Origin of the sequence: Porphyrobacter sp. TH134, assembly GCF_002855495.1 — a bacterium.
Lineage (GTDB): Bacteria > Pseudomonadota > Alphaproteobacteria > Sphingomonadales > Sphingomonadaceae > Erythrobacter.
The window spans coordinates 1-41273 of sequence record NZ_PKRO01000028.1; the positions used below are offsets into that span (position 1 = coordinate 1).

At 63.4% G+C, this 41273-nt stretch carries 40 protein-coding genes; 17 read left to right on the forward strand and 23 right to left on the reverse strand.

Features of this window, described 5'->3' with window-relative positions:
- A partial coding sequence (araD1, locus tag C0V72_RS11745) for an AraD1 family protein (RefSeq protein WP_233999921.1) occupies nt 1-917 on the reverse strand: 917 nt, incomplete at its 3' end.
- A 59-nt stretch (nt 918-976) separates the two neighbouring features.
- Nucleotides 977-2470 (reverse strand): aldehyde dehydrogenase (NADP(+)), encoded by a 1494-nt coding sequence (locus C0V72_RS11750; protein WP_101794332.1) that lies wholly within the window; start codon nt 2468-2470, stop codon nt 977-979.
- A 212-nt stretch (nt 2471-2682) separates the two neighbouring features.
- Here C0V72_RS11750 and C0V72_RS11755 point away from each other — a divergent pair, with 212 nt between their 5' ends.
- Complete coding sequence (locus tag C0V72_RS11755) at nt 2683-3384, forward strand: FadR/GntR family transcriptional regulator (protein WP_101794333.1); 702 nt, start codon at nt 2683-2685, stop codon at nt 3382-3384.
- Between the two features lie 10 nt (nt 3385-3394).
- On the opposite strand, the gene C0V72_RS11760 is transcribed toward C0V72_RS11755, so the two are convergent.
- Complete coding sequence (locus tag C0V72_RS11760; RefSeq protein ID WP_101794334.1) at nt 3395-4687, reverse strand: sugar MFS transporter; 1293 nt, start codon at nt 4685-4687, stop codon at nt 3395-3397.
- Nucleotides 4688-4887: 200 nt separating this feature from the next.
- Here C0V72_RS11760 and C0V72_RS11765 point away from each other — a divergent pair, with 200 nt between their 5' ends.
- The 3 genes from C0V72_RS11765 to C0V72_RS11775 all read left to right on the forward strand — a co-directional run bounded on the left by C0V72_RS11765 (nt 4888) and on the right by C0V72_RS11775 (nt 8874).
- Nucleotides 4888-6015, forward strand: a complete 1128-nt coding sequence (locus C0V72_RS11765; RefSeq protein ID WP_101794335.1) for an aldose epimerase family protein — start codon at nt 4888-4890, stop codon at nt 6013-6015.
- Between the two features lie 37 nt (nt 6016-6052).
- Nucleotides 6053-7855 (forward strand): IlvD/Edd family dehydratase, encoded by a 1803-nt coding sequence (locus C0V72_RS11770; RefSeq protein ID WP_101794336.1) that lies wholly within the window; start codon nt 6053-6055, stop codon nt 7853-7855.
- A gap of 146 nt (nt 7856-8001) precedes the next feature.
- Complete coding sequence (locus C0V72_RS11775) at nt 8002-8874, forward strand: LOG family protein (RefSeq protein WP_101794337.1); 873 nt, start codon at nt 8002-8004, stop codon at nt 8872-8874.
- On the opposite strand, the gene thiD is transcribed toward C0V72_RS11775, so the two are convergent.
- The 8 genes from thiD to glmM all read right to left on the reverse strand — a co-directional run bounded on the left by thiD (nt 8871) and on the right by glmM (nt 18141).
- Complete coding sequence (thiD, locus tag C0V72_RS11780) at nt 8871-9689, reverse strand: bifunctional hydroxymethylpyrimidine kinase/phosphomethylpyrimidine kinase (protein ID WP_172439007.1); 819 nt, start codon at nt 9687-9689, stop codon at nt 8871-8873. The two genes, C0V72_RS11775 and thiD, sit on opposite strands and share 4 nt — an antisense overlap.
- Before the next feature lie 70 nt (nt 9690-9759).
- The gene (locus tag C0V72_RS11785; protein ID WP_101794338.1) at nt 9760-10827 is read right to left on the reverse strand and encodes a M14 family metallopeptidase; all 1068 of its coding nucleotides are present in this window, start codon (nt 10825-10827) and stop codon (nt 9760-9762) included.
- Nucleotides 10824-12071, reverse strand: a complete 1248-nt coding sequence (locus tag C0V72_RS11790; RefSeq protein WP_199797793.1) for a DUF3526 domain-containing protein — start codon at nt 12069-12071, stop codon at nt 10824-10826. The genes C0V72_RS11785 and C0V72_RS11790 overlap by 4 nt, the downstream gene beginning before the upstream one ends.
- A complete protein-coding gene (locus tag C0V72_RS11795; protein WP_101794339.1) occupies nt 12068-13510 on the reverse strand; it encodes a DUF3526 domain-containing protein in 1443 nt (480 codons plus the stop codon). Before C0V72_RS11795 ends, C0V72_RS11790 begins: the two co-directional genes overlap by 4 nt.
- Nucleotides 13507-14229, reverse strand: a complete 723-nt coding sequence (locus C0V72_RS11800; protein WP_101794340.1) for an ABC transporter ATP-binding protein — start codon at nt 14227-14229, stop codon at nt 13507-13509. Before C0V72_RS11800 ends, C0V72_RS11795 begins: the two co-directional genes overlap by 4 nt.
- Nucleotides 14230-14251: 22 nt before the next feature.
- Nucleotides 14252-16381: a TonB-dependent siderophore receptor gene (locus C0V72_RS11805; RefSeq protein ID WP_233999922.1), complete on the reverse strand. Its 2130-nt coding sequence runs from the start codon at nt 16379-16381 to the stop codon at nt 14252-14254.
- Nucleotides 16382-16567: 186 nt separating this feature from the next.
- Nucleotides 16568-16792, reverse strand: a complete 225-nt coding sequence (locus tag C0V72_RS11810; protein WP_101794341.1) for a DUF1272 domain-containing protein — start codon at nt 16790-16792, stop codon at nt 16568-16570.
- A gap of 11 nt (nt 16793-16803) precedes the next feature.
- On the reverse strand, nt 16804-18141 hold the full coding sequence (gene glmM, locus C0V72_RS11815) for a phosphoglucosamine mutase (RefSeq protein ID WP_101794342.1): 1338 nt from the start codon (nt 18139-18141) through the stop codon (nt 16804-16806).
- 96 nt (nt 18142-18237) lie between these two features.
- Here glmM and C0V72_RS11820 point away from each other — a divergent pair, with 96 nt between their 5' ends.
- Entirely contained in the window at nt 18238-19527 is a 1290-nt protein-coding gene (locus tag C0V72_RS11820) for a dicarboxylate/amino acid:cation symporter (protein ID WP_101794343.1), read from the forward strand.
- Nucleotides 19528-19611: 84 nt separating this feature from the next.
- Nucleotides 19612-20220 (forward strand): superoxide dismutase, encoded by a 609-nt coding sequence (locus C0V72_RS11825; protein ID WP_101794344.1) that lies wholly within the window; start codon nt 19612-19614, stop codon nt 20218-20220.
- Between the two features lie 194 nt (nt 20221-20414).
- Here the strand turns inward: C0V72_RS11825 and C0V72_RS11830 are convergent, their stop codons facing one another.
- Both C0V72_RS11830 and C0V72_RS11835 read right to left on the reverse strand, forming a co-directional pair.
- A complete protein-coding gene (locus C0V72_RS11830; protein ID WP_101794345.1) occupies nt 20415-21038 on the reverse strand; it encodes a sigma-70 family RNA polymerase sigma factor in 624 nt (207 codons plus the stop codon).
- A complete protein-coding gene (locus tag C0V72_RS11835) occupies nt 21035-21286 on the reverse strand; it encodes a NepR family anti-sigma factor (RefSeq protein ID WP_101794346.1) in 252 nt (83 codons plus the stop codon). Before C0V72_RS11835 ends, C0V72_RS11830 begins: the two co-directional genes overlap by 4 nt.
- 197 nt (nt 21287-21483) lie before the next feature.
- On the opposite strand from C0V72_RS11835, the gene C0V72_RS11840 reads away from it, so the two are divergent.
- Complete coding sequence (locus tag C0V72_RS11840; protein ID WP_324761540.1) at nt 21484-23241, forward strand: CHASE domain-containing protein; 1758 nt, start codon at nt 21484-21486, stop codon at nt 23239-23241.
- Nucleotides 23242-23250: 9 nt separating this feature from the next.
- On the opposite strand, the gene C0V72_RS11845 is transcribed toward C0V72_RS11840, so the two are convergent.
- Both C0V72_RS11845 and C0V72_RS11850 read right to left on the reverse strand, forming a co-directional pair.
- Nucleotides 23251-24039 carry a response regulator gene (locus C0V72_RS11845; protein ID WP_101794348.1) on the reverse strand — a complete coding sequence of 263 codons (789 nt, stop codon included), beginning with the start codon at nt 24037-24039 and terminating at the stop codon, nt 23251-23253.
- Nucleotides 24040-24378: 339 nt separating this feature from the next.
- On the reverse strand, nt 24379-25584 hold the full coding sequence (locus C0V72_RS11850; protein WP_101794369.1) for an N-acetyltransferase: 1206 nt from the start codon (nt 25582-25584) through the stop codon (nt 24379-24381).
- A gap of 138 nt (nt 25585-25722) precedes the next feature.
- Here C0V72_RS11850 and C0V72_RS11855 point away from each other — a divergent pair, with 138 nt between their 5' ends.
- Nucleotides 25723-26820: a fatty acid desaturase family protein gene (locus tag C0V72_RS11855; RefSeq protein ID WP_101794349.1), complete on the forward strand. Its 1098-nt coding sequence runs from the start codon at nt 25723-25725 to the stop codon at nt 26818-26820.
- 15 nt (nt 26821-26835) lie between these two features.
- Here C0V72_RS11855 and C0V72_RS11860 read toward each other — a convergent pair whose 3' ends face one another.
- The 7 genes from C0V72_RS11860 to C0V72_RS11890 form a co-directional block, all read right to left on the reverse strand.
- Nucleotides 26836-27354, reverse strand: coding sequence for a GNAT family N-acetyltransferase (locus C0V72_RS11860; RefSeq protein WP_101794350.1), 519 nt, complete (start codon nt 27352-27354; stop codon nt 26836-26838).
- Nucleotides 27351-28454: an LPS export ABC transporter permease LptG gene (gene lptG, locus C0V72_RS11865; protein WP_101794351.1), complete on the reverse strand. Its 1104-nt coding sequence runs from the start codon at nt 28452-28454 to the stop codon at nt 27351-27353. Before lptG ends, C0V72_RS11860 begins: the two co-directional genes overlap by 4 nt.
- Before the next feature lie 7 nt (nt 28455-28461).
- Nucleotides 28462-29709 carry an LptF/LptG family permease gene (locus C0V72_RS11870; protein WP_101794352.1) on the reverse strand — a complete coding sequence of 416 codons (1248 nt, stop codon included), beginning with the start codon at nt 29707-29709 and terminating at the stop codon, nt 28462-28464.
- Nucleotides 29710-29817: 108 nt separating this feature from the next.
- Nucleotides 29818-30324 carry a DUF427 domain-containing protein gene (locus tag C0V72_RS11875; RefSeq protein ID WP_101794353.1) on the reverse strand — a complete coding sequence of 169 codons (507 nt, stop codon included), beginning with the start codon at nt 30322-30324 and terminating at the stop codon, nt 29818-29820.
- Between the two features lie 25 nt (nt 30325-30349).
- On the reverse strand, nt 30350-30772 hold the full coding sequence (clpS, locus tag C0V72_RS11880) for an ATP-dependent Clp protease adapter ClpS (RefSeq protein WP_101794354.1): 423 nt from the start codon (nt 30770-30772) through the stop codon (nt 30350-30352).
- Nucleotides 30773-30994: 222 nt separating this feature from the next.
- A complete protein-coding gene (locus C0V72_RS11885) occupies nt 30995-31843 on the reverse strand; it encodes a phasin family protein (RefSeq protein ID WP_101794355.1) in 849 nt (282 codons plus the stop codon).
- Nucleotides 31844-31992: 149 nt separating this feature from the next.
- A complete protein-coding gene (locus tag C0V72_RS11890) occupies nt 31993-33921 on the reverse strand; it encodes a PHA/PHB synthase family protein (RefSeq protein WP_101794356.1) in 1929 nt (642 codons plus the stop codon).
- 161 nt (nt 33922-34082) lie between these two features.
- On the opposite strand from C0V72_RS11890, the gene C0V72_RS11895 reads away from it, so the two are divergent.
- From C0V72_RS11895 to C0V72_RS11935, 9 genes are all read left to right on the forward strand, one after another.
- Nucleotides 34083-35282, forward strand: coding sequence for an LL-diaminopimelate aminotransferase (locus C0V72_RS11895; protein ID WP_101794357.1), 1200 nt, complete (start codon nt 34083-34085; stop codon nt 35280-35282).
- 105 nt (nt 35283-35387) lie between these two features.
- Nucleotides 35388-35990: a hypothetical protein gene (locus C0V72_RS11900; RefSeq protein ID WP_101794358.1), complete on the forward strand. Its 603-nt coding sequence runs from the start codon at nt 35388-35390 to the stop codon at nt 35988-35990.
- Between the two features lie 25 nt (nt 35991-36015).
- Nucleotides 36016-36363, forward strand: a complete 348-nt coding sequence (locus C0V72_RS11905; protein ID WP_101794359.1) for a hypothetical protein — start codon at nt 36016-36018, stop codon at nt 36361-36363.
- A 4-nt stretch (nt 36364-36367) separates the two neighbouring features.
- The gene (locus tag C0V72_RS11910; RefSeq protein ID WP_101794360.1) at nt 36368-36874 is read left to right on the forward strand and encodes a hypothetical protein; all 507 of its coding nucleotides are present in this window, start codon (nt 36368-36370) and stop codon (nt 36872-36874) included.
- Nucleotides 36875-36927: 53 nt separating this feature from the next.
- A complete protein-coding gene (locus C0V72_RS11915; protein ID WP_101794370.1) occupies nt 36928-37356 on the forward strand; it encodes a JAB domain-containing protein in 429 nt (142 codons plus the stop codon).
- On the forward strand, nt 37353-37751 hold the full coding sequence (locus C0V72_RS11920; protein ID WP_101794361.1) for a winged helix-turn-helix domain-containing protein: 399 nt from the start codon (nt 37353-37355) through the stop codon (nt 37749-37751). Before C0V72_RS11915 ends, C0V72_RS11920 begins: the two co-directional genes overlap by 4 nt.
- Before the next feature lie 71 nt (nt 37752-37822).
- On the forward strand, nt 37823-38641 hold the full coding sequence (locus C0V72_RS11925) for a crotonase/enoyl-CoA hydratase family protein (RefSeq protein ID WP_101794362.1): 819 nt from the start codon (nt 37823-37825) through the stop codon (nt 38639-38641).
- A 150-nt stretch (nt 38642-38791) separates the two neighbouring features.
- The gene (locus tag C0V72_RS11930) at nt 38792-39094 is read left to right on the forward strand and encodes a GIY-YIG nuclease family protein (protein ID WP_101794363.1); all 303 of its coding nucleotides are present in this window, start codon (nt 38792-38794) and stop codon (nt 39092-39094) included.
- A gap of 159 nt (nt 39095-39253) precedes the next feature.
- Nucleotides 39254-40159: a putative phage abortive infection protein gene (locus tag C0V72_RS11935; RefSeq protein WP_101794364.1), complete on the forward strand. Its 906-nt coding sequence runs from the start codon at nt 39254-39256 to the stop codon at nt 40157-40159.
- On the opposite strand, the gene cas1 is transcribed toward C0V72_RS11935, so the two are convergent.
- Nucleotides 40148-41065 carry a CRISPR-associated endonuclease Cas1 gene (cas1, locus tag C0V72_RS11940; protein ID WP_172439008.1) on the reverse strand — a complete coding sequence of 306 codons (918 nt, stop codon included), beginning with the start codon at nt 41063-41065 and terminating at the stop codon, nt 40148-40150. The two genes, C0V72_RS11935 and cas1, sit on opposite strands and share 12 nt — an antisense overlap.
- Between the last annotated feature and the right edge of the window lie 208 nt (nt 41066-41273).

The following is a 41273-nucleotide window of genomic DNA, read 5'->3' on the forward strand; positions in this document are numbered from 1 at the left end:
GGAATACCAGATCGGACAGCCCTTGCCGGGGCCATGCCCCGGCAAGGGCTCAAAGACCAAACTCCAAACGAATTTCCAGACGTGAAGTTACACCACCGGCGAAACAGCGCATATTTGAAATGGTGATGTTCAAGGTTGGCGAAGCTGTGGCTCATATTGTCTTCGCCCGACAGAAACGGCTTTTCCCACACGACCTTGCCATCGCGCAGGATGCGGCTGGTTCCGCGCAGATCAGCCGGGGCTTCGTCGATCAGCAGTTCCGCGCCCAGCGCAGCCTTGCGCAGTTTGGAATGCGCGAGCCACAGGTAATTGTGGCGTTCGGTCACATGGTCGGAAAACTCGTTCGCCAGCGCAAACCCAAGCCGGAACGGCGTGCCATCCGGGCCAATCATGTAGACACCGGCGAGTTCCGGCTCTTCCCCGCCATCTTGCGCGAACATGGGCATTTCCAGCGCATCGGCGGGGCCGACCAATTGCGAGCCATCACCCTTGTAGAACCATTCCGGCTGCTGGCCGATCACCCCCGCAGCAGGCTTTCCGCCTTCGAGCCCTTCGAGGAACATCCGCATGGAATCGGTCTGATGGGCCGATGAAGCGGCATCGCGGTGCATCTTGTCGCGGCCCTCTGCCGATCCGAGATGGGTGAGCCCGGTGCCGGCGAGCATCAGGTGCGCCGGATCGTCATGGTCAATCGGCGCGATCAGGTTGCCGGCCGCGAATTCTTCGGCAAGGTCCACGACCGCGCCCTTGGGACATTGGCGCGCGGCGCTGGCAAGGCTGGTGCCATCAGCGATGGCGCGGGTCGCCAGATCGCGCACCGTGGTCACGCCGCCAAGAACACAAGCGGTGTCGTGGTCGGCAAGGATGACTGCGCGTGCGCCGCTTGGCGCGCGATGCTGGAGCAGGCGAAGGGCCATAAGCGAAACTCTCCCGGAAAAGCGCGGGCCGGTTCGCCCGCTGGCAAGCAATCGAAAAACTAGAGGGTGAGAACACCGTCGATCAGACGCGGCACGCCGTCGCCTTGCGCGCCGTCGCGCAGTTCGGGCGGCAGCAGGGTCTCGCTCAGGTTCTGGTAGCTGACAGGGCGCAAAAAGCGGTCAATCGCGAGGCTGCCGACCGATGTGGTGCGCGGATCGGAAGTTGCCGGGAAGGGACCGCCGTGAACCATCGCATGGCACACTTCCACGCCGGTCGGCCAGCCATTGGCAAGAATTCGGCCGGCGATCGTTTCCAGCAGCGGCAGCAGGGAAGCTGCCTGTGCCTCATCCGCCGCATCCATGTGCAAGGTCACAGTGAGCTGGCCTTCGAGCTGTTCGAGCACAGCCGTCAGCTCGTCTGCATCGCGGCATACGACGACAATCGACGATGCGCCGAAAACCTCGTGGCTCATCGCTTCGTTGGCAAGGAACGCCCGCGCATTCGTGCGGAACAATGCGGCCTGACCCTGCATCGCGTCACCGGCTTGACCGCGGGCGAGTGCTTCAACATCCGGCATCGCTTCGAGTGTCGAAACACCGCTCTGGTATGCCTCGTGGATGCCGCTTGTCAGCATGGTCTGCGCGGCAGCGGCGGCGATCTCTTGGGCGGCGGCGGCCATGAAGTCCTCCAGCCCCTCCCCGTCGATCGCAAGGACGAGGCCCGGATTGGTGCAGAACTGGCCTGCGCCCATCGTCATGGACCCGGCATAGGCCTTGCCCAGCGCGGCGCCGCGGGTCTTGAGCGCATGAGGCAGCAGCAGGACCGGGTTTATGCTCGACATTTCGGCATAGACCGGGATTGGCACCTTGCGCGCCTGTGCCAGCCGGGACAACGCCAATCCGCCGGCGCGCGATCCGGTAAAGCCCACCGCCGCAATCCGGGGGTCCTGCACCAACGCTTCGCCCAGCGCGATGGAAGGGCCTGCAAGGTGGCCAAAGACCCCTGCGGGCAAGCCGCAAACCTCCACCGCGCGGGCGATTGCAGCTGCGACCAGCGCGCCGGTTCTGGGGTGGGCGGGATGGCCCTTGACCACCACCGGGCATCCGGCCGCGAGCGCCGAGGCCGTGTCACCGCCAGCAGTCGAGAAGGCGAGCGGGAAGTTGGACGCGCCAAACACCGCAACCGGCCCGACCGGGATCATCCGCAGATGCAGCGCGGGACGGGGCAAGGGCTGGCGGTCGGGCAGGGCGGGATCGATGCGCAATTGCTGCCATGCGCCCTTGCGCACCACATCGGCAAACATCCGCAGCTGGCCAACGGTCCGTCCGCGCTCCCCTTCGAGGCGTGCGCGTGGCAGGCCGCTTTCCTGCATGGCAGCGACGATAAGATCATCCCCGATGGCAAGGATTTCAGCGGCGATCGTTTCCAGAAAGACCGCCCGTTCTTCCCGGCCAGTGGCGCGGTACGCGGTGAAGGCATCGGCTGCGGCGATGCACGCGGCGGCGACCTCGGCGGTGAGTGTCGCAGCGGCCGCTGGGTGAGTGTCGGTCATTGATGCCTCCCTTATTACTCCGACATATTATCATAATCGCGGGAACGCAACACGCGTCTCACTTAAACATTTCTCCCGCACGGCTGTGCTGCTAAGTCGGGGAGAAGGACCGGAGAAACACAGTGGAAACTTCCGAAACCGGCGACGCGACAACAAAAAAGCGGCCAAGTGCCAAAGCCACGGCCGGGACCGGACATGGGCCGGGGCGGCGCTTGCACGGCGCGCTCGCCCACAAGCTGGGGACCGCTATTTTGTCGGGCCAATATGCGCCCGGCGATGTTTTGCCCGGCGAGGTCGTCTTCGCCGAGGAACTGGGCGTGTCGCGCAGCGCCTATCGCGAAGCGATTCAGGTGCTGACCGCCAAGGGCCTTGTCGCCAGCCGGCCCAAGGCGGGCACGCGGGTTCTGGCCCGCGAACGCTGGAACCTGCTCGATCCCGAAGTGCTCGCCTGGGCGTTCGCGGGCGAGCCTGATGTGCGGTTCGTGCGCGATCTGTTTGAACTTCGCTCGGTCATCGAGCCTGCCGCGGCGCGTCTTGCCGCAATGCGGCGCAGCAAGGACGACGTGCGGATCATGCGTGATGCGCTGGCCGCGATGCGCCGCCATACCTTGACGACCGAGGCTGGCCGGTCAGCAGACCGCGATTTCCATGATGCCATCCTGCGGGCCAGCGGCAATCAGGCGATGGTGGTATTGAGCGCCAGCATCGGCGCGGCGGTGCATTGGACCACCCAATTCAAGCAACGCTCGCGCGAGCTGCCCCGCAATCCGATCCCCGATCATGTGCGCGTGTTCGACGCGATCGCCGCCAGCGATCCCGATGCCGCGGCCGAGGCGATGGGATCGCTGGTCGATCTGGCGCTGGAAGACACGCGCAGTTCGATGGAAGATTGGCCGCGCGAGAAGCGGGCCTAGCGCCCGTCTGCTAGGCCTGCGCGCCGGTCGTTCGCGATCCCCACAAGGCGTAAAACAGGATGTAAAGTTCGCAAGCCGCCGTCAGCAGGAAGGATGCTTGCAGACCATAGGCATCGGCCAGCCAGCCCTGCACGACCACCAACGCGCCGCCGGCGATGGCCATGATCAGGAGACCCGATCCTTCCTCGGTCAGCGGCCCCAGCCCCTTGATCGCAAGGGTGAAGATCGTCGGGAACATGATCGAATGGAATAGTCCGACCAAAATCAGCGCCCACATTGCCGCCGGACCGGTGGTGAACACGGTCACCAGCATCACGATAAACGCGCCGATCGAAAACACCGCTAGGATCAGCGCGGCATCGATCTTCTGCATGAGTGCCGACCCGGCAAAGCGGCCGACCATCATCCCGCCCCACAGCAGCGTGAGATAGGTGCCGGCCTGTTCATTGGTGAGATTGGCGATGTCAGGCTGGCTGACGAAGTTCACGAACAGGTTGGCGACCCCGATCTCGGCGATCAGATAGATGAAGATCGCTGGCACGCCGAACACCAGATTGCGGTGCTTCCAAAGGGACAAGCGGCTCCGTTCTTCCGGCGCAAGCCGCTGCGTGGCGGCACCCATCGCAGGCAACGGAAAGCGGGCGATCACCAGCGCCAGGATCACCAGGGTCGCAGCGACGATGCCATAAGGCAGGATCACCGACTGCGCATCGGCAAGGCGCTCTGCCTCGGTCAGGATCGTCCCCGAAGCCGACGTGCCGCCCTTGGTACGCCCGAGGATAAGGTAGGCCCCGAACAGCGGGGCAAGCATGGTGCCAGCCGAATTCATCGCCTGCACCAGATTGAGGCGCGAAGAGGCTGTCTCGGGCTTGCCGACCACGGCCACATAAGGATTGGCGGCCACCTGCAACAGGGTGATGCCGCTGGCGATCACGAACAGCATGACAAGGGTTACGCCGTAAGATGGGAGAGCTGCAGCCAGCATCATGCCCAGCGACCCTGCGGCCATGACCAGCAGGCCGATCACCAGCGATCGTTGATAGCCGATCTTCTCGATCAGCTTGGCCGAAGGGATCGATGCCACAAAATAGGCGATGAACCAGACCGATTCGATCAGTGTCGTCTGGGTGTAATTGAGATCAAACACGCTGCGCAGATGCGGCAGCAGCGTGTTGTTGATGACGGTGATGAACCCCCACATGAAGAACAGGCTGGCCAACAGCACCAGCGCCGGACCGTAGCGTCCCGGTGCGCCCTCTTGCGCGACGCTGGGCTGATCGATTGGCGAGGCCACTGGCGGCATGGTCTTCGTCTCCCTTTTGCATGCTTTGTCGCAGATGCGGTTGGCTTACCGTCTTGCGCATGTTCTATTTGTCGGACTATATCCGCAAAGGGCCGGCGTCAATGGCCCCGTGTGGCCGCACCGCGGCCAGCGGAAAACCGGACTGAGGATGGATGGGCATGAGGGTTACAGCACGGACGAAATGGGGCTCCGCTCCGGTCATGGCATTGGTGGCAGGCGCACTGCTGACGGCGCAGCCTGCGGCGGCTGCGGATGCCAGTCAGGAAAGCGCCGGGCGTCTGGCCGATGGCAGTGAAGCCTTCGCGATCACGCTGACCGCAAGCAACGGCGTTTCGGCCCGCATCCTGACCTATGGCGCGACCTTGCAGTCCTTGGTGGCACCGGACCGCGATGGTCGGCCCGCAGATATCGTCATCGGCTTTGACGATGTGCAATCCTACGAAGCCAAACCCAACTATTTCGGGGTGACGGTGGGCCGCTTTGCCAATCGCATCGCCAATGCCCGCTTTACGCTCGACGGCAAGACCTACGAAATTGCATCCAACAACAATGGCAACAGCCTGCATGGCGGAACCGAAGGGTTCGACAAGCGCAACTGGAAGGTCGTGTCGGTTTCCTCCGGTCCGCAGGCCAGCGTTGTGCTGTCGCTGGTCAGCCCGGACGGCGATCAGGGCTATCCTGGCACGCTCACCACGCAAGTGACCTACAGCCTTGATGAAGCGGGCAACCTGACGATCACATTCGAGGCGCGCACCGACAAGCCGACGATCGTGAACATGACCAATCACGCCCTGTTCGACATGGGCGGCGAAGGATCGCCGCTGGGGGCGACGGGGAACCTGCTCACCATCCCGGCATCGGCCTATACGCCGGTAAACGCAAACCTGATTCCCACCGGCGAGTTGCGGGATGTGACGGGCACCGTGTTCGATTTTCGCAAGCCCAGGCGCATCGCCGATGGCCAGCGCGACGGAACGGACCAGCAGATCCTGTTCGGGCGGGGCTACGATCACAACTTCGCGCTCGACAAGGGGGTGACCGCCACGCCGGAACTGGCCGCGCGCCTGGAAGATCCTGTGTCGGGCCGCGTGCTCGAAGTGCTGTCCACGGAACCGGGCGTGCAGTTTTACGCCGGCAATTTCATCGACGGGACGATCACGGGCAAGAACGGGCACCTTTACCGGATGGGCGATGGCATCGCGCTGGAGCCGCAGAAGTTTCCCGATGCGCCCAACCAGCCCAGCTTCGTTTCGGCCCGCATCGATCCTGCCACGCCCTACCGCCACGTGATGATCTACCGGGTCAGCACGTCGCCCAAGGCCCGTTGATCGCACCGCCAATCCTCAAGACATTGCGAAAGCCACAATGACCGAATCACATGATGACCGCCCCAAGCTTCGCTCGCGGGCATGGTTCGATAACCCCGACAATATCGATATGACGGCGCTCTATCTCGAACGCTATCTGAACTTCGGACTCAGCCTTGATGAACTGCGTTCGGGCAAGCCGATCATCGGCATTGCGCAGACCGGCAGCGATCTGTCGCCCTGCAACCGCCACCATATCGTGCTGGCAGAGCGGGTGCGCGAAGGCATTCGCGAAGCGGGCGGGATCGCGCTGGAAATTCCGATGCATCCCATTCAGGAAACCGGCAAGCGGCCCACTGCCGCGCTCGATCGCAATCTGGCGTACCTTGCTCTGGTCGAAGCGCTGTATGGCTATCCGATTGATGGCGTGGTGCTGACGACCGGATGCGACAAGACCACCCCAGCGCTGCTGATGGCGGCCGCCACGGTCGATATTCCGGCGATTGCCCTTTCGGTCGGCCCGATGCTGAATGGCTGGTTCAAGGGCGAGCGCACCGGTTCGGGCACAATCGTGTGGAAGGGCCGCGAAATGATGGCCCGGGGCGAGCTGAACAACGATGAATTCATCAGGCTCGTGGCGAGTTCAGCCCCTTCGACCGGCTATTGCAACACGATGGGCACGGCGACGACGATGAACAGCCTTGCCGAAGCGCTGGGCATGATGCTGCCGGGCTCGGCCGCGATCCCTGCGCCCTATCGCGACCGGCAGGAATGCGCCTGGCGCACCGGCAAGCGCATCGTCGAGATGGTGCACGAAGACCTGAAGCCGTCCGACGTGATGACGCTGGACGCCTTTCACAATGCGATCGTGGTCAATTCCGCGATTGGCGGATCGACCAACGCGCCGATCCATCTGGCCGCGATTGCCCGCCACATCGGGGTCGACCTGCCGCTCACCGAATGGCAACGGCTGGGGCACAAGGTGCCGCTGCTGGTGAATATGCAACCGGCGGGCGAGTATCTGGGCGAGGATTATTACCGCGCAGGCGGCGTGCCGGCAGTGGTCGCGCAGCTGATCGGGCAAGGCCTGATCGCGGAGCATGCGATGACCGTGAACGGCAAGACGCTGGGCGAGAATTGCCGCGATGCCGTGATCGAGGACGAGCGGGTGATCCGGCCCTTTGACCAGCCCCTGGTGCAGGATGCCGGCTTTGTCGTGCTGTCAGGCAATCTGTTCGATTCCGCGATCATGAAAACCAGCGTGATCAACGCAGAATTCCGCGCACGCTACCTGTCCAATCCCGATGATCCCGATGCCTTCGAAGGCCCCGCGGTCGTGTTCGACGGACCGGAAGATTACCACGCGCGGATCGACGATCCGGCCACTGGCATTACGGCAGAATCGGTATTGTTCATGCGCGGGGCGGGGCCGATCGGCTATCCGGGGTCGGCCGAAGTGGTCAATATGCGCCCGCCCAGCTACCTCATTACCGCCAATATCAACGCCCTGCCCTGCGTGGGTGACGGGCGGCAATCGGGAACCAGCGGCAGCCCTTCGATCCTCAACGCCAGCCCCGAGGCGGCGGCGATGGGCGGCCTCGCCCTGCTCAAGACCGGCGACCGGGTGCGCATCGACCTGCGCAAAGGCACCGCCGACATGCTGGTGAGCGAGGCCGAGCTGGCTGAACGCCGCGCCGCGCTGGAGGCGGCGGGCGGCTATCCCTATCCGCCATCGCAGACCCCGTGGCAGGAAATCTACCGCGACCGGGTGGGCCAGCTGTCGGGCGGCGGTATTCTGGAGGGTGCAGAGAAGTATCAGCGCATCGTCCACACCCACGGATTGCCGCGCGACAATCATTGATCGCCAAGGGTTTGACGGCATTCGTCACGATCAGTCATGCCCAATGCCGGACAATCCCGACGTCAGGGTTGCCTGAATGTTTCACGTGAAACAGCCGTAAGCGAAGGCTATTGCGGGTCTGGGGCGCCCCTACTAGGGGTCTAGCCATGACTGAAAAAGACCTGACCGACCGCAAGTTCTACCGTGCGGGCGAAGAAACCCGGTTTGCCGAAGGCGGCCCGGAACGCACGCCCCAGACCGCTCATCCGGCCTATAAGCTGGCGTTCCGTGACACCGATTTCCTCCTGCGCGACGAACTGCGCCCGGTGCGCTTCCAGCTGGAATTGCTGAAGCCTGAAATGCTGCTCGACGAAGCGCGGGTCGGATCGACGCTGGTGATGTATGGATCGGCCCGCATTCCTTCGCCGGCGCAGGCCGAAGCGCGGATCGAGGCGGCCAAGGGCGGCGACGAATATGACCAGAAGGTCGCCGAGCGGCTGGCCGAGAAGGCCAAATATTATGATGAGGCCTATAAGCTCGCCCGGCTGGTCAGCGAAAAGGGCCTGATCGAAAACGGCCTGCGCCAGTTTGTTGTCACCACCGGGGGCGGTCCTTCGATCATGGAGGCGGGCAATCGCGGCGCGTCTGACGCGGGCAGCGAATCGATCGGGCTCAACATCGTGCTCCCCCACGAACAGGCGCCCAATCCCTATGTGACGCCCTATCTCAGCTTCCAGTTCCACTATTTCGCGCTGCGCAAGATGCACTTCCTGCTGCGCGCCCGCGCGGTGGCGGTGTTCCCGGGCGGCTTCGGCACCTTCGATGAATTCTTCGAGCTGGTCACCCTGATCCAGACAGGCAAGATGAAGCCGATGCCGATCATCCTGTTCGGCAAGGAATTCTGGAACCGCGTCGTCAATTTCGAGGCGCTGGCCGAGGAAGGCGTGATCTCCAGGGCCGATCTTGATCTGTTCACTTGGGTGGAAACCGCGGAAGAGGCCTGGGCCAGCATCTGCGATTTCTATGAGATCAAGCCTTAGCCGAGCGTCCTGACCGCCTGATGCCCCAAGGGGCCGTGGCCTGCGCCATATCCGGGCGCGGCGGTGATTGCCTGCACCACGAATTGCCGCCCCAGCCTGACCGCATGTTCCAGCGGCTGGCCATGGCCCAGCAGCGTGGCAATCGCTGATGACAGGGTGCAGCCGGTGCCGTGGGTGTGGACTGTGTCGATCCGCGCGTGATCGAAGGCGACCGCCCGCGCGCCCGGCGCGATCAGAATGTCTGTGACCCGCCCCTGCGCATCGTGATCCGCCACATGCCCGCCTTTGGCCAGCACCGCGGCGCCGGTTGCGTCGGAAAGGTCACTCGCCGCATCGATCATGTCCTGCGTGCTCGCCAACGGGCGTCCGACAAGGGCGGCAAGTTCGGGCAGGTTCGGCGTCAGCAGCGCCGCGCGCGGGAACAGGAGCGACTGCATCGCCGCCACCGCATCCGGCGCGATCAGCGCAGCGCCGCTGGTGGCGATCATCACCGGGTCGAGCACGATCGGGGCATCCACCCCCGCCAGCGCGTCGGCCACGGCGGCGATGACGGCGGCGTCATGCAGCATCCCGATCTTGATCGCATCGACCCCGATGTCATCGATGCACGAGGCGATCTGCTGCGCGGTCATGGCGGGCGCAATAGGGGCGATCCCCTGCACACCGATGGTGTTTTGCGCCGTGATCGCGGTGATCGCGGTCATGGCGTAGCCGCCCAGCATGGTGATGGTCTTGATATCAGCCTGTATCCCGGCGCCGCCGGACGAATCGGAGCCGGCAATGCTGAGAATGCGGGGAGGGATGCGGGTGGTCATGTCCTCGCCTCTAGCGCGGCGGGGCGCGCGAAGTCGAGGTCGCGGTGGTGCTTGTCGCACGCCGCGCTTGTCAGAAGCGGTCCACGGGCACCGCGATGGTCACGACCCCATCGCCTGCGGTAACCGGCGGGCCGGTAATGCCGTAAAGCGCATAGCCATCAACCGGTGCAATCAGGCGCTCCACCTCGCGCCCGGCATAGTCGCGGATCGTGCCGACCAGCTCGCCCTTGGCCAGCATCCGCGGGGCGGTGCTGACCGGATGATAGATCCCGGTGTGGCGGGCGGTGAGCGCGGTTGTGCCCTCAAACAAGCGCGCTGACACAGCCGGGCCGCGCGTCCGCGGCGCGGTCATGCCCAGCACGCCGAGCGCGCTTTCCACCCCGTTGACGATGGCGGCGACATGCGCGTGATCGCGGCTGCCGTTCTGGCCGATTTCGACGAGGATCGTCGGCTTGCCCATCGCTACACCTTGCCGGTTGAGCGAGCGGCCGCTGTCGATCTGCGCCTGCGTTTCCATGCGATAGCGCACGATATTGGGGAACCCGAAGCCCTGGGCCACCGCCAGCGCCAGCGGGAAATCGGTAGCCAGCGGCCCGCCGTAGGCGCCCACAAATGCATCCAGAAATTCGGCTCCGTCACCGCTGTGCACGTCCATCAGAAAATCGCAGCGGGCAACCACCTCACGCGCGATCAGGTCGGCGATGCGTTCGGTCTGCGTGCCCTGGGGGTCGCCGGGAAAGACCCGGTTGAGGTTCTTGCGATCGACGGGATCGACGTTGGGCGAGCGGCCTTCAAAGCCCGGAACATTGGCGACGCGCACAATGATGAGTGTCCCCTTGATCCGCGCCGGATCGATCCGCTCGGCCAGTTGTTCGGCCGCAAGGATCGGGGCGAATTCAAAGCCGTGGATGCCGGCCACCACTGCCAGCACCTTGCCCGGCTGGGTGCCATGGATCACGGTGAGCGGGATAAAGGTCGCACCGTCGCGCCCTTCCGGCACGGCTATGCTCATGTCAGCGCGGGTGCCCGGCGCGATCATCTCTCCCGCGATGGCGAAAGCGGCAGGGCGCGCGGCTGCGGCCATCGACGGCGCGGCCAGCCACAGCAGCGCGGCGATAATCAGGCGAAGAGGCATCATGGCGCCGGATCGTAACGCGGCAGGCCGTCCAGCACCACCGGGTCATACGGCGGATCGCGGAAGAACAGCGGGTAGTGGAAGGCGCGCAGGCGTGCATGGAAGGCGCGCACGCGGTCTTCATAGGCGATCATGGCGCGGGTATCCGTGCCTGCCAGCCGTTCCAGCCCGCGTTCGGTGAGCGCGGCGGGTGACAGCAGCGCCGCCCAGCCCGCCGCCCGGTCGCGCGCCAGACGGCCTTGGCGGTAGGCGGTGACGATCGGTTCGGCCTGCTGATCGCCCACCTGCTGGAAGGCGTAATACCACTTCCATTCAAACGGTTTTTCGACCGTGCCCAGCGCCCGCCATTCAGGGTGGCGCGCAAGGAATGGGGTCATGGTGGCGGCCTTGGGCTTGTCCCAGGCATCGTTCACCGCATCGCGCTGAAGCATCAGGATTTCCGCGCCATCGGGCACCGGCACCGCCGCCTCGATGCCCGCGCGCGCGGCTGCCGGGATCAGCAGGGCGAGCATCAGCCAGATCCCCACCAGCGCGGCGAGCAGCGCCGGGGGGCTGGCATTGCGCCGCCCCACCACCGCGATGATTGCCCACCACGCCGCCAGCGATCCGACCACCAGCGCGCTGGCGGCCAGCGCCGCGCCAAAGCCTGCGCCTTCGATGGCCGCGCCAATCCAGAACGGGACCAGCAGTGCCAGCGCAAGTCCGCCAAAACGCACCCCGGCGCGCGGCAGCCACAGGCGGCGCGGGGTTCCAGCGCTCGCCACCAGCCAATCATGCCGTCCCGCCACCCGCTCGCCCGCGCGCAGATCGTGGAGCAGCAGGATCAGCAACAGCGGCGCGACGGCTGCGGCAAGGAAGGCGAAGTCGAACCGTCCGATGAGGCCGAAATCGGCGTTGGCGGTGTCGGCCTCGTGGATCTGGCTTTCCAGCGACAGCATTCGCACCCGGTGCAGCCACGGCGCGGTGTCGCGCTGGCCAAGCGCGGCAAAGGCAAAATCGGATGGCGGCGCATAGGTAAGGTGAAAGGCATCATAGGCCGCATCCCCCCAGGCATCATGCTTGGAGATAGCATTCGCGCGGTCCTTGGCATCTTCCGCCAGCAGGGCAGCGATTGTCTGGCGCTGTTCGCGGACTTCGGCGATCCCGAACCCGGTTGCCGCTGCCGACAGCAGCAGGGCGAGCACAATCCACAGCACCGCGCCCCGGTCTTTCGCCAGAAAGCGCGCCTCGCGCAGCAGCGCGTTCATGGCCGAAGCCTCCTTGCGCCCGCACCAATCGCACCGCCCAGCACCACCAACCAGCCAAGCAGCACCATGAGCGGCAGGAGCGCGCGGGCGGCACGGACTTCGGCCGGGTCGGGCGCGAAGCGGAAGGCATCAAGCAGCCGCCACGATGCGGCATTCACGCGGGTGCGTTGTTCCGCAGCGCTATCGGTGCTGCGCGCAGCGTCATCGGCATAGGTGAGCGCCTTGGCGTGAAGGTCGTTCAGCCCCTGAACGAAATCGAACCGCAAGCCTTCGCTTTCGCGCAGGAAGCGGTGATGGGTGGCAAGGTCGGTCCCTGCCAGCGTGCGCGACGCCGCGCCTATTGCCAATGTCGGGGAAGCGAGCCCGAACCATGTCACGATCCGCGACTGGCTGGCCTCGCGGCGCATCCGGTCTTCGGCAAAGGCGTTCATCATGGCGGTCAGTTTCTGCTCCGAATAGCCTGCCACAACGCCGCGCCAGTTGATCGGCAGTTCCTCGACGCTCTGGGCTTCGTATTGTTCGAGCACCTGCTTTTGCAGCGCGTCAAAGGCGGGGTCGGCAGCGTTGTGGCCATCGCCAAGCTTGCGCTGCTGGCTGAGCATGACGAGATCGCTCTCGATCTTGCCCGGGGCATCGATCATGGCGCTGGCGGTGTTGATGGCGACGCGCGGCACAATCAGGGCGACCAGCAGCCAGATCAGCACCAGCAGGCCCAGCGCGACGCTGCGCTGGCGCACCCATAGCGACACCGCCAGCACCAGCGCGCACCACACCGCAAGATAGAGGCCGTAGCCGGCCACCAGCGCCGCCGCCGCGCTTGCCTGCGATGCTTCGGCGCGGGCGGCGGTGAACAGGGCCAGCCCGGCCAGCGGCAGCAGAAACACGCCCGCGATCCCCGCCAGCGCCAGCGCCTTGCCGCCCGCAATGGCGCGGCCCGATTGCCCCTGCGCCAGCAGCACCGCCAGCGTGCCGCTTTCACGCTCGCGCAGCACCACGCCGTGGCCGATCACGATCAGCAGCAGCGGCAGCAGCAGTTGGTAGATATTGGCCGGCGTCAGCGCGGCACACCCGCCAAGGTCGGCGCCCGCGCGCGTATCGGCGAACATGGCGGTGTTCTGGCGGTGCCCTTCGAGGAAGATCGACTGGCCGGTCACCGCATCCACACCGGGATCGAAAGCGGCCAGCGGCGGGGGCGTGCGGAAGGCGTAGTGCCCATAATGGACCATCCGGTGCGGATGGCGATCAGGCTGGGCGAAGAAGGTCGCCTCAGCGCTGGCCTGCCGGTCGGCGCGGCGTTCGGCTTCGGCGGTGACCCGCAGCGCTGTCAGAACACTGGTGACGACGATCAGCACGGCAATGATCAGCCCCGCCAGCAGCACCACGCGCGAACGGGCCCACAGCCGCCATTCCTCGCGCGCGATCCGCCACATCGCGCTCATGCTGCCTCGCGCGCAGCAAAGGCCGCGTGGACGGTTTCGGTATCGATCCGCCCGCCAGCGTCGCTGGCCGCGAAGCTGCCCACCAGCCTGCCGCCGCGCAGCAAGCCCACCCGGTCTGCCACCTGGCACGCACCATAAACGTCATGCGTCACCATCAGCACCGTGCGTCCTGCCGCAGCGAGCGCCTGCACCATCGCATGAAATTCGTCGATCGCGACCGGATCGAGGCCTGATGTCGGCTCGTCCAGCAGCAAGATCGGCGTGTCGCGCAGCAGCGCCAGCGCAATCGCGGTCTTCTGGCGCATCCCTTTGGAATAGGACTGCATCCGCCGCTGGCGCGCCTCTGTGGGCAGCGCGACCTGATCGAGCGCCGCGTCGAGCGCCGCGCGGCTGACCTTGCGCCCGGCCAGATCGAGGAAATAGCCAAGGTTTTCGTATGCATTGAGGTGGCCGTAAAGCGATGCGGCCTCGGGCAGATAGGCAATCTTCGCACGGGCCGCCTCGACATCATCGCCCACCGAACGGCCCGCCACCAGCACGTCGCCCGCGGTTGGCTGGAGGAAGCCGAGGAAGGTCAACAGCGTGGTCGATTTGCCCGCACCATTGCCGCCCAGCAGGGCAAAGACCTCGCCCGGCGCGATAGCGAAGGACACATCGTTCAGCACCGCTGCGCCATCACGCATGACGACCAGCGAACGGGCTTCGAGGGTGGGGGTCATCGGCAGGTGTCCTTGCTTTGTATCAAAACGCGCCCCGCACCCCGATCGATGCCGTGCGCGGTGCCCCCGGCTGCACCCACAACGGGGCATAGCTGTTGGCGTACCAGCGGGCATCGAACAGGTTCTGGACGGCGGCGAAAACGGTGAGGCCTTCTATGGGCTGAACCTCACCGAACAACCGCACCAGCGTGTGTGCGGGCAGGGTAAAGGCGGTCCCGGTCTCGCCCGAACGCTCGCCCACATATTGCACCCCCGCGCCCAGCGACGCCGCGCGCCCGGCGACGGCAAAGCGCTTGCTCGCCTGCGCATTGATGGTGTGATCGGGAATATTGATCAGCGGATCGCCCGGGCGGATCTGGAAGTTGAAATTGGGTTCCAGCAGGGTCGAGCGTGCCTCGGCATCGATATAGGCGTAGCTCACCAGCACATCGACATCGCCCGGCAACTGGCCCGCCAGATCGAACTCCACCCCGCGGCTGCGGGCCTTGCCGATGGCGACCGAAAAGCCCGGATTGCCGGTATCGCTGGCCAGCACATTGTCCTTGTTCAGCTGGAACACCGCCAAGGTGCCGTTGAGCTTGCCGCCCAGCGCCGTCAGCTTGATGCCGACTTCCTTGGAGATGCTGGTTTCCGGATCGAAGATCGCGCCGGTTACGTCCGTGCCGATATTGGCGCGGAAGCCTTCGCCGTAAGCGGCATACAGGGTCAGCGGGGCGCTGACTTCGTAGACGATCCCGGCCTGCGGGCTGAACCGGCCTGCGCTGCGGCGGCTGTCGATGCCGGTCAGCCGGTTGAGCGTGCGCAGCGACACATCGTCATACCGCCCGCCGATGCGCACCTGCAACCGGTCCGTCAGCGCGATCTGATCCTGCACGAACAGGCCGGTGGAACGCTGCACATCCAGCCGATCATTCTGCGGGCCCGGCGTGGGCAAGGGGAAGCGGCCATAGACCGGGTTCAGGACATCAATCACATAGCCGGCCTGATCGGACGGATTGCCGCTCAGCGGTGGAGGGCGGAAACGGCCGAACTGCTGGTCATTGTCGAACTGGTCGTGATCCGCGCCGATCAGGATGCGGTGGGTCAGCCCGCCCGTCTGGAACGTCCCGGACAATTCAGCGCGGATCACCCATTGCTGCGAATCATACACGCGCGAGCGGCGCTGGCGCGAGAGCGAGCGTCCGTCGCGCAGCAGCTTTTGGCGCGATGCCACCAGCTCGGCGTCCGAAGAAAAGCCGGTGAGCAGCGTATCGCGCAGGCTTGCGCCCACCAGCAGGCTCCAATCGGGGGTGAAATCATGCTGCACGCGCAGCTGGTGGCCGGTCGCGCGCGCCACATGATCGCCGTCCCCCGGCTCGCCCAGAAAGCGGCTGCGCGGCACGGTATCGAAGTCGCCGTTCAGCACCACGATGCCGCGATCAAACGGCGTTTCAACCCGGGTATATTCAAGGTCATAGGTAACGCGCGTGTTCGGCCCGATGGCAAGGCCGACCGATGGCAAAAAGCCCCAGCGGCGCTGATCGACCGTATCGCGGAAGGTATCGCCGTCTTCGGCATAGGCGATCAGGCGCGCCGTTAATCCGCCGGTCAAAGCGATGTTGAGATCGGCCTCACCGCGCACCCGGTCAAAGCTGCCATACTGGACCAGCGCGCTGCCGAAGCTGCGCCCGATTTCGGCCTGTCGGGTAACGATATTGACCGTGCCGCCCGGTTCCCCGCGCCCGAGCAGCGCGGCAGCCGGGCCTTTGAGTACCTCAATCCGTTCGATCCCGGCCACATCGCGCGGCCCGCCAAACCCGCGCCCGCCGTTGAAGCCGTTGACGAGGTAGCCGGTCGGAATGTTTTCGTCCCCGGCAAATCCGCGCACGGCAAAGGCATCGAACAACCCGCCCAGCGAGTTTTGCCGCGACACCGAAGCGTTGAGATCAAGCGCATCGGTCAGCCGCAGAAAGTTGTTCTGCCGGATCGCGGTATCCTCGATCACGGCGATCGACTGCGGGATTTCGCGAAGGGCAAAATCGCCGCGATAGGGCTGGCGCACGCCGACGATCGTGATCTCGCCCTCAGGCGCGGGCGCCTCGGCCTCGCCTTGCGCCTCTGCTGATGTGATGGCCGCGCTGTCATTGGCGGATAGAGCGGCGGCGAGCGCCATCAGGCTGATTGTCAGGCTCAAACGATGGTTCCGTGCGCAATGCCAGACGGGCGCTGGCCCCGGCGGTGGTGTCCGCTGGCGCAGATGCATCAGACGCATGGCTGGCGTCAACGAGAAATGTTATATCATTATTTGGGGCCGCTCAGAACGTGGCCCGTGCACGGCGGTCTGCGATGATGAGAGGGGTCAGCCCTTGTGTCGGCGCTGGGTGGAAGGCGGATGCTTCGCGTGGAGCGCCTTGGCCCTCGTCGGGCGGTCCATCAGTTCGCCGCCGCAATTGGGGCAGGCATCGTCCAGATCCTCGGCGCATTCCGCGCAGAACGTGCATTCAAACGAACAGATAAAGGCACCCGGCGCTTCGGCGGGAAGGCCGATACCGCACATTTCGCAATCGGGACGCATTTCCAGCATCGCAAGACCTCCTAAGCCGCCGCGTGAACCGCCTCGCAGATGGCATCCACCACCTGTTCGACCTGGCTCTGGTCGTCTCCTTCCGCCATCACCCGGATCACCGGTTCCGTGCCTGAAGGGCGGATGACAAGGCGGCCCTTGCCTGCCAGCGCGGCCTCGGCCTCGGCGATCACGGCTTTAACGCGGGCGTTGTCGAGCGGCTTGCCGCCTTCGTAGCGCACGTTCTTCAGAAGCTGCGGCACCGGATCAAACACATGGAGCAATTCGCTTGCCGGTTTGCCCGACCGAACGAGGCTCGCCAGCACGCGCAGCGCGGCCACGGTGCCATCGCCTGTGGTCCCGTAATCCAGCAGGATCATGTGGCCCGATTGTTCGCCGCCGACATTGTACCCGCCCGCCTTCATCGCTTCGAGCACATAGCGATCGCCCACTTTGGCGCGCACCAGATCAAGCCCCCGGCCCGCCAGATAGCGTTCAAGGCCAAGATTGCTCATCACGGTTGCCACGATCCCGCCGCCGCGCAGGCTTCCGCGGTCCTGCATCCGGCCTGCGATCAGCGCCATGATCTGATCGCCATCGACAGCGCGGCCCTTTTCATCAACCACGATCAGCCGGTCGGCGTCACCATCAAGCGCAATGCCGATATCTGCGCCTTCCTCGACCACCTTGGCTTGCAGCGCGGCAATGGCGGTCGATCCGACGCCGTCGTTGATGTTGATCCCGTTGGGCGACACGCCAAGGGCGACGACCTCCGCACCCAGCTCCCAGATAGCCGACGGCGCGACCTGATAGGCCGCCCCATTGGCGCAATCGACCACCACCTTCAGTCCATCAAAGCGGATTTCGGACGCGACCGAATCCTTGACCGCGTGGATATAACGCCCGCGCGCATCCTCGATCCGGCGCGCGCGGCCGATGCGTTCTGCGGGCACCAGCGGGATGTCGGTTTCCATCAGGCGTTCGATTTCCGCTTCGGCCTCGTCCGACAGCTTGAAGCCGTCAGGGCCGAACAGCTTGATCCCGTTGTCAGCGAACAGGTTGTGGCTGGCAGAGATCATCACACCCAGATCGGCGCGCATTTCGCGGGTCAGCAACGCGATGGCGGGGGTGGGCAGGGGGCCGGTCATGATGACGTCGATCCCGACACTGGTGAAGCCTGCCACCAGCGCGCTTTCCATCATGTAGCCCGACAGGCGCGTGTCCTTGCCGATCACCACCCGGTGTCGGTGCCCGCCGCGCACGAAGTGGCGTCCGGCGGCCTGCCCGACCTTCATCGCGGTGGCCGCTGTCATCACGCCCGCATTGGTGCGGCCCCTGATCCCGTCGGTCCCGAACAGCTTGCGTGTCATTGAATCCTGCCCCGTCCTGCTGGGAATGTTGTCTCGCGCTTGTGGCGCGGTTATCGCACAATGTGAAGGGCGAGAGGCCCGTTAAAGGATAGGCTGTTGCTCGAAGATGAAAGCGCTGCGTCAGGCGCGCAGGGGAAATTTGCGCTGGTGTCGATCCGTCTGCCGGTGGCGCTGACGTTTGCCGCGCTGGTGGGCGGTCTGCTTGCCGGGATTATCGGCGCGCTGGCAGGCGCCCCGGCTGCGGCGACCGATATTGCCGGCCTGATCGGCGGGCTGTGGCTGCGCGCGCTTCAAATGACGATCATCCCGCTGGTTGCCGCACTGCTGGTGCTGGGACTGGTGCAGATGATTCTGGCCGCCCGCGTCGGCGCGGTGGCGCGGCGGATGATTGCGCTGATGGTGGCGGTGCAACTGGCGGGCGGGGCTTTCACCTCGGTCGCCATGCCGCTGCTGCTGGAAGCGGTGCCGGTGCCGGCAGGGGCCGGTGCGTTTCTGGCGCAGACCCCGTCCGAGGTGGGCGAGGTGCCGCGGGTGCTGGATTTTCTCGCCTCGCTGGTCGCGCCCAATGTCGTTGCTGCCGCGGCTGAAACGGCGATGCTGCCGCTGACGCTGTTCTTCGTGATGTTCGCGGTCGCCATCACGCGCCTGCCGCAGGATCAGGGCGACCGGTTGCTCGGGTTTTTTCATGCCTTGGGCAATGCGATGCTGCTGATTATCGGCTGGGTGCTGGGCATCGCGCCGGTGGGCGTGTTTGCGCTGGCTTACGGCGTCGGCGTGCAAAGCGGAGGCGGGGCGTTTGCGGCGCTGGGGCATTATGTGCTGACAGTGACGATGATGGGCACTTTCATTCTGGTGCTCGCCTATGGGATTGCGGCGGGACTGGGGCGAACGGGTGTGATCGGCTTTGGCAAGGCCATGCTGCCCGCGCAGGCGGTGGCGCTGTCGACACAAAGCTCGCTCGCCAGCCTGCCGGCGATGCTGGATAGCGCCGGGCGGCTGGGGCTGCGGGCATCGACCGCAGAATTCGTGCTGCCGCTGGCGGTCGTGACCTTCCGCGCCACCAGCGCCGCGATGAACCTCGCCGTGGTCTATTATATCGCTGCCTTGGCCGGGGTTGAGGTATCGCCCACTGTGGCGGTGGCGGGCATCCTGATCGCCAGCGTCATCAGCCTTTCCGCCGTCAGCCTGCCCGGATCGATCAGCTTTGTCGTCTCGATCGGCCCGATTGCGCTCGCGATGGGCGTGCCGGTGGAACCCCTGGCATTGCTGGTTGCGGTCGAGATGCTGCCCGATCTGATGCGCACCCTGGGCAATGTCACCATGAATGTCGCGGTCACCAGCGCGGTTGACCGCGCTGCGACTTCGTCCGAGAGCGTCCAGGACTAAGGGTGCCTTGAAGCTGCAACCCTTCGCCCACATCTGCGTTATCGCTACACACTGATTTTCACTTACGCCTTCTGGAGGATACCCATGGCTTTCGCACTTTCCCCGCTTCCCTACGCCGACACCGCGCTTGAACCGGCGATCTCGGCTGAAACGCTGTCGTTCCATTACGGCAAGCATCACCAGACCTATCTCGACAAGATGAACGCCGCGATCGAAGGCACGCCCCACGCCGACAAGTCGCTGGAAGAAATCGTTGCCGCATCGCGCGGCAGCGACAAGGGCCTGTTCAACAACTCGGCCCAGACCTGGAACCACGCGTTCTACTGGAACTCGATGGCGGCCGAAACCACCGCGCCTTCGGATGAACTGGTCGCCGGGATCGAAGCCGCGTTTGGCTCGGTCGATGAACTGAAGCAGAAGCTCAAGGACCGCGGCGTCGGCCACTTTGCGTCGGGCTGGGTGTGGCTGGCCGAAAAGGATGGCAAGCTCAGCATCGAGGAAACCCACGATGCCGACACGCTGGCCGACAGCGATTTCAACCCGCTGCTGGTGCTCGACGTGTGGGAGCACGCCTATTACCTCGATCACCAGAACAAGCGCCCGGCCTATCTGGATGCCGTGGTCGAGAACAAGCTCAACTGGGCCTTCGCATCCGAAAACCTTGCGCGCGGGACGGTGTGGACCTACGCGTAAAGATTGGCGCCTGATTTTTTCGGGATCTGAATGAGAAAGGCCCGGGGCGGAGACGCTTCCGGGCCTTCTTCAATCATACGTCACCCCGGCGAAAGCTGGGGCCTAGGGCATCATCGTCCGGTGCTCGCCGCTCTGGGTCCCAGCGTTCAACCTTCGGTTGTGCTTCGCAACCGCTGGGATGACGACTGCGAGAATCAACCCCGCGAACTGACCCCATTGCCCGCCGCGACCGTATCCAGCTCTTCCAGAATCGCGCGGTGGGCGATGTCATCATCGGTGGAGCGGCGCGGGATATTGCCATTGGCCAGCATTTCGCTGAGCGCGGCGCGGGCGCGGCCCACGCGGCTCTTGATCGTGCCGACCGCACAGCCGCAGATCGCAGCAGCTTCCTCGTAGGAAAACCCGCCTGCGCCGACCAGCAGCAGCGCCTCGCGCCGTTCGGCCGGTAGGGTCAGCAACGCGCGGTGCAGATCGCTGAGGTGGATTGGCTCCTCCTGCCCGGCCGGCGCGGTCAGGATACGCTCGGCCACGCCCTCGTCATACTCGCCGCGAAAGCGATTGCGGCGCATGTCGGTGAGGTAGGCGTTGCGCAGGATCACGAAGGTCCAGGCGCGCATCGAGGTGCCCGGTTCGAACCGGTCCTGCGCGGCCCAGGCCTTCAGCATCGTTTCCTGCACGAGATCATCAGCCAGATCGGGCCGGCCGCACAAGCCGCGGGCAAAGGCGCGCAAGTGCGGCACCACTCCTGTCAACTCGCGCTTGAAGCTTGCCTTGTCGATAGGCGAAAGACTGCCTCCGGGGCTGCCCGTATCGCTCACGCCGGGTTGCCCCTGCCATCCGGGGCCGGCCGGCCTTGGCCTTGGCCATTATCATTGCTGCCGGGCGAGGGGCCGCCGCCATCCATCTCGTCAAGCCGATCAAGCAGGTCTTTGAAATTGTCGGGCAGGGCTTCTTCGACAACCGAATCATACAGCTGCTTGAGCCCGTCGGCCCATTCTGGCGGCCGGCGCTGGGCGCCATCGCCGCCTCCGCCGTTGCTGCCACTGCGTTGGTGATTGGATGCCATGATACTAAAATTTGTCCCTGATCCCGTCGTCCCGGCCTCACCATGAGACCATTTGTGCCGCCCTGCGGGCTGACCATAACACTGCGACCGATGCGTTGGCGCTGACCGAGTTTGGACGATTCGGGAACGATGCGCTACCAGTTTGGTTCCGGCTGCGACCCGGGCCTCATGCTTTGTGCCGCGGCCCGGAGAGGATTTTGACAATCGACCCGCTCGTTATCACCCCTGATACCGATCCGCCCCGGCTTGATGGGCGTGGCCCTGCACAGCCGCCGCCGACCTCATCGGGGCGGGCACGGCGCTGGCTGGTGCTGTATCCGCGCGCGATTCCGCTGGTCATCTTTCTGGCACTGGCCGCGATCACCGCGCTCAGCGTGTTTGCCATCGAAAGCAATGCCCGCGACCGCGAGCGTGCGCAGATGCGCGAATACGCGCAAGGCGTTGCCGCCGCACTGGACCGCAGCGGCAGCGGCTTTACTTCGTACCTGCGCGCGGGTGCGGCCCTGTTCGCCAGCGTCGAGCAGGTCAGCCCTGAAACCTTCGACAGTTTCGTGCGCGCGCTCAAGCTCAATACCGAATATTCCGGCGCCGAAGGCATCGGCTGGATCCCGGTCTTGGAAGCACGCGATCTGCCCGCGTTTCTGGCGCAGACCCGCGCCGGTCAGCCTGCTTTTCCCGATATCTTCCCCGCGCCCGCCAGCAGCACCGGGCGGGTTGCGCCCGTGGCGATGTTTGCCCCTGTCACCCCGCTCAACCGCCGGGCTTTGGGCTATGACATGTATTCCGACCCGGCCCGCGCCGCCGCCATGGCCGAGGCGGAACTGACCCTGCGCCCGGCTGCATCGGGCCGGATTTTCTTGATGCAGGAAACCAGCGCCACCGCGCCCGCCTTTGCCATCTACATGCCGGTCTTCCGGATGGGGCAGCCGGGCGAGAGGCGGCTGGCCGGGTTTGTCTACACCCCGTTTCGCGCACGCGAATTTCTTGATGCGGCCATCGACCGGCAGGGTCAGGGCCGGTTCGGCGTAAGGCTGTATGATGGCGAGGTCAGCACGGGGCATCTGCTGGTGGCCCATTCGATCAGCGATGCGGCCAAGGATACGGTCGAACAGGAAGTCACCATCGCCGATCGCCAGCTGATGCTGGTGATCGAAAGCGGCAATGTGCAGGTGCTTTCTCCCCTCTCGATGGTGACGCTGACCTTCGGCCTCGCGCTGGCGAGCCTGCTGATGCTGCTGGCCCGGCTGCTGACCCAGCAGGCGTTCGAGGATCAGGCGCGGCTGGCGTTCTTTGAAGAACAGCACTCGATCCGCAATTCCCTGACCCGCGAATTGAACCACCGGGTCAAGAATACGCTGGCGAACGTGCTGTCGATCCTGTCGCTGACCCGCCGCCGCGCGAGCGGACTGGATGACTTTGCCGATAGTCTGGAAGGCCGTATCCGGGCGCTGTCGGCGACGCATGATCTGCTGACGGTCACGGATTGGGGTACCACCCCGATCCGCGCTGTGATCGAGGCTGAATTGCAGCATTTCCGCAGCGCGCTGGACGATACGATCCTGCTTGATGGGCCCGAACTGGAACTGGCCCCCAATGATGCGCTGTCCTTCGGTCTGGCGGTACACGAGCTGGCGACCAATGCGGCGAAATACGGCGCGCTGAGTGTGCCGGGCGGGCAGGTCACGATCCGTTGGCAGCGCGGGGAAGAACACGGCGCAGAGGCTGCCTGGGCCGAGGTCGAATGGCAGGAAACAGGCGGGCCGCCGGTCGCCAGCCAACGCCGCCGCGGGTTCGGCACTGAACTGATCGAGCGGGTGGTCGCGCATGAACTGCGCCAGCCGGTTACGCTCGACTTTGCACCCTCGGGCGTGCGCTGCGTGCTGCGCGTTCCGGTGCGCCGCCCGGCAGATTTCAGGATTCGCGAAAAGGAAGCCGATCGGCGGGGCAAAGTGTAGGCTAAAGCGTCACAATGGCTTGGTCGAACCGAAGAACAGGGCCTGACTGATCGCAGCGCGCACCGTGGCTTCCTGGAAAGGCTTGGTCACCAGATAGGTCGGCTCGGGCTTGTCGCCGGTCAGCAGGCGTTCGGGGTAGGCGGTGATGAAGATCACCGGCATCGTGCCCACGCTGAGGATATCATCGACCGCATCCAGTCCCGATGATCCGTCGGCCAGCTGGATATCGGCCAGCACCAGTCCGGGCATCGCTTCGGCAGCCGCCGCGCGGGCCTGCGTGCGCGTGGCTGCGGTGCCGCTGACCGTATGGCCAAGGCTGATGACGAGGTCTTCCAATTGCATCGCGATCAGCGGTTCATCTTCGATGATGAGCACGGATGTGGCCTGTTCGCGCTCGATCTCGGCGATGGCGCTGGCCACCATCTGGCTGATGTCCTCAGGCGTGCGGTCAAGGATCGCGGCGGTCTCGGCAACCGTGAAATCTTCCAAGGTGGTCAGCAGCAAGGCCTGGCGTGCGGGCGGAGTGATGGTGCCCAGCCGTGCCTGTGCGCCGATTTCGTGTTCGCTGGTTGCAGTGCCGGTGGCAGCGGCGCCGGACACGCTGCCCCAGACCTTGCTGAACGCTCGGTACAGCGGCACCCGACCGCCTGCCAGACTGGCCTTCAGCGTATCGTCGGCCAGCACCGCTTCAAGCATCTCGCGCACAAACGCATCGCCGCTCACCTGCGATCCCGTCAGCGCGCGGGCATAGCGGCGCAGGAACGGCAGATTGGCCGCGATCTGGCTTCCGAGAGACATGAGGTACCTTTCGCTGGAGTCCAAGGGGATGTGATAGCGCAATCCCTGCGGCGCGATAGCGGTTCCCGGCCGCGCCGTCGCAATTATCCGGCAAGCCGCTGGTTTCAGGCAGGTTCCGACCAAATTGACGTTACGGCAAAAAAATTTTGCGAGCGCCGGGAACCGCCGTCGGGGCCGATCATTATCACCTTGTCACCGCCGAGACCCCCCTCCCGTCCAAGCGGCTGGTGATACGATCCCGAAAGGCCTCCGTTGTTCTGCAACGGAGGCCTTTTTTGGTTGGTCGTGTTGGCGCACGACGCAGACCGCCCGCCCTGCGGTTCGCGCCAGCGAACCTGTTCAACCAAGCATCCGCTCGTAAATCACATATTCGCGGTTGATCTTGCTCTGGATCGTATCGGCGATGGCGTTCATCCCCTGATTATCATCCAGCACCCAGCCCAGCTCGCCGCGGGTTGACTGGAACTTGAGGTTGGCTTGCTGGCGGATCGTCTCGATCATCATGAAGGCCAGCTGGCTTGCCATACGGGTGTTGTGCAGTTCTTTCAGCACGCCCATCAATGGCACGCGCATCCCGGCGCCTTTGGGATGCCGCAGCCAGCGCAGCATGGTGAGCCAGCCGAACGGGAACAGTTTGCCCTTGATCTTGGCCAGCGCGTCGTTGACATCGGGGAAGGTCAGCATGAACGCAACAGGGCGTCCGTCGACCTCGGCGATCATGTTGAGTTCTTCATGGATGATCGGCCGCAGCTTCTTGCCTGCATAGGCGACTTCGGCCGGGCTGAAGGGGACAAACCCCCAATTGTCCGACCATGCATCATTGAGGATCGCGAGGATGGTGGCCACTTCCTCGTCCCAGCGATCCTTGCGCACGCGCCGCACGTTGATCCGGGCGTTCTTGTGCCCTGATTGCACGATCCGCTGGATCAGCGGGGAAAACGGGCGGGTGATATCAAGATCATAGGTGTAGAGCGACTTGGCACGGGTGTAGCCTGCACTTTCAATCCAGCCGGCATAATGCGCGGGATGATGGCCCATCATGATCATCGGCGGGTGATCCTGCCCGCGCACCAGCAGCCCGGGTTCCTCCCAGATCGATAGCGAGATCGGGCCAAGCACGCGCTTCATCCCTTCGCCCGCCAGCCATGCCTCGGCGCTGGAAAGCAGCGCGCGGGCGACGTCTTCATCCTCGGCATCGAAATAGCCGAAGAACCCGGTGCCGGGGCCAAAGCCCTGAGCGGCGGGCATGGCAAGGGCGAGTTCATCAATATGGGCCGAAATCCGTCCGACCGGCTTGCCCGCGCGCTGGGCGATGAACAGCTGCACGCGGGCGTGGCCGAAAAATGGGTTCTTGTCCGGATCGACCAGTTCCAGCTGTTCGCCGCGGATTTGCGGAACAAAATGCGGCAAGCGGTCCGAAAACGCGCGCCCGCAATCGACAAAGGCGGCCCGACCGCGCTTGTCGTTGACTGGTTCGATCTCTATCTCAACCGCGTTGGCCGTCACATCCGTCACGCACCCATCCTCGTATTTGCTTGTGATCAAGGTGTCTGTGTCGCGCAGACGCCGTTCACGCAAGGCTATCGATTACACTCACCAACATCCCGCGTTTGGCTCAGACCCTGTTTTCGGGTAGAGCGTGCCGCCGGAATAGGCCGAAAACGACCCAGAAATGATCCAGAAATGACGGTTCACCAGTCCCTCTCCACGCAGCCTCATGCCCCGGTTTCGGCCCGGGCAACCCGCGTCCAGTTCATGGCCGAGGACGACAAGGCGATGCTGCGCGCCGCGCGCGATCTGACCAAAGGGTTGGGCGAGGCAAAGCCTGCGATCTATTGGACCGACATGCTGGTGTCAGCGGCGGCCGGTTATGCCGGGATTGCGACGGCGATCCTTTCGCCGAGCCTTGCGGTCCAGCTTGTCGCCGGGCTGGTGGCTGCGCTGGCGATGTACCGCGCGCTGATGTTCATCCATGAACTCACCCATATTCACCGCGATGCGTTGCCGGGCTTTCGCACGGGCTGGAACCTGCTTGTCGGCATCCCGCTGCTGACGCCCAGTTTCATGTATGAAGGCGTCCACACCATCCACCACAAGCGCACGCAATATGGCACGGTGGAAGATCCCGAATATCTGCCGCTCGCGCTGATGAAGCCGTGGAGCCTGCCGCTGTTCGTGCTGGTCGCGCTGCTGGCGCCGGTCGCGCTGCTGGTGCGGTTTGGCGTGCTCTATCCGCTTGGGCTGATCGTCCCGGCGGTGCGCACCTTCACGTGGGAGCGTTTTTCGGCGCTTTCGATCAATCCCGAATTTCGCCGCAAGGCCCCCGAAGGCGACTTTGTGGGCCGGGTGCGCTGGCAGGAAGCGGGCGCGAGCCTGTGGGCCATCGCGCTGATCGCCAGCGTGTTCGTGGTCGGCTGGCAGCCGCTCGCCACGGCCCTGGCAATCCTGTCGCTGACCGCCGTGCTCAACCAGTTGCGCACGCTGGTGGCGCACCTGTGGGAGAACGAAGGCGAGCCGATGACGGTGACTGCGCAGTTCCTCGACAGCGTCAATGTGCCCCCGCCGGGGCTGGCGGCTGAAATCTGGGCGCCGGTGGGGCTGCGTTACCATGCGCTGCACCATCTGATGCCCTCGATGCCCTATCACGACTTGCCCGAAGCACACCGCCGCCTCGCGCGCGAGCTGGGGACGGGTTCGACCTATACGGGCGCCAATCACCCCGGCATGGCGACGCTGGTGGCGCGGATCGCGCGCAGCACGATGGGGAAAAAGGCGGCCTGACCGCGCGCCGCTCCCCTAATCCAGAAAGCAGATCATCGCGCAGCGACGGTCGGCGGGCAGGCCGTCGTCCACCTCGTTCGCCAATTCGCCCGCAAGACGCGGGTGGGCATCGAGCGCGGTGACCTCATCAAAGCCCAGCCGGGCATAGAAGGGCGCGTTCCAGGCCAGATCGCGAAAGGTTGTCAGCGTCAACGCCTTGAACCCGGTGTTGCGCGCATCGATCATCGCGGCACGCACCAGCCCCGACCCGATCCCGCGGCGCTGGAACGCGGGCGCCACGTCCATTTCCCAGATGTGCAGTTCGCGGCTGAAGGGCTGCGCGGCCAGAAAGCCGGCCATCGCCTCGCCAACGTGGGCGACAAGGCAGTGGCCCTTGCGGATCAGGCGGGCGTAATCTTCGTGCGAACGGGTGCGGGCCGGATCAATCGAGGCCTCACCCGCAAAGGCCTTTGTTGCCGCGGCCTGTTCGATCCCGGGCATCACATCGGCATCGGCGGCCCGCGCGAGGCGGAGCGACCAGTTGGTGGTGCTCATTCCTCCGTCCGGATCAGCACGGTTTCGCCGACCAGCAGGAACAACAGAAAGGGTGCCCAGGCGGCTAGGAACGGCGGATAGCCGCCGAAGCTGCCCATCGCCAGCGCGGCGTTATCGACCACGAAATAGGCAAAGCCCAGCGCCATGCCGATAATGGCGCGCACGAACAATTGCCCTGATCGCGCGAGGCCAAAGGCCGCAATCGAGCCCAGCAGCGGCATCAGCAGTGCCGACAGCGGACCCGACAAGCGGTGCCACCACTTGGCGCGCATCTCATCGGTGTTGCGCCCGGCGGTCTCGTAGGCGGTAATGCTGTCCGACAGCTCCCAGAAGCTCTGGCCATCGACATCGACCGATTGCAGCATGATCCGTTCCGGGGTGAGGTTGCGGCCAACCACCAGCGCCGGGGGGCGTTCTGTCATCGCTCCGGCAACGTCGAACCTCACCGGGGCTTCTAGCCGCCAGCCGGGCGCGGCATAGGTCGCGCGCGGACTGCGGATCTGTTCGCGGATGATCCCGCCGGGCGCGCGGGCATACCAGGTTACGCCGGTCAGTACGATGTTGGTGCCCGATCCCGTCAGGGTTGTGGCGGCAAGGATATTGTCGCCATCGGTAAGATACACGCCCGAGCGCACCCCGCCGGTGTCAGCGGCGGGAATCGGGCCATATTCTGCCGCCTCCCACGCTTTCATCGTTGCATTGGCGCGGGTGACAACGCGTTCATTGAAGCCGAAGCTGAGCAGCGACACGAGGGCCGCTGTCAGCAACAGCGGCGCCAGCACCTGATGGGCGCTGAGCCCGGCGGCCTTCATCGCCACCACTTCGCTGTTCTGGTTGAGCGCCACCAGCGTGATCAGCGTCGCCAGCAGCACCGAATAGGGCAAAAACCGCGAGACAAGCTGCGGCATCCGCAGCCCGGCATATTCGAGGATCTGCGCCTGTCCATTGCCCGGCACCGCCAGGATCGCGCCTGTTTCCGAAAGGAGATCCAGCGCCAGCAGCACCAGCACCAGCATCACCAGCACGGCCAGAATTCGGACAACAAACAGCTTCGCCAGATAGAGCGTCAGCGTGCGCGAGGGGAAGAAATCGAGCTGCATGGCCTGCCTATTCCGCCGCGGCGGCCGCTTGCGCCTGATAGCTGCGCGGCGGGCGGCGGGTGAACAGTTTGCCCATCCGTTTGCCCAGCTTGGCAAAGGCGGTCTCCAGCGCGCCGATCGCCTGTCCGCCCGGCACAAAGGCCACGCGGTAATACATCCAGACAATCAGGGAAGCGAACAGCACGAAAGGCACCCAGAAGGCGAGCACCGGATCAACCCGTCCGAGCGAGGCGACATCTTCGCCGTATTGGTTGATCTTGTGATAGGCGACAACCATCACGATCGAGACAAACACGCCCAGCGCACTGGTTGACCGCTTGGGCGGGATCGCCAGCGCGACTGCCAGCAGCGGCATCAGGAACATCATCAGGATTTCCACGAGGCGGAAGTTGAAGCTGGCCACGCTGGCATCGCGCTGGCCGGGGGTGGTATCGCGGCTCCAGCCGATCCGCAGCAATTCGGGCAGGATATATTCGCGCGTCGCATTGCCGCGGGCGCGAAAGTTTTCGATGGCGGGCAGATCGATCGGCAGGTCGTGGCGGCTGAAGCTGAGCACACGCGGCGTTTCCGCACCGCCTTGTTTCATCCCGGTGTCCTGAATAATCGTGCCTTCCGTCAGGCGCAGGATGATCGTGTCGGGATTGTCGCGGGTGGCAAGAAACGCGCCTTCCTTGGCCGAGATTGACAGCACCTGCCCCTTGGCATTGGCGACGCGGGCAAAAATGCCGACCAGCCGCCGGCCATCGTCCTCGCTGGCTTCGATCCGCAGGGCCATGCGGTCCGCGATGGTGGTAAACTCGCCGACCTTGATCGATGCGCCCAGCGCGCCCGACCGCAGTTCATATTCCATCTGCTCGTAATAATAGCGGCTGATCGGCTGGATGTAGAACACCAGCGCGATGTTGACGCCCACCAGCGCCAGCGTGATGAAATAGGGCATCCTGAGCAAGCGGTTATAGGACAACCCGACAGCCCGCATGGTGTCGAGTTCGGATGATGTGGCAAGTTTGCGGAACGCCAGCAGCACGCCCAGCAGCAGGCCCAGGGGGACGGCAAGGCTCGCATATTCGGGGATCATCGCACCCAGCATCTTGAACACAATGCCCACCGGCCCGCCTTCAACCGCCACGAAATCGAACAGGCGCAGCATCTTGTCGAGCGTCAGCAGGCTTGCCGCAAGCGCGAACACACCCAGCATCGGCACAAGCGTGAGCCGCAGGATATAGCGATCAATGCTGGGGATCAGGTTGGACAAGTGCAGTTCCGTGGCTGGCGCGAGGCCTTCATGCCCTAGCGGCTTCGCTCCCGCGCGTCATGCCCCCAATTGTGCACAATGCTGGCTCAGGCAACATGAGCCGGGGATTTACCAGAAGCGGCTGCCGGGAATGCCCTTGAACGGGCCTGCCTCGGCCGCCGTGATCCAGCCGCCATAAAAACCGCCGGGTTGGGGTGTGACGGGTTGGCCATCAACGGTGATCTCGTCGAACGGGGCGGCGTAGAAGGCGATGTGATCCTTGATCCCGGCGAAGGGCGGGGTTGGCGCAGGATAGCTCCAGCCCGCGCCCGCACGGCAATCAGCGCCCATCACGACATCCCAATAGACGGCCTGCCCCTTCCATTCGCAGATCGAGCGGGCCGGGTTGGGCCGCAGACAGGCCATCGCAATATCGCGCTGCGGAATATAATAGGTTGGCGGGTGCGAGGTTTCGAGCGTGCGCCAAGCGGAGCGGCTATCGGCCAGCACCACACCTTGATGGACGATCCGGATATGGCGCGAGGTCGGCTCGGCAATGGCAGGTCGGGGGTAATCCCAGACGCTTTCCTGACCGGGCAGGACGGGATCAGGCTTGGGGTGATGCGGCTGCCGCATCAGCGGTGGAAGCCGAGGTGCGCGATCACGCCTTTTCGAGCGTGCATTGCAGCGGGTGCTGGTTCTGCTTGGCGAAATCCATCACCTGATTGACCTTGGTTTCGGCCACTTCGTAGGTGAAAATGCCGCACACGCCCACGCCGCGCTGGTGGACATGCAGCATCACGCGGGTGGCCTGTTCGAGGTCCATCGAAAAGAAGCGCTTCAGCACCAGCACCACGAATTCCATCGGGGTGTAGTCATCGTTGAGCATCAGCACCTTGTACTGGCTCGGCTTCTTGGCCTTGGCGCGGGTCTTGGTGGCGACGCCGATCTGGCTGCCGCCCGAACCGCCATCATCCTTGCCGCCATCCTCGTCATTCGCGCGGACCGGCGCGGGCGCGAAAGGCGCGAGCGTCGCAAGCGGCTCGGCCGTGTCGGCGAGGGGAGGGAGGGCATTGATCGGCATGAGCCTCCATTATGGGAAAGGCGCGCGGCAGTGCAAGCGCTTGGTGCGATTTGTTTCGGTCGTTCTTGCGGCGGTCAGCGAGGCAATGGGCACGAAACGCCCCGTGTGTCAGACAAACAAAAGGGCCGGCCAGACGCTGGTCTGGCCGGCCCGCGCTTTTCAGCGCTCTTTCGTGAACCGGGTTGGGAGAGAGGAGAGAGGCCCGGCTCAGAAACGCTTGGCTTATGCTGCCTTCTTGACCTTCTCGACCGCGACACTGACGCGGTTCGAGATCGGGGCGAAGGCTTCGTTGTAGAGCTTCACCCAGGCTTCGGTGCGCTTGGAGCCGTAGGAAACCAGCGCGTCAAAGTTGCGACGGGCGATTTCACCCTGAAGCTGCATCAGTTCGGTCGGCGACTTGATCGCGGCAACCTTCTTGGCATCTTCGGTGACGGTTTCGATCACGGTCTTGCCGGTTTCGATGTTGTCCTTGAGCAGTTCCTGCGCGCCGGCGATGAAGATCTTGCCGCTTTCGACGACAGCTTCGACATTCGCCTTGGTGAACTCGGTCGCTTCGGCGGTCAGTTCGGTGGTCTTGGCGTAGGCGGTGGTCGCCGTCGCCTTGGCGGTGGTGGCAGCCGTCTTGGCGCGAGTCTGGACGTCAGCGAAGACTTCCTTGGCGGTCGCGGCGATGTCGGTGTTCTTGGCAGTGGCCATGATGGTGTCCTTGAGCTTGATGACGGGGTTGGTCTTGGGCGCGGCGGCAGTGGCTTTTGCAGCCTTCTTTGCCAGGGCCGGCTTCTTCGCAGCCGTCTTTGCGGCAGCCGTCTTCTTGACGGGCTTGGCAACGGGCTTCTTCTTGGCAGCCGCTGCTTTCTTTGCGGTCGGCGCCGGTTTGGCTGCGATGGTCGCCTTGGGAGCCGCAGCCGCCTTTACACCCGCAGAAACGGGCGTGGCTGGTGCCGTCGGAGCCGCCGCCACAGGTGCATCGGCGGCCGTGGCAGCCGCTTGTGCGATCACCTTTTCGGCAGCCGCATCGATCTTGGCGACCGGGGCTTTCACTTCTGCGGCATTGGTTTCAACTTCGGACATGATGACCTCGCTTCATGTTGCATTGCACAAAATAGTGAATGCAAATGCGAAGTCAAGCCATTTTGTGCACTGCACAAAAATGTACGAAAGTTTGCAGGTTCAATAGCTTGGCAGTCCGATCAGCATAGCCGTGCTGGGCAGGGCCGCCGTCACCGCGTCTTCACATAGCGCCCCGGTGCGTCTTCGATCGCGGGATCACCCTTGCCGCCGGGCATGCGCTTGCCCGTTGCAGGAACGCGCGTGTCGGACTGGCGGTGCAGCCATTCCAGCCAGTGCGGCCACCAGCTGCCCGGATGCTCGGTCGCGCCTGCGACGAAATCCTTCAAGGAAGGCGCAGCGCTATCGCCGACCCAATACTGGTACTTCCCCGCCGCGGGTGGATTGACGACACCTGCGATATGGCCGGAGCCCGCCAGCAGGAATTCCATCGGCCCGGTGAAATGCTTTGTAATGCGCCACACGCTTTCAGCCGGCGCAATATGGTCCTCCCGCCCAGCCTGAACGAAGCTGGGCGTGGCCACGCGCGTCAGATCGATCGGCGTGCCGTCCGCCTCCAGCGCGTCGGGCACCACCAGCTTGTTGTCGCGGTAGAGATCGCGCAAATAGGCATTGTGCCATTTGGAGGGCAGGTTGGTGACGTCGCCGTTCCAGTGGAGCAGATCGAAGGCGGGGTAATCTTCACCCATCATGTAGTTGTTCACCACATAGTTCCAGATCAGGTCACGGCCCCGCAGCGCGTTGAACGCGGCCGCGAGATAGCGCCCGTCGAGGTAACCATGCGGCGACAGCTGCCCGATCATTTCGAGCTGGCCATCGTCGATGAAATTCTTGAGATCGCCGCTCTTCTCGAAATCGACCTGCGCGGTGAAGAAGGTGGCGGATTTGACCTTGTCCGCCTCGCCGCGGCGCGACAGGATCGCGAGCGTTGCCGCCAGTGTCGTCCCCGCCACGCAGTAACCGATGGTGTGGACAGCCGGCACATCGAGCCGCGCGCGCACATGGTCGATCGCTTCCATCTGGGCGCGGACGTAATCGTCCCACACCACATCGCCCATCGTCTCGTCCGCCGATTTCCAGCTGACCACGAACACGGTGATCCCCTGATCCACCGCCCATTTGATGAAGCTTTTCTTGGGCGTGAGGTCGAGGATGTAGAATCGGTTGATCCACGGCGGGAAGATGATCAGCGGCACCTCCAGCACGGTCTCGGTTGTGGGGCTGTACTGGATCAGCTGGAAGATCGGCGTTTCGTGGACGACCTTGCCCGGGGTTGCCGCCAGGTTTTCGCCCAGCCGGAACGCATTGGGATCAGTATGGGTCAACTGTCCGCGCTTCAGATCGCCTATCAGATGCTGCATCCCGCGCACCAGATTGGCGCCCTTGGTTTCCATCGTGCGTTTCATGACGGCGGGGTTGAGGGCGAGGAAGTTATCCGGGCTCATCGCTTCCGCCAGCGCGCTCACGGCAAATTCCAGCTGCTGGCGCTTGGCCCGGTCAAGCCCGTCCATCTGCCGCACACTCGATTTGAAATAGTCGGCCAGCATCAGATAGGTCTGATGCAGCAGCAGAAAGGCGGGGTGCTCGCGCCAGGCCGGATCGGCAAACCGGCGATCGTTTTTGGGCAGCGCGGCGGCATCGGGCGCATCGCCCATTTTGCCCCCTGTCGCGCCGGCAACGAAGCTTTGCATCACGCCTGACCACAGCTGCATCTGGTCCTGCGCTAGTTTGGCCGAGGCCTCGAACATCCCTTTGGGCATCTGGCCAAGCATCGACTGCGAGATCACCAGCCACTGCGCCGGGTCGAGCATGTTGGCACTTCCTGCTCCGCCTTTGGCAGCTTTGTCGGCAGCAGCCTGTGCCTGATGCGTGGCAAAATCGAGCCACAGCTGTTGAAGCTGCGTGGCGGTCGCGGCCCATTGCGTCAGGTCTGCCGGGTCCATCGCCCCTTTCATGCCCGCGCCCAAAAGCGCATCCAGGCCCTGCCCGGACAGCATCTCGCGCATGGCGTTGCCTTGCATATCGAAGAAGCTCTTGAGGCCCTCGGTCGTTGCCGCCATCGGGTCGCTATCTTGTGCCATTGCCCTCAATCGTCCCTTTTCCATCGCGCCGCCGCAGTAGTGCCGCTTATCCGGCTCGCCCGCAACTCACCCAAAAACGCCTTCCCACCTGCGGAGAGTTTCGCCTAGGGAGAAAAGCGCCGGTCCCATCATACCGGCCCAAGACAGGGTGATGACAGACGATGAATGACCAGTTCTACCGCATGAAGCGCATGCCTCCGTACGTGATCGCGGAAGTCAACGCCATGCGTCATGCCGCGCGGCTGGCAGGGCAGGACATCATCGATCTTGGCATGGGTAACCCCGATCAGCCCCCGCCGCAGCATGTCATCGACAAGCTGTGCGAAGTGGCGGCCAAACCCGATGCTCACGGCTATTCGCAGTCGAAAGGCATTCCCGGTCTGCGCCGCGCGCAAGCAGGCTATTATGGCCGCCGGTTCGGGGTCGAGCTTGATCCTGATACCGAGGTGGTGGTGACGATGGGGTCGAAGGAAGGCCTCTCCAGCCTTGCGACCGCGATTATCGCGCCGGGCGACGTCGTGCTGGCTCCCAATCCCAGCTACCCCATCCACACCTTCGGCTTCATTATCGCCGGCGCGACGATCCGTTCGGTGCCGACGACCCCGGACGAGCATTATTGGGAATCGCTCGAACGCGCGATGAATTACACCGTGCCGCGCCCGAGTGTGCTGGTGGTGAGCTATCCGTCCAACCCCACGTCCGAAATCGTCGATCTGGCGTTCTATGAACGGCTGGTGGCGTGGGCCAAGGAGAACCAGGTCTGGGTGGTGAGCGATCTGGCCTATTCCGAACTGTATTTCGACGGCAAGCCCACCCCTTCGATCATGCAGGTGAAAGGGGCCAAGGACGTTGCGATCGAATTCACCTCGATGTCGAAGACCTATTCGATGGCCGGTTGGCGGATGGGTTTTGCGGTCGGCAACAAACAGCTGATCGCGGCGCTGACGCGGGTCAAATCCTATCTCGATTACGGCGCCTTCACGCCGATCCAGGCCGCGGCCTGCGCCGCGCTTAATGGTCCGCAGGACATTATCGACACCAACCGTGCGCTGTATCACAAGCGCCGCGACGTGATGGTCGAAGCCTTTGGCCGTGCCGGATGGGACATTCCACCGCCGCCCGCCTCGATGTTCGCCTGGGCGCCGCTGCCGCCAGCGTTGAAAGCGATGGGAAGCCTCGAGTTTTCCAAGCAGTTGCTGACCGAGGCGCAGGTCGCTGTCGCCCCAGGCGTTGGCTATGGCGAAAACGGCGAGGGCTATGTCCGGATCGCGATGGTGGAGAACGAACAACGGCTCCGTCAGGCCGCGCGCAACATCAAGCGTTATCTCCAGTCGGTCGGTGTCAACAGTCCCGGCGGCTAGACCGACTTTCTATTTGCTGATGTTTCTGATCCAAAATGGGAGAAATCCCATCCGTTCCGCGTTAGTTTGTGTGTAACCTGCGGCAAACAAATGAAGGAGAGGGGCATGACGTCCGGAGCCGCGCGGCGGCTTACTGACAGGCAGCGGGCCGTGATGGAACGCATTGACCGGCGGGTGCCGATCAAGGTGATCGCACAAGAGCTTGGCGTGTCCGAGACGCGGATCAACCAGCACATCCGCGCCCTCAAGGATGTCTATACGGCCGCAAGTCTGGGCGAACTGGTGGAAAATTACCGCGTCACGCGCGTTGCCGACGGAATTGAAGATTCTTCGGAAAAGCATTTACATACTATAGAAAATGCAGATTTTCTGAACCCCTACAGCCAAGCTGCATACACAAAAACTCAGATTAACGCTGCGACTGATCTCACTGATTTCGTTGGCCGGGACGATCCCGGTCAACTGGTTCTCAACGATGCCCTGCCTCTGATGGAACAGGTGCCATGGCTGAAACCAGGCGAACCCAAGGTCGTCCCCGGAGTGCTCGATGGTGAGCATGCCGTCCTGTTTCGTCTGGCAGCGATTGTCGGAATCGCATCGGGCGTCTTGGCTTCGGTGGTCCTTGCGGTCACCGCAGCCGTGGCGCTCAGCGCGGCGACGGAGGGCAGAACCACCTACTCTGCGGAGCAAAAGGTCGTAGCCGGGTGAGCACCGGCAGCGCTGGAGAACAAGAATGGAAGATCGGATCCACGCTGATGCCTACAATCTCAAGAAACTGATCCGCGAAGCCGAAGCGCTTGCCGATGAATCGATCATCGCCATGGCTCGGTTGAAGCAGGCCATGCTTGCTGCCCGCCAGAACCCGGTTATCGAGGTCCATACCGGACAGCGTGCACTGGTGCGGCTGACCGAGGCTGAAAGCCAGGCCTTGGCGATGTCCACCAGCCTGCTGCGGGTGCACGACGAACTCAGCAAGGTCGCGCGGGTCCATGCCGGCGGCGATACCGGCATGCCGACTGTTTTCAGTGAAGCCGATCTGGCGGCCATGCCCACGTCCGTGCGGGAGTTGGCGCAGGCGTGAACGAATGATGGATTGGGCCGAGCTCTTCAACACTTACCGGGCTACTGCGCAGCACCTGACTGCCTTCCTGCTTGCAGCGGCGATCTGGCGCTGGGGCGGTGGCCCGGAGCGTTGGTTGATCGGCACCTTCCTGGCGACAATGGTGCTGCCGATCTATGTGGTCTGGTGGCTTGATCTGGGCGCTGCCGAGGTCGGGCCCTATGCGCCCGTCATGTTCCTGATCGATGTGTTTGCCGCTGTGCAATTTGTTGCCATCGCGCTCAACGCCAACCGCAATTACCCGCTGTGGATCGCCGGTTTTCAACTGGTTGCGGTTGTCGCTCATGCGGTTCAGTCGATGGTCGATACCGTCACGCCCTTCGCGATCGCGGTGTTGATCATCGGTCCGTCCTATTGCCAACTCTTGCTGCTGCTTGGCGGCTGCTTGCGTCATTGGCGGCGCGAGCACCGCTTTGGCCCCTACCGTGAATGGCGCGCGGCCCCACCCGGCCTGCGCTGGTTCCGGATGTAGCGTTACAGGAGATATTTCATGCCCGCCGCTCACGCCGCCCGGCGCCTGCCAACATGCCGATCCTGACGCTTCCCCGCCCGGTTGCATGGGACAGGGCAGGCCCGCAGGAAGACGAAACGGCCTGCATGGTCACCTATTTGCGCAGGATCGTGCTGGCGCCGCCAGCCACGCACGAGCGCGGGCATGCGATTTTCGTCGATTCGCGCAGCACATGGGTGGGCGATGCACCGTGCGGCCTCGGCACGATGAGCATGCTGGTGCTGCGCATGCGCACCTTGTTGGGGCACGCGCTCCGCCTTGATGCGGCCGGTATTGTCCTGGCGCATAGTCACCCTTCGGGCCATTGTCGGCCCAGCGGCTGCGACATCGCGGCCACCCGCCGCCTCGCCGACGTGGCGCGTGCGCTAGACATCGCGCTGATCGATCATCTAATTTTCACCGAAAATGCCGTCTATTCAATGCGTGCAGGAGGGTTGCTGTGAACGCGGTTCTGCATCCCGACCACTTTTCGGCCTGCGATGTGACAGGCCCGCGGTTCCGCGAGGCTGGTGATGTTACGCTTGATCTGTTTCATCGGGACGGCCGGGTTGATGACCGCTGGCTTGGCTTGCACCCCCGCGAATTTGCGCTGCTGTGGCGGTTGGCTCAGCAGCCGGGGGCGCTGCTGACCGAAGCGCAGTTGCTGGCAGAGGCTTGGGGCCTGCCGTCCGACACCATCTGCCAAAGTGTGGCAGCTTGTGTTCTGCGGATCGGCGTCAAACTTGACGCTGTAGGCCTCGCCTCGCTGATTGGGACGCATGCCGAGGGAGGCTACGTCCTCGTCGTGCCGGCACCGACCGATCTTTCCGGCGGGGCTGGGGCGGCTGGCGCAGGCTAGAGCGCTCTGGACAGCGTCCGGCAGTTGGGTCAATCTCCTGCAAAATATAGGCCGCGAGGGATCACTGCACCATGTCCGCTACTGCCACCACGATCGCCAACGACCGCGTTGCCATAGAACTGGGCGACGACGGCGTCGCCGAAGTCCGCTTTGCACGGGCCGACAAGATGAACGCGCTCGATCCGGAGATGTTTCAGCGCATTATTGAGGCAGGCAGCACGCTCCAGCGGATGAAGGGCCTGCGGGCGGTGGTGCTATCGGGCGAAGGCCGGGCCTTTTGTGCCGGGCTCGACCTGTCCAATTTTTCGCGCAAGGTGCCTGAGGACGAGCCAAGTCTGACGGAGCGCACTTACGGCAACGCCAACCGCGCGCAGCAAGTGGCGATGCAATGGCGCAAGCTTCCCGTTCCGGTCATCGCGGCCGTTCATGGCGTATGCTTTGGCGGCGGGCTGGCGATTGCCAGCGGCGCTGATATCCGCGTCGTCCATCCCACAACCCGCATGGCGATCATGGAGATGAAGTGGGGTCTGGTGCCTGATATGGGCGGTTACGTGCTGTGGCGCGGTCTGGTGCGCGAGGATGTGCTGCGCGAACTGATCTACACCAACCGCGAATTCACTGGCGCGGAAGCCCAGGCGCTGGGCCTTGCGACTTATGTCGACGAAAACCCGCGCGAGCGTGCCTTTGCCATTGCCCGCCAGATCGCGCTCAAGAACCCGCACGCGATCCGTGCGGCCAAGCGACTTCAGGCGGGAATGTGGGAGCGTGAGACCGATGCGATCCTGCTCGAAGAAAGCATCGAGCAGCACGCAATTATGCGCAGCCGCAATCAGGTCGAAGCAGTCATGGCCGAAATGGAGCGCCGCAAGCCGAACTTCGAGGACGTTTAGGGTAGCGCGAAGCGTCCGCTTTGAGGGCGAGCGTGTTCACTCACGAATGACCGTTTTTGGGTGGACTGCTGCCATCACCCTTGACCGTCGCCCCGTGCTTGACACGGGGCTTGGCTTTTCTTCCTTCGGCGTTGGCGCGATACGCGGTGTATGGAGCAGGGTGGCTGGGTCTACATCATGGCAAACCGCTATCGCGGCGGGATGTATGTCGGCGTGACCGCAGACGCGCTCGCTCGGGTTTATCAGCACCGCGAGGGCAGAGGTTCACGCCATGTCGCTGACTTCGCAAAGACGCGCCTCGTCTATGTCGAGCGTCACGATACCATCGAAGGCGCCATCGCCCGCGAAAAGCTCGTCAAGAAATGGCGGCGCGAATGGAAGTTTGCGCTGATCGAAGCAGACAATCCCGAATGGGACGATCTGTGGGAGCAATGGTTCGCGCCCGAGACTTAGCAAAGGTAGCCAAGCCCCGTGTCAAGCACGGGGGGTATAGCGAATGCTCAGGGAAAGCTTGCTTCCGACCACAATGATCTAGGGTCCCCCAGTTTATCAGTGCCTTGCATTAGACGGTCAAAGTTTGCATTTGTCGATCTAGAGAGTGCAGGGGGCAATATGACTGATGATTATGTCCGTGGAGCGTGGATCAAGCCCACCGAAGGCGCTGACCCCGAGGCAAGTACACCATTTACTTACGGACTGTGGCTGCTCTCTTTTGTCGCTACGGCAGTGATCGCAGGCGTTCTGATAATTGGTTATCAGAACGTCGAGTCGTACAAGAGCCTTGGGGCATGGGGCGATTTCACGGGAGGCTTGCTCAACCCGATACTAACTTTCATAACTTTTTTTGCAGTTTTGATTACTATTTGGCTGCAACGCCAAGAACTTTCGCTTACCCGTAAAGAACTGGAGCGATCCGCAACAGCCTTAGAGAAACAAGATAGTACTCTTAAGAAACAATCATTCGAGAACACATTTTTTGAAATGCTAAAACTACACAATTCGATTTTGGATTCTATTGATCTTATCAACAAAGATAGTGGAAATATCACAAAAGGGCGCGATGCTTTCAGCATATTTTATACAAGATTTACAAGAATATATCGGGAAAATTACGAAAAATTAAAGGATAAAAATTCAAAAAAGGAAATTTCTGAGCTGTCATATTTTTTATTTTGGAAAGATGCCAAGACGGAGCTTGGTCATTATTTTAGGTTCTTATATAATTTTTTCCGTTTCATTGAACAAAGTGAAATCCAAGAAGAATTCTACCCAAAATTGTTAAGGTCGCAACTTTCAGATCAAGAGTTGCTGATACTTTTTTACAATAATATCTCGGTCGCCGGGCAGGCTTTCCGACATTATGCAGACCACTTTGAGCTCTTTGATAATCTACCCGTCGAACGCCTGCTGGACAGCGAGCATGCAGAGTTCGCAGACGAGCGAGCCTTCGGGAAAAATCCTATGAATTTTAAACCTTTCGTCCCCAAAATCGGCTGGGCAAGCGATTCAGGAGAATAAACTTGCCACCACCCGCGCAAGCTGCGGCGATAGCCTGCAACAGCCATCCTTGCGCAGAATGAAATCAGCCGGGGCAAAGGTGTGGTCGCGCACGAGTTGCAGGATTTTCGCATCCACGGCAGAGCGCTCCAATTCGATCATGTCGAGCGCCCATGCGTGACTGCCCCGCTTGCTGTTGTGCATGATCCCAATCGTAAGATCATATCCATCAGCGATGGCTTCGATCTGCACCTTTGCCAGCTTCACCGCGTAGGCATAATTCAGCATTGCATTGACCGGGTGCGAAGCGTTGCGGTTTTCGGCCTTCACGCCGGTCGCAAGTGAGCTGCGCAGTCCGTAAGCGTGCCAATCTTGCGGGATTGGGCGACGCGTGATGCCCTTCCATTGAACGGGCAGACCCTGCCACGAACGGAAATAGGCCGATGCGCACTCGCCTTCGATGGCGAATATGGCGTTCATGTCGGCGAAGGTTTCACGCTCTAGCCGCTCAATTCCGGCGTGGGCTTTGGCTACCGCCATATCGCGCAATTTCGACGGCGGGATATGGTCTTCTAGCGTTGCGATGCTTGATGCGATTTTGCGCCGGATAAGGTCTGCGGCGAAGCCGAGGCGTTTGGCCATGTCCGCCCGCATGGCCAGTTGCCATTCGACCTTTTGACGGTCGCCAGCATAACCCGCGCCGCTGGCGACAATCGCAACGTCACCATTGGATTTGATCCGGGCAAGGGCCACGCCTTGATCTGCCAGCCATGACAGCACATCAAAGGAAAGGGTGCCGCTGCCGTCCAGCAACATTATCCGTGTCGGCAATTCGAAGTCGCGAGGGAAAAACCGATATCGGATTTGCTTTTGCGGGTAATGGGTAAAACCATCTCGAATGACCAATGCGCCGCTTTCAACTCGCATCGAAACGCCGTGGCCATTCAATATCAGGGGGGCAGGATTGCGCTGTCGCGCCTTTCGAACGGGGAGCGATTGACCATATTCGGAAAGCCAAAATTCGGAGCGAATTGCCCATTGTCAACGGCGGAGTAAAAGTCGGCCATTGGGCGGCGCAAAATCAGGCCACTTGATCCGCGCCTTGGCGAGCGCTGGGAGGGCGTAGCCCGAGCGG

Coding starts and splice junctions, on each gene's coding strand:
- C0V72_RS11935 (WP_101794364.1), top strand. CDS start 39,254: ATGACTGATGATTATGTCCGTGGAGCGTGGATCAAGCCCACCGAAGGC.
- C0V72_RS11930 (WP_101794363.1), top strand. CDS start 38,792: ATGGAGCAGGGTGGCTGGGTCTACATCATGGCAAACCGCTATCGCGGC.
- C0V72_RS11905 (WP_101794359.1), top strand. CDS start 36,016: ATGGAAGATCGGATCCACGCTGATGCCTACAATCTCAAGAAACTGATC.
- lptG (WP_101794351.1), bottom strand. CDS start 28,454: ATGCAGCTCGATTTCTTCCCCTCGCGCACGCTGACGCTCTATCTGGCG.
- C0V72_RS11800 (WP_101794340.1), bottom strand. CDS start 14,229: ATGACCCCCACCCTCGAAGCCCGTTCGCTGGTCGTCATGCGTGATGGC.
- C0V72_RS11760 (WP_101794334.1), bottom strand. CDS start 4,687: ATGCCGCCAGTGGCCTCGCCAATCGATCAGCCCAGCGTCGCGCAAGAG.
- glmM (WP_101794342.1), bottom strand. CDS start 18,141: ATGACACGCAAGCTGTTCGGGACCGACGGGATCAGGGGCCGCACCAAT.
- C0V72_RS11765 (WP_101794335.1), top strand. CDS start 4,888: ATGGCATTGGTGGCAGGCGCACTGCTGACGGCGCAGCCTGCGGCGGCT.
- C0V72_RS11895 (WP_101794357.1), top strand. CDS start 34,083: ATGAATGACCAGTTCTACCGCATGAAGCGCATGCCTCCGTACGTGATC.
- C0V72_RS11785 (WP_101794338.1), bottom strand. CDS start 10,827: ATGATGCCTCTTCGCCTGATTATCGCCGCGCTGCTGTGGCTGGCCGCG.
- C0V72_RS11855 (WP_101794349.1), top strand. CDS start 25,723: ATGACGGTTCACCAGTCCCTCTCCACGCAGCCTCATGCCCCGGTTTCG.
- C0V72_RS11835 (WP_101794346.1), bottom strand. CDS start 21,286: ATGGCATCCAATCACCAACGCAGTGGCAGCAACGGCGGAGGCGGCGAT.
- C0V72_RS11875 (WP_101794353.1), bottom strand. CDS start 30,324: ATGCGGCAGCCGCATCACCCCAAGCCTGATCCCGTCCTGCCCGGTCAG.
- clpS (WP_101794354.1), bottom strand. CDS start 30,772: ATGCCGATCAATGCCCTCCCTCCCCTCGCCGACACGGCCGAGCCGCTT.
- cas1 (WP_172439008.1), bottom strand. CDS start 41,065: ATGCGAGTTGAAAGCGGCGCATTGGTCATTCGAGATGGTTTTACCCAT.
- C0V72_RS11810 (WP_101794341.1), bottom strand. CDS start 16,792: ATGCTGGAAATGCGTCCCGATTGCGAAATGTGCGGTATCGGCCTTCCC.
- thiD (WP_172439007.1), bottom strand. CDS start 9,689: ATGACCACCCGCATCCCTCCCCGCATTCTCAGCATTGCCGGCTCCGAT.
- C0V72_RS11900 (WP_101794358.1), top strand. CDS start 35,388: ATGACGTCCGGAGCCGCGCGGCGGCTTACTGACAGGCAGCGGGCCGTG.
- C0V72_RS11825 (WP_101794344.1), top strand. CDS start 19,612: ATGGCTTTCGCACTTTCCCCGCTTCCCTACGCCGACACCGCGCTTGAA.
- C0V72_RS11775 (WP_101794337.1), top strand. CDS start 8,002: ATGACTGAAAAAGACCTGACCGACCGCAAGTTCTACCGTGCGGGCGAA.
- C0V72_RS11795 (WP_101794339.1), bottom strand. CDS start 13,510: ATGAGCGCGATGTGGCGGATCGCGCGCGAGGAATGGCGGCTGTGGGCC.
- C0V72_RS11885 (WP_101794355.1), bottom strand. CDS start 31,843: ATGTCCGAAGTTGAAACCAATGCCGCAGAAGTGAAAGCCCCGGTCGCC.
- C0V72_RS11915 (WP_101794370.1), top strand. CDS start 36,928: ATGCCGATCCTGACGCTTCCCCGCCCGGTTGCATGGGACAGGGCAGGC.
- C0V72_RS11750 (WP_101794332.1), bottom strand. CDS start 2,470: ATGACCGACACTCACCCAGCGGCCGCTGCGACACTCACCGCCGAGGTC.
- C0V72_RS11925 (WP_101794362.1), top strand. CDS start 37,823: ATGTCCGCTACTGCCACCACGATCGCCAACGACCGCGTTGCCATAGAA.
- C0V72_RS11910 (WP_101794360.1), top strand. CDS start 36,368: ATGATGGATTGGGCCGAGCTCTTCAACACTTACCGGGCTACTGCGCAG.
- C0V72_RS11845 (WP_101794348.1), bottom strand. CDS start 24,039: ATGTCTCTCGGAAGCCAGATCGCGGCCAATCTGCCGTTCCTGCGCCGC.
- C0V72_RS11790 (WP_199797793.1), bottom strand. CDS start 12,071: ATGAACGCGCTGCTGCGCGAGGCGCGCTTTCTGGCGAAAGACCGGGGC.
- C0V72_RS11890 (WP_101794356.1), bottom strand. CDS start 33,921: ATGGCACAAGATAGCGACCCGATGGCGGCAACGACCGAGGGCCTCAAG.
- C0V72_RS11860 (WP_101794350.1), bottom strand. CDS start 27,354: ATGAGCACCACCAACTGGTCGCTCCGCCTCGCGCGGGCCGCCGATGCC.
- C0V72_RS11770 (WP_101794336.1), top strand. CDS start 6,053: ATGACCGAATCACATGATGACCGCCCCAAGCTTCGCTCGCGGGCATGG.
- C0V72_RS11805 (WP_233999922.1), bottom strand. CDS start 16,381: ATGGCGCTCGCCGCCGCTCTATCCGCCAATGACAGCGCGGCCATCACA.